The sequence below is a fragment of the Streptomyces polyrhachis genome (assembly GCF_042663125.1).
In the GTDB taxonomy this organism is placed as follows: Bacteria; Actinomycetota; Actinomycetes; order Streptomycetales; family Streptomycetaceae; genus Streptomyces; species Streptomyces polyrhachii.
Genome location: NZ_JBHSZO010000019.1, coordinates 1 through 52,946 on the forward strand (window position 1 = coordinate 1; position 52,946 = coordinate 52,946).

The 52,946-nt window shown below is 70.8% G+C and carries 63 protein-coding genes and 2 pseudogenes (1 of these 65 running past the window's edge); 37 read left to right on the plus strand and 28 right to left on the minus strand.

All coding sequences use genetic code 11. The annotated features are described in order from the left end of the window. From ACFQLX_RS13570 to ACFQLX_RS13580, 3 genes and pseudogenes are all read right to left on the minus strand, one after another. Nucleotides 1–360, minus strand: a pseudogene (locus ACFQLX_RS13570) (transposase); the annotation flags it as partial. 390 nt (nucleotides 361–750) lie between these two features. Continuing rightward, nucleotides 751–1,359 (minus strand): hypothetical protein, encoded by a 609-nt coding sequence (locus ACFQLX_RS13575; protein ID WP_386414755.1) that lies wholly within the window; start codon nucleotides 1,357–1,359, stop codon nucleotides 751–753. 2 nt (nucleotides 1,360–1,361) lie between these two features. Then, nucleotides 1,362–1,628 carry an RNA polymerase sigma factor gene (locus tag ACFQLX_RS13580; protein WP_386414756.1) on the minus strand — a complete coding sequence of 89 codons (267 nt, stop codon included), beginning with the start codon at nucleotides 1,626–1,628 and terminating at the stop codon, nucleotides 1,362–1,364. 1,004 nt (nucleotides 1,629–2,632) lie between these two features. Between ACFQLX_RS13580 and ACFQLX_RS13585 the strand changes: the two genes are divergently transcribed. Further along, nucleotides 2,633–3,172, plus strand: a complete 540-nt coding sequence (locus ACFQLX_RS13585) for a hypothetical protein (protein ID WP_386414757.1) — start codon at nucleotides 2,633–2,635, stop codon at nucleotides 3,170–3,172. A gap of 122 nt (nucleotides 3,173–3,294) precedes the next feature. Then, on the plus strand, nucleotides 3,295–3,648 hold the full coding sequence (locus ACFQLX_RS13590) for a hypothetical protein (protein WP_386414758.1): 354 nt from the start codon (nucleotides 3,295–3,297) through the stop codon (nucleotides 3,646–3,648). A gap of 32 nt (nucleotides 3,649–3,680) precedes the next feature. On the opposite strand, the gene ACFQLX_RS13595 is transcribed toward ACFQLX_RS13590, so the two are convergent. The 4 genes from ACFQLX_RS13595 to ACFQLX_RS13610 all read right to left on the minus strand — a co-directional run bounded on the left by ACFQLX_RS13595 (nucleotide 3,681) and on the right by ACFQLX_RS13610 (nucleotide 6,626). Further along, entirely contained in the window at nucleotides 3,681–4,286 is a 606-nt protein-coding gene (locus ACFQLX_RS13595; RefSeq protein WP_386414759.1) for a thioredoxin domain-containing protein, read from the minus strand. Nucleotides 4,287–4,358: 72 nt separating this feature from the next. Further along, complete coding sequence (locus ACFQLX_RS13600) at nucleotides 4,359–5,090, minus strand: acetoacetate decarboxylase (protein ID WP_386414761.1); 732 nt, start codon at nucleotides 5,088–5,090, stop codon at nucleotides 4,359–4,361. Then, a complete protein-coding gene (locus ACFQLX_RS13605; protein WP_386414762.1) occupies nucleotides 5,087–6,004 on the minus strand; it encodes a 3-hydroxyacyl-CoA dehydrogenase family protein in 918 nt (305 codons plus the stop codon). Before ACFQLX_RS13605 ends, ACFQLX_RS13600 begins: the two co-directional genes overlap by 4 nt. Nucleotides 6,005–6,164: 160 nt before the next feature. Continuing rightward, a complete protein-coding gene (locus ACFQLX_RS13610) occupies nucleotides 6,165–6,626 on the minus strand; it encodes a GreA/GreB family elongation factor (RefSeq protein WP_386414763.1) in 462 nt (153 codons plus the stop codon). Nucleotides 6,627–6,850: 224 nt separating this feature from the next. Here ACFQLX_RS13610 and ACFQLX_RS13615 point away from each other — a divergent pair, with 224 nt between their 5' ends. From ACFQLX_RS13615 to ACFQLX_RS13630, 4 genes are all read left to right on the plus strand, one after another. Next, complete coding sequence (locus tag ACFQLX_RS13615) at nucleotides 6,851–9,595, plus strand: ATP-dependent Clp protease ATP-binding subunit (protein WP_386414764.1); 2,745 nt, start codon at nucleotides 6,851–6,853, stop codon at nucleotides 9,593–9,595. Nucleotides 9,596–9,682: 87 nt separating this feature from the next. Further along, the gene (locus ACFQLX_RS13620; protein WP_386414765.1) at nucleotides 9,683–9,970 is read left to right on the plus strand and encodes a hypothetical protein; all 288 of its coding nucleotides are present in this window, start codon (nucleotides 9,683–9,685) and stop codon (nucleotides 9,968–9,970) included. A gap of 100 nt (nucleotides 9,971–10,070) precedes the next feature. Beyond that, nucleotides 10,071–10,775 (plus strand): hypothetical protein, encoded by a 705-nt coding sequence (locus tag ACFQLX_RS13625; RefSeq protein ID WP_386414766.1) that lies wholly within the window; start codon nucleotides 10,071–10,073, stop codon nucleotides 10,773–10,775. A 132-nt stretch (nucleotides 10,776–10,907) separates the two neighbouring features. Beyond that, a complete protein-coding gene (locus ACFQLX_RS13630; RefSeq protein WP_386414767.1) occupies nucleotides 10,908–11,219 on the plus strand; it encodes a class I SAM-dependent methyltransferase in 312 nt (103 codons plus the stop codon). A 124-nt stretch (nucleotides 11,220–11,343) separates the two neighbouring features. On the opposite strand, the gene ACFQLX_RS13635 is transcribed toward ACFQLX_RS13630, so the two are convergent. Beyond that, the gene (locus ACFQLX_RS13635; protein ID WP_386414769.1) at nucleotides 11,344–11,739 is read right to left on the minus strand and encodes a cupin domain-containing protein; all 396 of its coding nucleotides are present in this window, start codon (nucleotides 11,737–11,739) and stop codon (nucleotides 11,344–11,346) included. 164 nt (nucleotides 11,740–11,903) lie between these two features. Here ACFQLX_RS13635 and ACFQLX_RS13640 point away from each other — a divergent pair, with 164 nt between their 5' ends. From ACFQLX_RS13640 to ACFQLX_RS13680, 9 genes are all read left to right on the plus strand, one after another. After that, complete coding sequence (locus ACFQLX_RS13640; RefSeq protein WP_386414770.1) at nucleotides 11,904–14,222, plus strand: ATP-binding protein; 2,319 nt, start codon at nucleotides 11,904–11,906, stop codon at nucleotides 14,220–14,222. A 205-nt stretch (nucleotides 14,223–14,427) separates the two neighbouring features. Beyond that, a complete protein-coding gene (locus tag ACFQLX_RS13645; RefSeq protein ID WP_386414772.1) occupies nucleotides 14,428–14,964 on the plus strand; it encodes a hypothetical protein in 537 nt (178 codons plus the stop codon). A 180-nt stretch (nucleotides 14,965–15,144) separates the two neighbouring features. Beyond that, nucleotides 15,145–16,122 carry an ADP-ribosylglycohydrolase family protein gene (locus ACFQLX_RS13650; protein WP_386414773.1) on the plus strand — a complete coding sequence of 326 codons (978 nt, stop codon included), beginning with the start codon at nucleotides 15,145–15,147 and terminating at the stop codon, nucleotides 16,120–16,122. A gap of 180 nt (nucleotides 16,123–16,302) precedes the next feature. Continuing rightward, on the plus strand, nucleotides 16,303–16,548 hold the full coding sequence (locus ACFQLX_RS13655) for a hypothetical protein (RefSeq protein WP_386414774.1): 246 nt from the start codon (nucleotides 16,303–16,305) through the stop codon (nucleotides 16,546–16,548). Between the two features lie 559 nt (nucleotides 16,549–17,107). Further along, nucleotides 17,108–17,365: a hypothetical protein gene (locus ACFQLX_RS13660; RefSeq protein WP_386414775.1), complete on the plus strand. Its 258-nt coding sequence runs from the start codon at nucleotides 17,108–17,110 to the stop codon at nucleotides 17,363–17,365. Beyond that, entirely contained in the window at nucleotides 17,340–17,867 is a 528-nt protein-coding gene (locus ACFQLX_RS13665; protein ID WP_386414776.1) for a DUF6879 family protein, read from the plus strand. Before ACFQLX_RS13660 ends, ACFQLX_RS13665 begins: the two co-directional genes overlap by 26 nt. Nucleotides 17,868–17,892: 25 nt before the next feature. After that, on the plus strand, nucleotides 17,893–18,744 hold the full coding sequence (locus ACFQLX_RS13670) for a helix-turn-helix domain-containing protein (RefSeq protein ID WP_386414777.1): 852 nt from the start codon (nucleotides 17,893–17,895) through the stop codon (nucleotides 18,742–18,744). 535 nt (nucleotides 18,745–19,279) lie between these two features. Continuing rightward, the gene (locus ACFQLX_RS13675) at nucleotides 19,280–19,483 is read left to right on the plus strand and encodes a hypothetical protein (protein ID WP_386414778.1); all 204 of its coding nucleotides are present in this window, start codon (nucleotides 19,280–19,282) and stop codon (nucleotides 19,481–19,483) included. A 207-nt stretch (nucleotides 19,484–19,690) separates the two neighbouring features. Further along, the gene (locus ACFQLX_RS13680; RefSeq protein ID WP_386414779.1) at nucleotides 19,691–20,002 is read left to right on the plus strand and encodes a hypothetical protein; all 312 of its coding nucleotides are present in this window, start codon (nucleotides 19,691–19,693) and stop codon (nucleotides 20,000–20,002) included. A gap of 499 nt (nucleotides 20,003–20,501) precedes the next feature. Here ACFQLX_RS13680 and ACFQLX_RS13685 read toward each other — a convergent pair whose 3' ends face one another. After that, nucleotides 20,502–21,158, minus strand: a complete 657-nt coding sequence (locus ACFQLX_RS13685; RefSeq protein ID WP_386414780.1) for an NAD(P)-dependent oxidoreductase — start codon at nucleotides 21,156–21,158, stop codon at nucleotides 20,502–20,504. Nucleotides 21,159–21,220: 62 nt separating this feature from the next. Between ACFQLX_RS13685 and ACFQLX_RS13690 the strand changes: the two genes are divergently transcribed. Further along, nucleotides 21,221–21,589 (plus strand): winged helix-turn-helix transcriptional regulator, encoded by a 369-nt coding sequence (locus ACFQLX_RS13690; protein WP_386414781.1) that lies wholly within the window; start codon nucleotides 21,221–21,223, stop codon nucleotides 21,587–21,589. A gap of 55 nt (nucleotides 21,590–21,644) precedes the next feature. Here the strand turns inward: ACFQLX_RS13690 and ACFQLX_RS13695 are convergent, their stop codons facing one another. Continuing rightward, a complete protein-coding gene (locus ACFQLX_RS13695) occupies nucleotides 21,645–21,815 on the minus strand; it encodes a hypothetical protein (RefSeq protein WP_386414782.1) in 171 nt (56 codons plus the stop codon). Nucleotides 21,816–21,991: 176 nt separating this feature from the next. On the opposite strand from ACFQLX_RS13695, the gene ACFQLX_RS13700 reads away from it, so the two are divergent. Further along, nucleotides 21,992–22,501, plus strand: coding sequence for a DinB family protein (locus ACFQLX_RS13700; RefSeq protein ID WP_386414783.1), 510 nt, complete (start codon nucleotides 21,992–21,994; stop codon nucleotides 22,499–22,501). Between the two features lie 5 nt (nucleotides 22,502–22,506). Here the strand turns inward: ACFQLX_RS13700 and ACFQLX_RS13705 are convergent, their stop codons facing one another. Both ACFQLX_RS13705 and ACFQLX_RS13710 read right to left on the minus strand, forming a co-directional pair. After that, nucleotides 22,507–23,073 carry a rhodanese-like domain-containing protein gene (locus tag ACFQLX_RS13705; protein WP_386414784.1) on the minus strand — a complete coding sequence of 189 codons (567 nt, stop codon included), beginning with the start codon at nucleotides 23,071–23,073 and terminating at the stop codon, nucleotides 22,507–22,509. Nucleotides 23,074–23,118: 45 nt separating this feature from the next. Beyond that, a complete protein-coding gene (locus tag ACFQLX_RS13710) occupies nucleotides 23,119–23,274 on the minus strand; it encodes a hypothetical protein (RefSeq protein WP_386414923.1) in 156 nt (51 codons plus the stop codon). 48 nt (nucleotides 23,275–23,322) lie between these two features. Between ACFQLX_RS13710 and ACFQLX_RS13715 the strand changes: the two genes are divergently transcribed. After that, nucleotides 23,323–23,739, plus strand: coding sequence for a GNAT family N-acetyltransferase (locus ACFQLX_RS13715; RefSeq protein ID WP_386414785.1), 417 nt, complete (start codon nucleotides 23,323–23,325; stop codon nucleotides 23,737–23,739). Nucleotides 23,740–23,804: 65 nt separating this feature from the next. Here ACFQLX_RS13715 and ACFQLX_RS13720 read toward each other — a convergent pair whose 3' ends face one another. Both ACFQLX_RS13720 and ACFQLX_RS13725 read right to left on the minus strand, forming a co-directional pair. Further along, entirely contained in the window at nucleotides 23,805–25,073 is a 1,269-nt protein-coding gene (locus ACFQLX_RS13720; RefSeq protein ID WP_386414786.1) for a YhgE/Pip domain-containing protein, read from the minus strand. A gap of 228 nt (nucleotides 25,074–25,301) precedes the next feature. Further along, the gene (locus ACFQLX_RS13725; RefSeq protein ID WP_386414787.1) at nucleotides 25,302–26,108 is read right to left on the minus strand and encodes a DUF2785 domain-containing protein; all 807 of its coding nucleotides are present in this window, start codon (nucleotides 26,106–26,108) and stop codon (nucleotides 25,302–25,304) included. A 296-nt stretch (nucleotides 26,109–26,404) separates the two neighbouring features. On the opposite strand from ACFQLX_RS13725, the gene ACFQLX_RS13730 reads away from it, so the two are divergent. From ACFQLX_RS13730 to ACFQLX_RS13760, 7 genes are all read left to right on the plus strand, one after another. Next, nucleotides 26,405–27,799, plus strand: coding sequence for a condensation domain-containing protein (locus ACFQLX_RS13730; RefSeq protein ID WP_386414788.1), 1,395 nt, complete (start codon nucleotides 26,405–26,407; stop codon nucleotides 27,797–27,799). A 68-nt stretch (nucleotides 27,800–27,867) separates the two neighbouring features. Beyond that, nucleotides 27,868–28,065, plus strand: a complete 198-nt coding sequence (locus ACFQLX_RS13735; RefSeq protein ID WP_386414789.1) for a hypothetical protein — start codon at nucleotides 27,868–27,870, stop codon at nucleotides 28,063–28,065. Nucleotides 28,066–28,270: 205 nt separating this feature from the next. Beyond that, the gene (locus ACFQLX_RS13740; protein WP_386414791.1) at nucleotides 28,271–28,783 is read left to right on the plus strand and encodes a toxin-antitoxin system HicB family antitoxin; all 513 of its coding nucleotides are present in this window, start codon (nucleotides 28,271–28,273) and stop codon (nucleotides 28,781–28,783) included. Between the two features lie 86 nt (nucleotides 28,784–28,869). Then, complete coding sequence (locus ACFQLX_RS13745; protein WP_386414793.1) at nucleotides 28,870–29,712, plus strand: DUF4097 family beta strand repeat-containing protein; 843 nt, start codon at nucleotides 28,870–28,872, stop codon at nucleotides 29,710–29,712. Nucleotides 29,713–29,806: 94 nt separating this feature from the next. Then, nucleotides 29,807–30,796, plus strand: a complete 990-nt coding sequence (locus ACFQLX_RS13750; RefSeq protein ID WP_386414794.1) for an ATP-binding cassette domain-containing protein — start codon at nucleotides 29,807–29,809, stop codon at nucleotides 30,794–30,796. Beyond that, nucleotides 30,793–31,584 (plus strand): ABC transporter permease, encoded by a 792-nt coding sequence (locus tag ACFQLX_RS13755; protein WP_386414795.1) that lies wholly within the window; start codon nucleotides 30,793–30,795, stop codon nucleotides 31,582–31,584. The genes ACFQLX_RS13750 and ACFQLX_RS13755 overlap by 4 nt, the downstream gene beginning before the upstream one ends. Nucleotides 31,585–31,678: 94 nt before the next feature. Next, nucleotides 31,679–32,458: a hypothetical protein gene (locus tag ACFQLX_RS13760; protein WP_386414796.1), complete on the plus strand. Its 780-nt coding sequence runs from the start codon at nucleotides 31,679–31,681 to the stop codon at nucleotides 32,456–32,458. A 53-nt stretch (nucleotides 32,459–32,511) separates the two neighbouring features. On the opposite strand, the gene ACFQLX_RS13765 is transcribed toward ACFQLX_RS13760, so the two are convergent. The 4 genes and pseudogenes from ACFQLX_RS13765 to ACFQLX_RS13780 all read right to left on the minus strand — a co-directional run bounded on the left by ACFQLX_RS13765 (nucleotide 32,512) and on the right by ACFQLX_RS13780 (nucleotide 34,896). Further along, nucleotides 32,512–33,039, minus strand: coding sequence for a hypothetical protein (locus ACFQLX_RS13765; RefSeq protein WP_386414797.1), 528 nt, complete (start codon nucleotides 33,037–33,039; stop codon nucleotides 32,512–32,514). A 116-nt stretch (nucleotides 33,040–33,155) separates the two neighbouring features. Next, a complete protein-coding gene (locus tag ACFQLX_RS13770; RefSeq protein WP_386414798.1) occupies nucleotides 33,156–33,887 on the minus strand; it encodes a hypothetical protein in 732 nt (243 codons plus the stop codon). A 38-nt stretch (nucleotides 33,888–33,925) separates the two neighbouring features. Further along, nucleotides 33,926–34,237, minus strand: a pseudogene (locus ACFQLX_RS13775) (protein kinase family protein); the annotation flags it as partial. An 8-nt stretch (nucleotides 34,238–34,245) separates the two neighbouring features. Next, complete coding sequence (locus ACFQLX_RS13780; RefSeq protein ID WP_386414800.1) at nucleotides 34,246–34,896, minus strand: tetratricopeptide repeat protein; 651 nt, start codon at nucleotides 34,894–34,896, stop codon at nucleotides 34,246–34,248. Nucleotides 34,897–35,170: 274 nt separating this feature from the next. On the opposite strand from ACFQLX_RS13780, the gene ACFQLX_RS13785 reads away from it, so the two are divergent. Beyond that, entirely contained in the window at nucleotides 35,171–35,767 is a 597-nt protein-coding gene (locus ACFQLX_RS13785) for a DUF4232 domain-containing protein (RefSeq protein WP_386414801.1), read from the plus strand. A gap of 110 nt (nucleotides 35,768–35,877) precedes the next feature. Here the strand turns inward: ACFQLX_RS13785 and ACFQLX_RS13790 are convergent, their stop codons facing one another. Together ACFQLX_RS13790 and ACFQLX_RS13795 are read right to left on the minus strand one after the other, a co-directional pair. Continuing rightward, nucleotides 35,878–36,309 (minus strand): DUF4267 domain-containing protein, encoded by a 432-nt coding sequence (locus tag ACFQLX_RS13790; RefSeq protein WP_386414802.1) that lies wholly within the window; start codon nucleotides 36,307–36,309, stop codon nucleotides 35,878–35,880. Between the two features lie 65 nt (nucleotides 36,310–36,374). Continuing rightward, entirely contained in the window at nucleotides 36,375–36,818 is a 444-nt protein-coding gene (locus tag ACFQLX_RS13795; protein WP_386414804.1) for an anthrone oxygenase family protein, read from the minus strand. 90 nt (nucleotides 36,819–36,908) lie between these two features. On the opposite strand from ACFQLX_RS13795, the gene ACFQLX_RS13800 reads away from it, so the two are divergent. Further along, a complete protein-coding gene (locus tag ACFQLX_RS13800) occupies nucleotides 36,909–37,487 on the plus strand; it encodes a TetR/AcrR family transcriptional regulator (RefSeq protein WP_386414805.1) in 579 nt (192 codons plus the stop codon). A gap of 299 nt (nucleotides 37,488–37,786) precedes the next feature. Then, entirely contained in the window at nucleotides 37,787–39,340 is a 1,554-nt protein-coding gene (locus ACFQLX_RS13805; protein ID WP_386414806.1) for an NAD(P)-binding domain-containing protein, read from the plus strand. An 87-nt stretch (nucleotides 39,341–39,427) separates the two neighbouring features. Here ACFQLX_RS13805 and ACFQLX_RS13810 read toward each other — a convergent pair whose 3' ends face one another. Together ACFQLX_RS13810 and ACFQLX_RS13815 are read right to left on the minus strand one after the other, a co-directional pair. Further along, nucleotides 39,428–39,979, minus strand: a complete 552-nt coding sequence (locus tag ACFQLX_RS13810; protein WP_386414807.1) for a Uma2 family endonuclease — start codon at nucleotides 39,977–39,979, stop codon at nucleotides 39,428–39,430. 313 nt (nucleotides 39,980–40,292) lie between these two features. After that, entirely contained in the window at nucleotides 40,293–40,622 is a 330-nt protein-coding gene (locus tag ACFQLX_RS13815; protein ID WP_386414808.1) for a deoxyxylulose-5-phosphate synthase, read from the minus strand. 206 nt (nucleotides 40,623–40,828) lie between these two features. Between ACFQLX_RS13815 and ACFQLX_RS13820 the strand changes: the two genes are divergently transcribed. Both ACFQLX_RS13820 and ACFQLX_RS13825 read left to right on the plus strand, forming a co-directional pair. Next, nucleotides 40,829–42,229, plus strand: a complete 1,401-nt coding sequence (locus ACFQLX_RS13820; RefSeq protein ID WP_386414809.1) for a glucose-6-phosphate dehydrogenase — start codon at nucleotides 40,829–40,831, stop codon at nucleotides 42,227–42,229. A gap of 161 nt (nucleotides 42,230–42,390) precedes the next feature. Then, the gene (locus tag ACFQLX_RS13825; RefSeq protein WP_386414810.1) at nucleotides 42,391–42,855 is read left to right on the plus strand and encodes a pyridoxamine 5'-phosphate oxidase family protein; all 465 of its coding nucleotides are present in this window, start codon (nucleotides 42,391–42,393) and stop codon (nucleotides 42,853–42,855) included. Between the two features lie 19 nt (nucleotides 42,856–42,874). Here ACFQLX_RS13825 and ACFQLX_RS13830 read toward each other — a convergent pair whose 3' ends face one another. Continuing rightward, nucleotides 42,875–43,360, minus strand: coding sequence for an NUDIX hydrolase (locus ACFQLX_RS13830; protein WP_386414811.1), 486 nt, complete (start codon nucleotides 43,358–43,360; stop codon nucleotides 42,875–42,877). A 338-nt stretch (nucleotides 43,361–43,698) separates the two neighbouring features. On the opposite strand from ACFQLX_RS13830, the gene ACFQLX_RS13835 reads away from it, so the two are divergent. Then, the gene (locus ACFQLX_RS13835) at nucleotides 43,699–44,661 is read left to right on the plus strand and encodes an endonuclease/exonuclease/phosphatase family protein (protein WP_386414812.1); all 963 of its coding nucleotides are present in this window, start codon (nucleotides 43,699–43,701) and stop codon (nucleotides 44,659–44,661) included. 279 nt (nucleotides 44,662–44,940) lie between these two features. Here ACFQLX_RS13835 and ACFQLX_RS13840 read toward each other — a convergent pair whose 3' ends face one another. From ACFQLX_RS13840 to ACFQLX_RS13855, 4 genes are all read right to left on the minus strand, one after another. After that, nucleotides 44,941–45,432, minus strand: coding sequence for a YfbM family protein (locus ACFQLX_RS13840; RefSeq protein WP_386414907.1), 492 nt, complete (start codon nucleotides 45,430–45,432; stop codon nucleotides 44,941–44,943). Between the two features lie 80 nt (nucleotides 45,433–45,512). Beyond that, the gene (locus tag ACFQLX_RS13845) at nucleotides 45,513–45,977 is read right to left on the minus strand and encodes a hypothetical protein (RefSeq protein WP_386414813.1); all 465 of its coding nucleotides are present in this window, start codon (nucleotides 45,975–45,977) and stop codon (nucleotides 45,513–45,515) included. A gap of 316 nt (nucleotides 45,978–46,293) precedes the next feature. Next, nucleotides 46,294–46,698, minus strand: a complete 405-nt coding sequence (locus tag ACFQLX_RS13850; RefSeq protein ID WP_386414814.1) for a GNAT family N-acetyltransferase — start codon at nucleotides 46,696–46,698, stop codon at nucleotides 46,294–46,296. A gap of 106 nt (nucleotides 46,699–46,804) precedes the next feature. Further along, nucleotides 46,805–47,071: a hypothetical protein gene (locus ACFQLX_RS13855; RefSeq protein ID WP_386414815.1), complete on the minus strand. Its 267-nt coding sequence runs from the start codon at nucleotides 47,069–47,071 to the stop codon at nucleotides 46,805–46,807. A 373-nt stretch (nucleotides 47,072–47,444) separates the two neighbouring features. Between ACFQLX_RS13855 and ACFQLX_RS13860 the strand changes: the two genes are divergently transcribed. Both ACFQLX_RS13860 and ACFQLX_RS13865 read left to right on the plus strand, forming a co-directional pair. After that, nucleotides 47,445–48,398: a hypothetical protein gene (locus ACFQLX_RS13860; protein ID WP_386414816.1), complete on the plus strand. Its 954-nt coding sequence runs from the start codon at nucleotides 47,445–47,447 to the stop codon at nucleotides 48,396–48,398. 178 nt (nucleotides 48,399–48,576) lie between these two features. Beyond that, complete coding sequence (locus tag ACFQLX_RS13865; RefSeq protein WP_386414817.1) at nucleotides 48,577–49,116, plus strand: zinc finger domain-containing protein; 540 nt, start codon at nucleotides 48,577–48,579, stop codon at nucleotides 49,114–49,116. Nucleotides 49,117–49,263: 147 nt separating this feature from the next. Here the strand turns inward: ACFQLX_RS13865 and ACFQLX_RS13870 are convergent, their stop codons facing one another. After that, entirely contained in the window at nucleotides 49,264–50,172 is a 909-nt protein-coding gene (locus ACFQLX_RS13870; RefSeq protein ID WP_386414818.1) for an RpnC/YadD family protein, read from the minus strand. Between the two features lie 347 nt (nucleotides 50,173–50,519). Here ACFQLX_RS13870 and ACFQLX_RS13875 point away from each other — a divergent pair, with 347 nt between their 5' ends. From ACFQLX_RS13875 to ACFQLX_RS13890, 4 genes are all read left to right on the plus strand, one after another. After that, complete coding sequence (locus ACFQLX_RS13875) at nucleotides 50,520–51,041, plus strand: isochorismatase family protein (RefSeq protein WP_386414819.1); 522 nt, start codon at nucleotides 50,520–50,522, stop codon at nucleotides 51,039–51,041. Nucleotides 51,042–51,147: 106 nt separating this feature from the next. After that, nucleotides 51,148–51,543, plus strand: a complete 396-nt coding sequence (locus ACFQLX_RS13880) for a hypothetical protein (protein WP_386414820.1) — start codon at nucleotides 51,148–51,150, stop codon at nucleotides 51,541–51,543. Nucleotides 51,544–51,634: 91 nt separating this feature from the next. Continuing rightward, nucleotides 51,635–52,324: an HAD family hydrolase gene (locus tag ACFQLX_RS13885; RefSeq protein WP_386414821.1), complete on the plus strand. Its 690-nt coding sequence runs from the start codon at nucleotides 51,635–51,637 to the stop codon at nucleotides 52,322–52,324. A gap of 83 nt (nucleotides 52,325–52,407) precedes the next feature. Further along, nucleotides 52,408–52,946, plus strand: partial view of a GNAT family N-acetyltransferase gene (locus ACFQLX_RS13890; RefSeq protein WP_386414822.1) — the 5' portion only. 703 nt of this gene lie beyond the right edge of the window; only the first 539 of its 1,242 coding nucleotides appear in the window; the start codon lies at nucleotides 52,408–52,410; its stop codon lies beyond the right edge, outside the window.

Genomic DNA, 52,946 nt, shown 5'->3' on the forward strand with positions numbered 1-52,946 from the left:
GGCTGCGACACTCCGTGTCGCTGCGACGGGATGCGATTCCTCCCGGGCGTGAACGACCGGGGTTCCTCGCAAGAGCACGCTGAACTGGGACTTGGGGACGGCCAGTACGTAGCCGACGCCCGACTGCTCCAGCAGCCGGCGGAATCGGGTGTCCTGCCCGTAGGCGGAATCCGCGGTGACCCAGGCGATGGGCAGCGGCGAGGCGAGGGCCCGCAGCACCATGTGCCGGGCCAGTTCGCCCTTGGTGGCGAACTCCCGCTCGTCGGGAACTCTTGCGGTGCGGCACCGCTCCCGGTCCTCGGTCCAGGACTTCGGGAGGTAGAGCTCGCGGTCGACCAGGGCCCGATGGCCAGGAAGAGATCGTCCAGTTCGAGGTCCCACTGCGCGGCGGCAGACTCGGTGATCACCCTCGGAGGCTGCCCCGCCGCTGTCACTACCTGCGGCGTTGCCGCACGATCGAGGGGCGATCCCCATGAGACCACCCCGCACGACCGAAGTCCCGCTACACTCCCGCCACCCGGCGAAAGACCAGGCCAGACACCGAAATCCTGCTGGACTAGGGGCAGGCTGTGCGGCTTTGAGCGGGACCGAACTGCTGCTGCTCGGCCGGTACGGCGGAGGCCAGCGCAGCCGCCAAGGCGGCACCGTCCCGACCAGCCATCTCGTCCTCCAGGCTGCGGTTCGGGTCGACCGCGGCGGCCTGCACCGTGGCGGCGGACTGCTCACCTCGTTTGGATTGACCCCGCCCCTTCAGTCCTTCCGCCAGGGCGGCGGGCAGACCGTATCGGCGGCGCGTGCCAGAGCTCCCTCGATGCGCGCCCGGGTCGTGGCGATCTCCGCGCCGTGGAAAGTGTCGGCGGGCTGGTCGCGGCGTTCGGGCACCCCTGCCAGCACGTGGCTGCCCTCCTGCCACGGCTCTCCGACTCCGGTCGGCGTCGGGTCGAGCACATCCAGCTCTATCCGCTTCTTTCCTTGAGCGGGTTTGATCCAGTCCTTGACCTCGAGAGTTACGACGACCCTGCCCTGGGCTGCTTGACGTACGGTCAGCACGTCGCCCTCGACGATGACGGGGGCGCAGGCGATCCACTCCTCCAGGCTCTGGCCGTTGTCGGCTTCCTCCCGCCCCTCCGGCGCGTTCGAGGAAGGCGCGGAGGAATCGCCGGCATTCAACGCGACGCCGATGCCCACCGCCAGAGCGGCGATGCAGGCGAGCGCGCCGGCGGTCAATGCGCCCCGCCTGCGCGCTCGTGCATGTGGCTGTGCTTCCATTCGTGCCTCCTCGTCGCCGACTACGTCGTTGATCAGGGTTAGCGCGTGGCGCAGTCGCTGTTCCTCGCGTGCTGTCATGTCGTCGCCCATGGTCAGAGCACCTCCAGATCAGCCAGCCGCCTGCGCAGGGTGGCAAGCGCCGTGTGCAGGCGACTCTTCACCGTGCCCTCGGGGATCCCGAGCCCTGTCGCAATGTCCCGTACGCTCAGATCGGCGAAGTAGCGAAGAGTGATCACCTGCCGGTGGAGTGGGGCCAGGGCTTCCAGTCCATCGGCGACTGTCAGGGCCAAGGCCCGATCCTCTGCCAGGCCGTCGCGAGATGGGCTGTCTGGCCAGCGAGCCGCCAATCGCTCGCGCAAGCCTGCGTCACGGGCTCGGCCACGGTGTCAATCGAGCGCTACCCGGGAAGCGACAACCGTTGCCCACGCCAGTGGGTTACGGATCATCGGACGCTCCGTTCCTGCCCGCTCCTCCAGTAGTTTCAGCCTGACTTGCTGCAGTCCGTCGTCGAGTTCTCTCCAGGGCACGCCTCCGAGGCTCAGTACGGTGCGCACATGCTTGATCTCTGCGGACGACACGAGCAGGGAGCGCGTGCCATCGGAAGCCCTCGTGTTGAGCCGCATCGCCGGCAAAGGCCCTTCGTCGTTTCCTCTATGACGGAGAAGTGCCGGAGAACGTTCATCCAAGCACAATCATGCTTGACGGGCCACGGTCAGCACGTGTCGGTCATCGCCCTCCCGACCAGGCCAGTCGTCAAGCTCAACACGGTCGCTCCCCGCCGGACCACCTCCGTGAACCATGACGAGTCGGTCCGGGTGTTCACACGAAGACCCACGCCCGAGTCGGTGGACGGCTTGGAGGGATACGCGCGATTGCCATGCAGCAACCAGACGGCGAATCCGCTCTCGTTGGCGGGTGAGACAACTTCGTACCAGTCGGGAGGCCGACGACCTCGTCGCCGTCGACGAATACGCCCGCTGCCGCGCACCAGCGTCCTCTTGCCAGCGCCTGGAGGATGTGCCGCGACGTGGTGTCGGGCTTTCCCGCTGCGGTGAGCAGCATCGGGGCGTCGTCCATCGCCCATCGAACCGCCTCATAAGCGCTGAAATCGGTGTCCGCGACCTGCGGACCCAGCTGGCCGACGTCCTGCACGAGAGCACCGTGCGAGGCCGGATCACGTACGTGACCAGCCGGGGGCGCCGGGTGGCGGCGGATCGTCCCGGTGGACATCGCGGAGGCGGCCGAGGAGTCGCGGCAAGGGCCGGGATCCAGCTCTTCGGCCTGAGCCAGAACGCCATACGGATACGATTTCCATCGCCCGCCACCTGCTCGCCGCAGGAGCCGATCCGCCTCGGGGGGAGACGTGCCAAGCATCGACGAGGAACGCCAACTCGCCGCAGTGGAAACGCTCGCCGCGGGATTCGTCACGGAGCAGCAGGGCCTGGACATCGCGGCCCGGCATCCCATGGTCACCGGCTCCATCGCGAGATGGATCCGCGAGACCGCTCTCGCGGGAGACCTGCGCCGGGCCCAGCGCCTTGCCAATGCAGCTGCGGCACTGCGGGCGCCGGGACTGGGGGCCGTTCTGCAGGAACTGCTCGACGCCGACATCCCTGATCTCAACAACGAAGATTTCGTGGACATCTTGGGAGACATAGGGGCAGCTGATTCCGTCGCGTGCATTCTTCGAGTGGTAGAGCGCTCGCTGGACCGGGACGCGCCCGCGTACTGGCTGACTCAGAAAGCGATCTCCTCTCTGACCGACATCGGAACGGAGAAGGCGCTCGACCATGTTCGGGGCATGACGGAGCCGATGTGGCCCAACGTCGTCCGCTGGCACGCTGCCTATGCTCTGGATATCGATGAAGAGCTCGGCTTCGATGAGGACACCATGATCGGATAGAGACCTGTCCCCGGAAGGCATGCCGACGGAAACCGTGTGGCCGGCGACCCGGCTCCGGCGGTATCGTCCCCGCTTCCCGGAGGGCCTGTCCGTCGGCTCCCCTCGCCCGAGAGCGGTTCACCATGAGCAGTCCGCCCGCGACGACGACCCTGTGGCGCCCCACCGGGCCTGCCGAGTTGGAGCTGGTGCGCGAGTCGGGGTGGCGGGCGTGGCCGCCTCGGCTTCCCGAGCAGCCCATCTTCTATCCCGTGCTCAACGAGGACTACGCCGTCAAGATCGCCCGGGACTGGAACGTGCCGCACGACGGGGCCGGCTTCGTGACCCGTTTCGAGGTCGACGCCGAATTCCTGCGCCGCTATCCCGTCCAGCAGGCCGGTGGGCAAACGATTCTCGAACTCTGGGTGCCCGCCGAGGAGTTGGACGAGTTCAACGCCCACATCGTCGGCGAGATCCAGGTGGTGCACGAGTTTCGCTGAGGTGCGGGGTGGGGACTACCGGCTCCGGCCCGCTACTTCTCCGTCTGCGCCACGAACTCCGCTGGGCTCAGCACCAGTTCGCCGTTGATGTCCACCACCGGCAGCTGCTCCTGGTCGTAACGGAAGTCCGGGGTGCCCACCGTTCCGTACGAGGAGAAGGCGCCCACCGACTCGCCCGCCCAGCGCATGTACGTGCCGTCCTGCACCTTGCGGTCGAAGGCCGGCGAGCGCAGGCCGTCGACCTTCTCCGCCACCGACAGCAGCACCGAAGGGTCGGCGTAACTGTCCGTGCCCGGGGGGAAGGGCTGGGCGGCGAGGAGGGCCGCGAGGTAGTCCATGAACGCGCTCTGGCTTTCGTCGCTCGCCGCCGCCAGCGCCGACAGGGCGCGCTGGGAGCCCTCGCCGCCGACCGTGTCGTCCAGGATCGCCGCGAAGTGGAACGCCACGCCGTAGCGGCCCTCGTCAGCACCCTTGCGGACCGTCTCCAGCAGCGCCTTCGCCATGTCGTGGCTGCCCCGGTCGCGCATCTCCAGGAAGATCTGCAGCCGGTGCGGGGCGTCGAGGTCGCCGTAGAAGAGGGTCAGGTCGCCGGTGCCGGTCGTGTGCGCGGGGGGCACGGAGGATGCGGAATCGCTCATGCTTCCGAGCGTGGCACACCCCGCCCGCGCCCACGACCGGAGCGGCCCACCGCTCCACGCAGCGCACCGCCCTCACAGGTAGTCGTGCACCACCCCCGGGCTCCCCAGCGTCAGATCCGTCAGCAGATGGCTCACCGAGACGATCTCGCGCACCGGCAGGTCCGCCAACGGCGCCATCACGTGCTCGAAGAGCTGCAGGCGGGCCGGGCCCGTCCACGCGCCCTTGATCTCGACGTCCGTGATCTCGGCGCGTACCAGCTCGCAGATGCGCGGCTGCCCGTCGAAGCCGGGGAGTTTCTTCAGCATGTACGTGGGGACGGCGATCTCCTCGCGCGCCTTGTCGACGGCGAGGGGGTAGTACTTGTAGCCCATGGTGGCCGTCGCCACCCGCACCGAGCCGTAGTCGAGCGTGCCCGTCAGGGTGTCGGTCTCCAGCGCCAGGCGGGGGCTGCCGAGCTTCTTGGGGTACGCGCCCAGTTCGCGCCCGGAGGCGATGGCGGCGAAGTCGTCGACGTACATCGCCATGTTGTACTCGCCGCGTACGCCGTCGAGTTCGACCACCGCCAGCTGCCCGCACTCGGTGTAGTCGCCCAGCCCCGTCACGTCCGGCATCCGCATGACCTCGAAGCGCACCAGCGGTTCGGGGATGGTCAGCGGTTCGGGGACGAAGCGGCGCAGCGCCTCGGGGTCGGTGCGGTAGACGATGTTGAAGTACTCGCGGTCGACGAACTTGTAGCGCGTCTTGGGAAAGGCCGGCGCCCCCAGGGGCGTGGTCCACTCCGCGACGACGTCCTCGGCCTTCACCGCTCGGCCTTCTCCAGGGCGACGGTGGTGTCGCCGGGGCCGACGGGCTCGCCGTCCTTGCCGTACATGTAGAAGCCCTGGCCGGTCTTGACGCCGAGGTGGCCGGCGTCGACGTACTTCTTCAGCAGCTCGCGCGGGCCCTTGGGGAGGTTGGGGTTCTCGGCGGCGTAGTGGGACTCGATGTCCAGGACGACGTCCAGGCCGACGTGGTCCATCATCAGGAACGGCCCGGCGGGCGTCCCCATGTTGATCCTCCACATGGCGTCGACGTCCTGCGGGGTGGAGACGCCCTCGGCGACCACCTCCAGGGCCTCGCGCTTGATGGCGGCCCAGATGCGGTTGAAGATGAAGCCGGTCGACTCCTTGCGCGCCAGGAAGGGGTGCAGGCCGTACTGGGGCAGCACCTTCTCCAGGAAGGTGAAGATCGCCGGGTCGGTGTGTCCGTCGGACATCATGTCGAGCGCGTTCTGCAGCGGCGGCATGTAGAAGTGCATGTTCAGCACGCGCTCGGGGTGCTTGACGTTGTCGATGAACTCGCTGGAGGCGTACGAGGAGGAGTTGCTCGCCAGGATCGCGTCCGGCTCGGCCAGCGCGTCGAGCTTGCCGAAGATGTCGCGCTTGAGGTCGAGGTGCTCGGGAACGGCCTCGATGACGAGCCAGGCGTCGGCGACGGCGTCCTTCTGGCTGTCGGTGATGTCGACGCGGCCGGGGGTGCCGCCGACCTTGGCGGCGACCTTGGCGATGTTCGCGTCGACGTAGGCGCGGGCGTCCTCCAGGGCGGGCTTGGAGGGGTCGCAGATACGGACCTCGCCGCCCCGGTCGCAGAACATCAGGGCGATCCGGCGGCCGAGGGTGCCTGCGCCGATGACCGCGACCGGGCGGCTCTCGATGGCAGTGGGGAGGGTGAACGCCATGCGTCTCCTGCTTTCGGGGGGAGGTTCGTCGGGGTCGCGACGAGGCCGCCCAAAAGCCGGGTCGGGCCCGCGCGCCGCTCTCAGCTTCGGTGCGGCGCCGGGCCGCGGCCAGCGGTGTTGGTGCAGTCGGGCGACGCGGCCGTCCCCGCCCCGTACGCCCTCAGCCCCCCAGCGACACCACCGTCGCGCCCGCCTCGCCCTGCGGGGTCAGGTAGCTGACGCTGTCGCCGGCGCGGCGGCCCAGGAGGGCCCGGCCCAGCGGGCTGTCGGCGGTCACCAGCGTCGGGTCGAGTTCGTCGGCGACCTCGCCGACCCGCAGCGTCGACTCGCCGCCGTCGGAGAAGCGCACCGTGACGGAGCTGCCCACGCCGATGACGCCCTCGGGCGGCGGCCCGGCGATCTCCGCCTGGCGGATGCGGGTCTCCAGCTCGGCGATGCGCCCGTCGAGGCGGGTGGCGTCGGTGGCGCGCTGCAGTTCGTCGGCCGCGTCCGCCGCGTCGCCCGCGACGTCGTCGCTGCGGAAGGTCGCGGCGACGGCCGCGCGTTCGGTACGCAGGTCGGCGAGCTTGTGCTGCAGCTGCTCCAGCGCGTGCGGGCTGATGGGCTCGGGGTCGCCAGTCATGTGCGGTGCTCCGGGGGTGAGTTGGGGCCGTAACAGGAGGGTGTACGGGGCCCTGCGGGCGCCGCGCACACCCCCATTACCCCACCGCGCGCCGCCGCGCGCACCCGATCGTCCGCCTCGACAGGAGACGTGGGTGCCTCCCCTCGCCTTGGCCCCTTCCGATTGCGGAGTGCGCCGCTCCGCGTTTCAGTGGGGATGACCCCTACCGCGGATACGGAGCCGTTATGTCGATGTCGTTCGGTTCGTCCGACCCGTTCAGCGATCCCTTCGGCGATCTGCTGAACCGCTTCTTCGGGATGTCGCCGCAGACATCGCCGCCGGCCGTGCAGCGGGTGCCCATCGGGCGGCTGCTGACGGAGTCCTCCCACGAGCTGCTCAACCTGGCCGCCGGCAAGGCCATGGACGACGGCACCTCCGACCTGGACACCGAGCACCTGCTGTGGGCGGCGACGAAGGTCGAGCCCGCCCGCACGCTGCTCAAGCAGGTCGGTGTCGAGCCCGACGAGCTGGCCGACCTGGTCGCCGAGGCGCTGCCCTACGAGTCGGGTACGCCCTCGGCCGAGCCGGGCCTGACGCCCGCCGCCAAGCGCACCCTGGCCAACGCCTACCAGCAGTCCCGGGCCGCCGGCGCCGACTACATCGGCCCCGAGCACATCCTCTCCGCGCTGCTGGACGGCGAGGGCTCCGGGGCGACGAAGCTGCTGCGCGCCGAGGGCCTGGACACGGACCGCATCGCGCGCCGTACGGAGGAGGCGACCCGCGGCGAGGGGCAGCCCGGCTCGGGCCGCAGGCCGCAGAAGGGTGGCAGGGGTATGCAGGGTGCGCAGGGCAAGGAAGGCCAGGAGTCGGCGCTGGAGGAGTTCGGGCGCAATCTGACCGACGAGGCCCGCGAGGGCAAGCTCGACCCGGTCGTCGGCCGCGGCGAGGAGATCGAGCAGACCGTGGAGATCCTCTCGCGGCGCTCGAAGAACAACCCCGTCCTGATCGGTGAGCCCGGTGTGGGCAAGACCGCCATCGTGGAGGGCCTGGCCCAGCGCATCGTCGCCGGGGACGTGCCCGAGACGCTGAAGGACAAGGAGGTCATCTCGCTGGACCTGTCGGGCATGGTGGCGGGCGCGCAGTACCGCGGCCAGTTCGAGGAGCGCCTGAAGAAGGTCATCAAGGACGTCCAGGACTCCGAGGGCGACATCATCCTGTTCATCGACGAGCTGCACACCGTCGTCGGCGCGGGCGCGACCGGCGAGGGCTCGATGGACGCGGGCAACATGCTCAAGCCGGCGCTGGCGCGCGGCGAGCTGCACGTGGTGGGCGCGACGACCATCGACGAGTACCGCAAGCACGTGGAGAAGGACGCCGCGCTGGAGCGGCGCTTCCAGCCGGTGCTGGTGCCCGAACCCAGCGTGGACGAGACGGTCGTCATCCTGGAGGGCCTGCGCGACGCCTACGAGGCCCACCACAACGTGCGCTTCACCGACGACGCGCTGGCCGCCGCGGCCGTACTGTCCGACCGCTACATCGGCGACCGCTTCCTGCCCGACAAGGCCATCGACGTGATGGACCAGGCCGGCGCCCGGGTGCGGCTGCGCAGCGCGGCGCGCTCCACGAAGATCGTGGAGTGCGAGGACAGGATCGCCAAGCTGCGCCGGGAGCGCGACCAGGCCATCGCCGCCGAGGACTACGACAAGGCGGGCCGGCTGAAGAAGGAGATCGCCACCGCCGAGGCGGAGCTGGCGGGTATCGACGAGCGCCGCGAGGGGGTCGTGTCGGTCACCGAGAAGGACATGGCCGACGTCGTCTCCAAGCGCACCGGCATCCCCGTCTCGCAGCTCACCGAGAGCGAGAAGGAGAAGCTCCTCCAGCTCGAGAGCGCGATGCACGACCGCATCGTCGGCCAGGACGAGGCCGTCACCGTGGTGTGCGAGGCGGTACGCCGCAACCGCTCCGGCATGGGCGACCCCGACCGGCCCGTCGGCTCGTTCCTCTTCCTGGGCCCGACGGGTGTCGGCAAGACGGAGGTCGCCAAGACCCTCGCCGAGATCCTCTTCGGCAGCCCGGACAAGCTCGTGCGCTTCGACATGAGCGAGTTCCAGGAGAAGCACACCGTCTCGCGGCTGGTGGGCGCCCCTCCCGGATACGTCGGGTACGAGGAGGCCGGCCAGCTCACGGAGAAGGTGCGGCGCAACCCGTACTGCGTGGTCCTCTTCGACGAGATCGAGAAGGCCCACCCGGACGTCTTCAACATCCTGCTGCAGATCCTGGACGACGGCCGCCTGACCGACGGCCAGGGCCGCACGGTGGACTTCCGGCACTGCGTCGTCATCATGACGTCGAACCTCGGCTCGCACCTCATCCTCGCGCACGACGGTGAAGTGGACGAGATCAAGGACCAGTTGATGGACGAGCTCAAGGCGCACTTCCGCCCCGAGTTCCTCAACCGCATCGACGACATCGTGGTCTTCTCCGGTCTGAAGGAGAAGGACCTCGAGCAGATCCTGACGCTGATGCTGGCCCAGAGCGAGGGCCGCGTCCGGGCGCAGGACATGGAGCTGAAGGTCACTGAGGGGGCGCGCAAGTTCCTCATCGACCACGGCTACCAGCCGGAGTTCGGCGCCCGGCCGCTGCGCCGCACGATCCAGAAGGAGCTGGACAACCGCCTCGCGTCGCTCATGCTCAGCGGGGACGCGGAGCCCGGCGACACGATCGTGGTGGACCTGGAGGACGGCACCCTGCACACGGCGGTGGTCAAGCCGGGCGAGGAGTCGCCGCAGAAGTCCACGGGCGGGAAGGGCTCCACGGCGAAGGACGCGGCAAAGGAGCCGGCGAAGGAGACCGGGGGTGCGAAGCCGGCGGCGAAGAAGAAGCCCGCCGCCTCCGCCAAGAGCGCGTCCGGCAGCGGGCAGGCGTCCCAGGAGGGGAGTCCGCAGTCGGGCGGCGACGGTAAGGACGGGCCGAAGAAGCCCAAGAAGTAGTCGCAGCCAGGCAGTTCGCTCGGGGTTTTTCCGAGGACGCGCCGGGCGCCCGCGCCGGGCGCGTCCCGCGGCTCTGAAGGAGTAGCTGTGTCTCATCACCACAAGTCCAACGACGAGGTCGAGGGCAACCCGGACACCGGCCACAGCCGCGGCATGCCGCTGCGTCCGGACGTAGAGGAGCTGCAGGAGCGCACCACGGCGGACCGCCTGCTGGCCGGGCTGCCGGCCGAGGGGGCGCCCGACGAGGAGGTCCTCTACGAGGAGGAGTGGACGGAGATCGGCCGCGAAGCCGCGGACGGCGAGATCCGTACGGGCAAGGAGACGCGCAGGGAGCGCTCCGAGACGCCGCCGCCCTCGCACTACGACGGGGACTGACGGGCGGGGCCGTCCGCGGGGCCGCCCGCGGGGTCATCAGCACGGCGGCGCCCCCGGCCTGATCGGGCCGGGGGCGCCGGGTCGGAGAACGGGGTTCGCCATGGCCGAGGACGGGCACGAGCACGACACCAGCGACGGCGGGCAGGACCGGCGCCCCAGGGCCGGGGCCGCCCACCTGGGCGTCTCGGCCGCGGTGGTCGCGCTGCTGTTCGTCATCCTGCGGCTGCTGGCGGTCACCCACTACGAGTGGGACGTGGCCTTCGCCCTCTCGGACTCGATCAACTTCGGCGACAGCCTGGGCGTCCTGATCGGCACGTTCCTGGGCGAGACCCGGTGGAGCATGACGCTGCTGGCCTTCCTGCTCCCGCTGCTGGCCGCGGGCCATCTGCGCCGGCTGCGGAGCGGCCAGTGGTTCATCGGCCACACGCTGGCCCTCATCGTCCTGGGCTGCGTGTTCGTCGCCGCCGTCATCACCTTCCGCGCCTGGCCCGCGCTGATCGTCCTCGCCGTGATGTCCGCGCTGCAGCTGCTCCTCCGGCGCACCCGCCTGGGCCTGGAGGTCATCAGGAAGCTCAGCGCGCGGACGGGCCTGCTCACCATGGCGGCCGTCCTCCTCATGGCCGGCGGCAGCGACACCATGTGGGTCCCGAAGGAGCGCATCGAACTGCGCCACGGTCAGCACGAGTTGACCGGCTACGTGGTCTCCGACACCGGGGCGTTCGTGAAGGTGCTCACGGAGGACGAGCGCCGGATCGAGATCCTGAGCGACGACGACATCGCCAAGCGCACCGAGACCGAGGACTGAGGACTGAGGACTGAGGGCGCCTCCTCCCACCGGCGCCTTGTGGGGACGGCACGGCGACGCATATCGTCCCGATGTATCAACTCGATATATCGGGTCGGCAGTTGCGGCCGCCCGCGCACGCCGGAGGTACGGATGAGGCAGATCGACTGCGACACCGGGCAGCACCGGCACTACGCGCGCGGCCGCGCGCTCGGCCCGGAGCAGCTGCGGGCGTGGCTCGACGCGTTCGAGGCGGTGCTGCCCGAGCGGCGCCCGCTGGCCGGGCTGGACGTGGGCTCGGGGACCGGCAGGTTCAGCCCCGCCCTGGCGGAGGCGTTCGGGCCGCTCACCGGCGTCGAGCCGTCGGTATGGAGGAGGCCGTCGCCGCCGACCCCGACGCCCCGGCCCCGGTCTTCCCCGAGACCCTGCTCACGCTCCAACAGCCCTCGTAACGCGGTGAGATGAGGGCAGGGGCCGTACGCCGCCGAGCGCCTGCCGGAGTTGTTGCGCGAGAACACCCCGCGCGCGAACACCCCGGCGGTCGAGGGCAGCCCCGGGCACCGGCAGGCGACGGCCCCTCCCCCGCGCCTCAACCACCCAGCGCGTGCCCGGTCGTTGCGTCCACGTGGCCCGGGACCTCCTCGTGGCGGTCGCCCACGCTCAGCGTCCCGGTGGGCTCGAACATGAGGATCGCGGCGCCGGACGGGGCCGACGGCCTGTGCTCCGTCCCCCGGGGGACGGTGAAGACCGACCCCTTGGGCAGTACGACCGTGCGCTCCCCGCCCGCCTCGCGCAGGGAGATGCGCAGCTCTCCGTCGAGTACGAGGAAGAACTCGTCGGTGTGGTCGTGGACGTGCCAGACGTGCTCGCCCTCGACCTTGGCGACACGGACGTCGTAGTCGTTGACGTGTGCGACGACGCGGGGGCTCCACAGGGCCTCGAAGGAGGCCAGTGCCTGGGCGAGGGCGATGGGTTCGGTGTCCATGGACGCATCCTGACCGACCCCGCGCCCCCGCCGCCAGTAGCGCGGGGCGTGCGCGGACACTCCACCCGGACCGGTCGTGAATCGTCCTATGCGGCCGCATCCCCCATGCGGACATGAGAGTCTCAACTCAGGTCGCTTGCACACCGCTTGCACGGAGGATCCCCTTGACACAGTGGACCTGGGCCACCCCTCGGGCCCGTAACGAGCCGACGCTGTTCATCGGGCGCGCCAAGGAGCTGGACGCCGTGCGCGGCGCGGTGACGACGGCGCGGGTCGTCACGCTCACCGGGCCCGGCGGCGTGGGCAAGAGCCGCGTCGCCCTGCGGGCCGCCCACGAGCTGTCGGTCGACTTCGCCGACGGGGTGAGCATCGTCGAGCTGAGCGGTCTGCGCGACGCCGAGCTGCTCCCCCACACGGTCGCCGCCGCGGTGGGGCTGCCCGAGATCGCGGCGCAGGACTCGATGGGCCAGCTGATCGACTACTTCGCCGACAAGCAGGCGCTCCTGGTGCTGGACACCTGCGAGCACCTGGTGGACGCGATGGCGATGTTCGTCGACATCCTCCTGCACAACTCCTCCGGGCTCGTCCTCCTGCTGACCAGCCGCCAACCCGTGGCGCTGGCGGGCGAGTTCGTCCTGGCCATCCCGCCGATGGCGGAGCCGGCGGCGGACGCGACGGAGGACAGCAACGACGCCCTGGCGCTGTTCGCGTCGCGGGCCAGGGCCGCACTGCCGTCCTTCGAGTTGAACGAGGGCACCCGCGCCGAGGTCATCGCGCTGTGCCGGCGACTGGACGGCATCCCGCTGGCCATCGAGCTGGCCGCCGTACGGGTGCGCACGATGCCGCTGGAGCAGATCCTCGCCCGCCTCGACGACCGCTTCCGCCTGCTGTCCGGGGTGCGCTCGGCCCAGGCGCGCCACCAGACGCTGCGTACCACGATCGAGTGGAGCCACGAGCTGTGCTCGCCGCAGGAGCAGGAGCTGTGGGCGTGCCTGTCGGTGTTCGCCGGCGGCTTCACGCTGGAGGCCGTCGAGGCGGTCAGCGAGGGCTGCGGGGTGGCGTCCTGGGACGTACTGGACCTGCTGGGCGCCCTGGTGGACAAGTCGGTGGTGCACCGGGTGGACGGCCCCGTCGAGCACCGCTACCGGATGCTCGACACGGTCCGCGAGTACGGCGCCGAGCGCCTGAAGGCGCTGGGCCGCACCGAGGAGTACGGGCACCGCCACCGCGACTTCTTCCTCGCCACCGCCACGCGGGCGGGCGAGGAGTGGCTGAGCGACAAGCAGACCGAGTGGGTGCGCCGCCTGACCGCCGACCTCGACAACTGCCGGGTCGCCATCGAGTTCTCCGTCGCGCATCCCGGCGACGGGGCCGCGCTGCGGCTGGTGAACGGCCTGTGGGGGCTGTGGCTGGGCGCGAGCAGGCTCACCGAGGCCCGGCGCTGGACGGACAAGGCGCTGCTCGCCGAGCCCGAGGCGGGCGTGGACCACGGCGTCGCGCTGTACTTCGCCTCCTACTACGCGCTGCTGCAGTCCGACCGCGCCGCCAGCGAGACGGTCCGGCGCTGCCGGGCGACGGCCGAGCTGCTCGACGACGACTTCCTGCGCGGGCGCACCTCGGCCGTGGAGGCGTTCGAGGTCCTCATGTGGGGCCGCGACACCGACCGGGCGCAGGCGATGTTCGAGAGGTCGCGGGCGGAGCTCGCCGACTCCGGCGACCTCTTCCCGCTGATCGCCGGCTACATCAACACCGCGGTGTTCCTCGCCGGCCACGGTGAGCCGGAGCTGGCGCTGCAGGAGACGAAGACCGCCCTGGAGAAGCTGGCGCACATCCCCCGGGAGCGCTGGGCGCGCAACTACATGCTGATCACGCAGATGCTGGCCCTGTGGGCGGTCGGCAAGCTGGAGGACAGCCGCGAGCTGGGGCAGTCCGTACTGCCGTCCATCGCCGAGCAGGGCGAGACGATGAGCCTCGCCGCCACGGTGGAGTTCCTGTCCTGGGTGGCCGGTGCGGAGCACGAGCACGAACTGGCCGCGACGCTGCTCGGCGGCGCGACCACGCTGTGGCGCCAGGTGGGGGCCACGCTGTGGGGCGTACGGGCCCTGAACACGCTGCACACCGACATCGAGAACACCCTGATGCTCAGCCTGGGCGCCGAGCGCTTCAGCCAGGCATACACCCACGGGACGATGCTCCCCGTCCCCGAGCTGGTCGACCTCGCCCTCGGCCGCGCGCCGGAGACCGCGCGCGTGCCACCGCAGGACCGGCGCGACGGCAGCGCCCTGGGCCCGCTCACCCCGCGCGAGCGCGAGGTCGCGGCCCTGATCGCGGAGGGGCTGAGCAACCGGCAGATCGCGGAGCGGCTGGTGATCTCCAAGCGCACGGCGGACGCGCATGTCGACCACATCCTCACCAAGTTGGGCTTCAACTCACGGGCGCAGGTCGCGGCGATGGTGGACGCGAGGAAGCCGAACGGGGGGTGAGGGGCGGCCCCGCAGGACCCGTGCCGGGGCCCCCGTCCCATCCGGAAGATCACCTTCGGGTGGATCGCGATCATTCTCGCTTGCGGCGCAAGCGAACCCCCTAGCGTCTGACGCATGGTCAGTTCTTCGCACGAGGCGTTGCACCGGATCTTCCAGGAGGACACCGGCCTGCTGATCCGCACCTTCGAGCATCTGCTGGGCGTCGATGGTGGTCCGGCCGCTGGTCCTGGGGCCGGACAACGTGCCCGTGGTCGAGAACGAGCGCCAGGCGGCCCAGGACGTACCGCTCGCGGTGTTCTCGGCGATCACGCACAGTAAGGGGGAGGCGGCGCCTGCCATACTGGAGGCGGTGGCCGCCGCGCTGGGGACACTCGACCCGGACACGGCAGTGATCTTCGCGGAGTACGTGGAAGCCGGTCTGCCCGAGGGCGCGGCACGATCAAGGTGGAGGGCGTTGATGAGCACACTCGGCTATTTCTTCCGCTCGGAGGCCGCCGAGCAGGTCCGCGAGGAGGGGCGCGAGCAGGGCGCGGTGCGCCAGGCCGCGCGTACCGTGCTGAACATCCTCGACCACCGGGGGATCGAGGTCCCGGAGGCGGCTCGCGCGCGGATTCTGGGCTGTACGGACATAGGGCTTCTGGAGCTGTGGTCGCTGCGGGCACTGAGCGCGCCGGATGCCGAAGCCCTGTTCACGCCGGACGCTGGCGACGCGGGCGCGCCCCGTGCCGGCGACGGGGGCTGACAGGGTCTGACGGACGGCGGCGGCGCGAGATCCTCGCCGAACCGGGAGCGGTCCCACGAGACGGTGGCCGCACCGTGCAGGGCCACCTGCCCAACCGGCCCGTCGCAACGCTGCATCCACCGTCGGTCCCACCGCATAAACCCGTCGTCCAGGCCCGCGACTGCCTCCTACTCTGGCGTAGTGAACTCCCCTACCACCCCCGCCTCCGACGCCCGTACGGACCGTGCCATCGCCGCCGTACTCGGCTCCGCCGTCGGTGACGCGCTCGGGGCGCCCTTCGAGTTCGGACCCGAGGGCGCCTTCTCCGCGCGTTTCCCGGCGGCCGGGTGCGGCGGGGAGATGTGCGGGGGCGGTGGCTGGGACGTCGGGGAGGCGACCGACGACACGCAGATGGCAGTGCTCGTCGGGGAGTCGCTGGTGGAGTGCGGGGGACTTCAACTGCCCGAGGTATTCCAGCGGTTCCGGCGGTGGGCGGCCGGGGATCCGAAGGACATCGGGCTGCAGACCGAGAGCGTGCTCACCAGCGGCGACCCCTGGGACCTGGCCGCCGCGCTGCACTTCCAGCACAACGGCCGGGCGGCGGGCAACGGCGCGCTGATGCGCGCGGCCACCTCGGCGGTGTACTTCGCGCCGCTCGGCCGCGAGGCCACCATGGACGCCGGCCGCCGCCTCGCGGCGCTCACCCACGGCGACCGCGCGGCCTGGGAGGGCACGGCGATCCTCCACGAACTGGTCCGCACCGCCCTGGACGGCGGCGACCCGCTCACCGCCCTGCCCGCCATCCTCGCCGAGGTCCACCCCGACCACCGCGCCCGCTACACCACCGTCCTATCCCCCGACTGGCACCCCGACCAGGCCACGGAGTTCAACGGCGCGGTCTGGCCCTGCCTGGGCTCCGCCGTCTGGGCGCTGCGTACAACGTCCTCGTACGAGGAGGCCCTACGCGCGGCGATCGACCTGGGCGGCGACACGGACACGGTGGCGGCGGTAACCGGCACCCTGGCCGGCGCACTCCACGGCACGGCCGCCATCCCGCCCCGCTGGACGACGCCCCTGCACGTCCCGCTGCCGGGCTTCGGGGGGCGGGTACTGCACGTACCGGAACTCACGGAGTTGGCGCGGAAGTTGGCGGGCGGCTGCACGGAGCCGGTGGCGTAACGCCGCGGTCCGGGCCCCGGCCCGCTGGAGGGCGGGGGGAAGTGACTCAGAAGACTGTGGGACTTCAAGTTCGAATTGGACATGCCTGTCCCGTCCCAAAGGGTCGATGGTTGGGCAGACTGCGCGTGCGTCCCTTGGGCTTCATCGCTCAGCAGACCGCTGACTTGGCATGGTGTCCCCATGGAAACTGGATTCCCATGGGGCTCTACACCGACCGTCGATCTCCGCCTGTGGCGCTCCGACGCCATCGTGCTGTTCGACTGGCTGATGAGTACCGACCTGAACACTGTGCCGATCACGCACCCGTCCCAGAAGCAGGCCCTCGCAGACCTGCTGACACGGCTGGAGGAGGTGGACGTTATCGAGTCCACCGAGGAGGAGATCGCCGCAGCGCAGGAAGAAGTAGCCAAGGACATGGGCTGGTAGGACGCCGAGTCAGGGACCGGCAGCCTAGTTCTGGGCGTGGTGATTGCGCATCAGGACGTTGGCGTCGCTGACCGCCGAAGCGTCTCCTCCGGATCGGGCCCGGGCACGTTCGGCGGCGAGGTGGGCGCAACGTTCGCACCCGTCGACCGGCGCAGGTGGCGGCGGCCAGTACTCGAACACCCCCGGCTCGTTCCTCGTCGAGGTGGTGTCACTCATGTCGGCCTCCGGTGGCGCGGGCACTCGCACGGAGGCCACGCGGCGGTGATGTCCGGCCGGCACGCAGCGGGGAGGATGCGCCTCGTCGGCCCCCAGGTCCGACCACTGTCCTTCGATACGCGCAGAGTCAGCAACGGCCGGGAAGCGTCGGCGTCCACGGCCCGTAGGTGATTCGCCATACAGACGACGCTAGGGAGCCACAACGCACGTACGCCAGGAATGTGCACCGATGTACACGTGCCCTCTCCTGTCAGGGAGTTGGTGCCCTCGCCCCCTTGACGCGACCGCGCGGAAGCGTGACCGTCGTGTACATCTACGACCACACCGAGCGTGGGAGGCAGCCATGCCCTTACTGTTCATCGGCATCGACCCCAACACCGGAGACGGCGAGAGCCCCACCGTATGGGTGGACACCGACGCGAAGGAGCTGGTCCTGCAGGGCTGGAAGCCGGACCCCGAACTCCACGCGCAGTGCGCCGCGTTCGAGGCACCCGGGCACGCGGTCGGCATCCCCGACAGCGAGCAGCTGGTCCGGATCCCGGCCCGCATGATCGGCGACATCAGGAAGGCGTGCGATGCCCTCGAACGTGCCGGCCTTTGACGAACTGCTGCGCAGTGCGCGGCACACTGCCGTGCACCTGGAGATGCGCGACGCGTACGCCGTCGACAGCGAGAAGGACGCCTTCGCGGCCTGGCGCAGCGGCTTTCGCCACGATCCGGCGGACCGTGCCTCGTGGTGGCGTCCCTGGCTCGACCTGATCGCCGAGACCGTCGCCCGGGGCGTCGTCGTACGCCGTGCCCGGATCGTGTCCGAGCCGGTCACCGACTACATCCGCTACGAGCACTCGGGCACCTTCACGAACCTCGCCGCGGGCGAACTGGTGCGCTGGCTCCCCCGCCGGCGCGCCTCGGACCTGTGCCTGCCCGGAAACGACTTCTGGCTCATCGACGACCGCCTCATCCGCTGGAACCACTTCACCGGTGACGGCGCCTCGGCGGGCGGCGAGATGAGCGAGGACCCGGCGGCCGTGAAGCTGTGCGCCTCCGCCTTCGAGGCGGTGTGGGAGCGGGCCGTCCCGCACGAGGACTACCAGATCCGCTGACAGAAGGAACCGGACAGGCCAGCCCATGCCCATCTCCCCCTCGTCCGCGGCGCAGGCCGCGCGCGCAGGCGTCGCACACCGGCTCCGCGAACTCCGCCAGGACGCCGGGCTCACCGGGAGTGAGCTGGCTGTCCGCTGCGGCTGGACGCACCCCAAGACGTACCGGATCGAGAACGCCCGGACGCCGCCCTCCCCCGCCGACATCCGGGCGTGGTGCCGTGCCTGCGGGAGCACGGACCAGGCGGCGGACCTCATCGCCGCGTCCCGCACCGCGGAGTCGATGTACGTGGAGTGGCGGCGCCGCCAGCGCACCGGGCTCAAGCAGCTCCAGGAGTCGTACGTCGCCCTGTTCCGCTCCACGCGGCTCTTCCGCGTCTACTCCGGCACTCTGATCCCCGGGCTGCTGCAGACCGAGGGATACGCCTCCGCACTGCTGTCCGCCATCACCGAGTTCCGCGAGATCCCCAACGACGTCACCGCGGCGGTATCCGCCCGCCTGGAGCGGTCCCGGATCATCCACGAGCCGGGGCGGCGGTTCGTGCTCCTCATCGAGGAAGCGGCCCTGCGCTACCGCATCGGGGAAGCCGAGGCGATGGCCGGCCAGCTCGGCTACCTGCTGACCGTGGGGGCCCTGCCCGCCGTCTCCCTCGGCATCATCCCCAGCGCCGCCCCCGCCCGCCCGATGTGGCCGCAGGAGACCTTCCACATCTACGACGACGCGCTCGTGTCCGTCGAGCTGCTGTCCGCCCGCGTGACGCTCACGCAGCCGTCCGAGATCGCGCTGTACGTGAAGGCGTTCGAGCAGCTGCGCCGGCTCGCGGTGTACGGGGCGCAGGCGCGTTCCTTGATCCTTAAGGCCATCGAGGCGCTCGAGTGAGACGCCCGTGGAGCGCGTAGGATGAGCTGATCGTCGGGCTGCGTGACGGCCCCAACTACCAGGCAGAGCCGGTTTCTGAGGGTGTGTCGGTCCCGTGCGCTAATCTGGTCGCGCTGCGCAACGCGGCTCACAACGCAACGCCTCGGATGGCGACTGCAACGCCAAGTCCGGGGCTCGCACGGAGAGAACAGGTTCCCGTGGCTGCTGCTCCACAGCCTATCGTTCCGGAAGTCCCCTCCGGAACCCGGGTCTCACCGCCCGACGCGGATGTCCCACGCCTTCCCGCAGCCCAGACAGTGCGGCGTGCCAGCGTATCCGCCTACCGTGCCATCCGCGCGCAGAGCGACTGCGCCATGTTCTGGCATCTGCGGGTGATTCCCGCGCAGTTCGAACCACTGTCCACCGCATCCCATGCAGACCGCGGGCTCGCGCCCATCGGCCGCGGGCGTGGTCCGCCTCTGGGCAAGATCAACCACGTTCGTCATGACGTCCTCCCGGCAGTCGGGCTGGGCGAATCGAAAGTAAGGAGGCAGAGATGCGTAGGCATCTCCCCAAGGGTCCCAACGGATCCTGGAAGACGGGTCAGCGCGTCCCGGAGACGGGGTTCTGGGTCGACCAGAACGGGCTGATCAACCACTTCGAGGTGGGCGACACGTTCCCCCCGACGTGCACCGGTTTCAGCCGGAAGAGCGAGTGCGCGTACCGCATCCGCGTCGAGGTCGCCGCGCAGGCGTCCTGACTGGTGACTTTGGTGGTTGCCGCCACCTGAGTCACTGAGCGAGAAACACGAGGGGTGGAGGACCAATGGTTCTCCACCCCTCCCCTACGTCTACAGCTCCCCGGTGCACGCCGGTGGAGAACGTCTTCCCACAATAGGGCTAGACCATGTGGGCCTGACAACCGGCCGTACGGAGCTAACCCATATCGCCATTGGAATGTAACGAAGATGGCGCAACAGTGCCCGAAATCCACTGGTCTTCACACAGAAGAGCTCGGCGTCCTCACCGGGGCACCCGCGCTGGCGGACTTCTGCGACCAGTTCCTCGACCACATGGGCCCCGCAGTCCTTCGCCTGCGCGAGGAGCCCCGGCTTCATCATGACCGCGCCCGGCTGCGCTGGGAGATCCTCCTCGGCGACGGTACGTCCTTCGCGGCCGGCACCGACGTAGTCCATCTCGACGGGGACGGCCGGATCAGCGCGATCACCGCGTTCCTGGACCGGACACCGGAGGGCTTCTATCCGGGGGCGCACCATTGAGGGTGATACTGAGCACGGCTCACCAGTCCCCCCGAGGAGAGGGTTTCGCCCTCAGGTGGCCTGGTCCTGATCGTCGCGGGGTTGGTCGGGACGGGCTGATGTCGCGGGTGACCATGGGGGAGAATGGTGCGCATGACAACGTGAAGAGCACCGACCAGGCGGCAGGGTTGGGTCAAGGTCGCGAGCTGGGACACCGTCAGGAACGGTGATCGCCGGATCTGCGACGCGTGCGAAACCGCGGTCTGCTCCTACGAGTTCCGGATGCATCCGGCCGAGTCCCCGATGTTCGAGCGGTGCGTCGGTTTGGCATGGTGTTCCGGATGCCGGGTCTACTCCGGTGCGATGGTTTACGTTCCCCGAGCGCGTGTCCTCGTCGACGCGCTGGCGTCCCTCCCTGCGGACGAGCGCGATCGACTGCTGCGCAGCGAGGCGAGACTGATCGCATACCTCGACGGCCGGGGCGGCGGCCGACCGTGATCGGCCCCGCCCCGAGTAATCGTCACGACCCGTGGAGAGCAGCTACCGCCAGTTGTACGCGGCTGTGGCGCGGTGTCTCGATCTCGTCCAGTATCGCGATCGCGAGATCGGCGTGTGCGATGAGGCCCGGGGCCGCCAGTGCCGTTCCGATCGCCGTCCGGTAGGCGCCGGTTGGGTCGGCGTCCGCGTTCAGGTCCAGCGGGGGAACGACCATCAGCCAGTCGAGTTGTGGGCCGGCCTTCAGGAGGAGGTCGTACTCCGCGACGTGCCCCTGCGCGAACGTCCGCCACGCCTGCGGGAAGTCCGGGGCGTCCATGATCCGTACGCCCGGGGACGTCTCCAGCGTCGTCGCGATGCCCAACGTCAGCAGCCGCCGTACCCCTGCCTCCCCCAGTCCTGTGATCAGCGCCTTTGCCGCCGCTGTGAAGAACTCCTGCGAGTCGATATCGAGGCGCACCGACGCGTTGAGGGCCGCGTCATGGCCCTCGGCCAGGGCCGCCACCGCATGCGGATCGGTCACGTCCCCCTGCACGACAGTGATCCGCCCGCCTCCCAGGTCCCGGTGCTTCGCGGGGTCGCGGACCACCGCTGTCACCCGGTGGCCGCGGGTGACCGCCTCCGCCACCGCCGCCCGGCCGACCCGTCCGCCTGCTCCGAAAATGATGATGTCGTTGCTCATAGCGGCGACCGTAGGCCGGGGGTGCCTGGTTACTGCAAAGGTACTGGGCTACCGTCAAGCAGGTGAACGAGCCCTTGGACGCGGAGATGTTCGACGACCCCGCGTGCTCCGACCGCGCTCAGCCGTTCCGGGTCGGCGACAAGTGGACCGCGATGGTGCTGCGTTGCCTGGAGGTCGGCCCCCGCCGGTTTTCCGAGCTACGGGTACCGCTGCACTGGGTCACCCCCAAGGTGCTTACCGAGACGCTCCGTTCGATGGAGCGCAACGGTTTCCTGACCCGGACCGCCTACGACGAGAATCCGCCGCGGGTGGAGTACGCACTGACCGCGCTCGGCCGCTCTCTGCTGGGGCCGCTGGACACCGCCTGCGACTGGGCCCGTACGCACGTGACGGAGATCGTCGAGGCCAGGGCGGCGTACGAGGCGGGCTGACACACTAGGGCGGCCCGCCTCAATACCCCATCCGCTCACCCCTGTTGACGCCACCTCAGTGCCTGCGCACAGTGAGTTTCTCCCCCTCGATGTCCGGGTGCGGTACGTACGTGGCGAACCACTGGGGGTGGTACCAGAAGGTGGACTTGGCCAGCGCCATGACCGCCAGAACCAGCCGCCGACGCCGAAACGCCCACTGCCCGAGGCGGAAGAGATAGATCGACATTCCCCCACCGTTCGCCACCGCGGGGGCGGACGCATGCCCGGTGGACCGACGGGCTTACACGGGACGCCCGGCCGGCGGCCCGCTGCCTCGCCCCCGGGACGGCATGTGAGGATTCCGGAATTCGCCCCCCGCACCCGGCGTCCCCGGTGTCGAGGGCCTGGCCTATGTTTTCGTTCATGGCCATCCCACAGTCCAGAGACCCCTCGGTCTTCCACGCCGCGCTGCGCGAGCAGTTCGAGGTCTTCCTCCATGAGCATCGATCCGCGCTCAACGACAGCTTGAACGGGCTGACCGAGGAGCAGGCCCGCCGCTCGCTGGTCCCGTCCAAGACCACGCTGCTGGGCCTCGTCAAGCACGCCACGTTCGTCGAAAAGGTCTGGTTCGACGAGGCGATCACCTGCCGGTCCCGCGCCGAGATCGGCATCCCCGACACACCGGACGAGTCGTTCGACCTCGACGACAGCGACACCATCGCCTCCGTCCAACTGGCCTACCAGCAGGCCTGCGCGGCGTCCCGGCAGGCCGCCGCAGACCTGGAGTTGGACGATCTCGTACGGGGCAACCGCCGGGGCCCGCTGCCCCTGCGCTGGGTCTACCTCCACATGCTGCGCGAACTGGCCCAGCACTGCGGGCACGCGGACATCATCCGGGAGCAGCTCCTCGACAGCGCGGCGCACCGAGCCTAGAGCTGTCAGCCGGCCAGCGCGGCGAGGGTGTCGTCCAGATCGGTGGCCGTGGGCTGGTTGTGGGGGAGTCTGGCGAGGATCCTGGCCATGCCGCAGGTGTTGGTGAGGGCGGAGAAGACCAGGCCGCCGGCGACGCCCGCGGAAAGCCAGCGGGCCGCGTTCCAGCGCCGGCCTGCGATGAGGCCGGTCAGGACGAGGGATCCGGCGGCGAGGCGGACCTGGCGCTCCATGGCCCAGGGGGTACGGGTGCCGGTGGCGTGGTGGGTGCCGTGGCCGAGCTGCGTCCACGCGGTGGTGCCGCCGGTGAGGGTGGCGGCGGTGACGCCCTGATCGGCCAGGCGCCGGCAGGCGGTCTCGGAGCGGGCGCCGGAGGCGCACACGAGGAGGAGGTCGCCGCGGCCCGCAGCGGTCTTCAGCGCGGGCAGGGCGGTGTCGAGGTGGTCGAGGGGGATGTTGTGGGCGCCGGGCAGGTGGCCGGCGGCGTATTCGCCGGGCGTACGTACGTCGATGACGATCAGCTCGTGCAGGCGGGCGCTGGCCTGGTCGGCGGTGAGGGCGGTGGTGAGGGCCACGGGGGTTTCCTTTGCTCGGTCGGGAGATCCCCTTCGGCAGGATACTCAAGGGGGTGCCTCGACGGCGAAGGTGCGCTGCAGCAGGGTGCCGGTGACCTTGGCGGCCAGGCGTTTTCCGTCCCACGCGCCGAGGATCGCCGCCCGGTCCGCGCCGTCGGAGCACGCGCGGACCGGCCCCGCCCGCGCCCGCCGCCCCTTCACTGCGTCAACCCCGTTGCCCCCCGCCCCCCGGGCCGCCAGAATCCCCGCATGGAGATCCGTCGTATCACCCGGGCCCGGGACGTCGAGGCGGCCGGGCATCTGTTCGACGAGCCGCCGCTGCCGGAGGCGACCGGGAAGTTCCTGGCGGACGAGCGCCACCACCTCCTGATCGCCTACGTCGACGGCGCCCCGGTCGGGATGGTCACCGGGGTCGAGATGACGCATCCGGACAAGGGGACGGAGGTGTTCCTCTACGAGCTGGGCGTCGAGGAGCCCTTCCGCAACCGCGGTATCGGCCGCTCCCTGGTGGCCGCGCTCGCCGAGGTGGCGCGCGAGCGCGGCTGCTACGGGATGTGGACGGTCACGGACGAGGGCAATCCGGCGGCGCTGAGTACGTACCGCCGGGCCGCGGGCGTACCCGAGGCGGGGCAGGTGGCGCTCGTCTGGGACTTCGAGAAGGGGTAGCGCGCCTCACGCGGAGTGCGCGCCCCCCGCGCGCTCCGCCCCTCGGCCGGCGTGGCGCCCCGGCGTCACGCCGTCGGCTTGGGCGGCGGATGGTGCCCGCGCCGCACCAGGCCGCGCCGGTCGTAGTGCCGTGTCATCACGAAGCCGAAGGCCATCGAGAGCACGAAGCCCAGCACGAGCATCAGCCACGCCCGCAGCAGGCCCGCGTCCGCGCGGGCGTCGAAGTAGAGGATCGAGCGCACGCCGTCGGTGATCTGGCGCATCGGCTCGAAGGCGCCCAGGAAGCGGTAGAAGCCGGGGACGGCCTCCAGCGGGACCGCCGCGCCGGAGGACGGCAGCGCCAGGGCGAGGAAGACCAGCATCGACACCAGCTGGCCGATCCCGCCGAAGGCCGCGTTGATCGCCTGCACGCCCAGGCCGACGACGAGCATCACGCAGTACGAGAAGACCCACAGCAGCACCCGGTGATGGGCGTCCATGCCCAGGATCCCGATCGTCGTGACCATCAGCAGCGACGAGGTCAGCAGGGTGATGGCGGCGGTCATCACCATCTTCACGATCAGCGTCTGCGTGCGGTTGATGAGGACGGTGGGGCGCCGCGAGTGCCAGGGGCCGATCTCGCTGTCGGCGTAGCCGAGCGCGGTGTCCACGCCGGTGCTGATGCCGTTGCCGGCGATGAAGGAGATGAGCACCAGCAGGAGGGTGTAGTAGAAGGCGGAGAGCCCCAGGCCGCTGTGGCCGCCGATGGCGTGGCCGTCGCGTACCACCACGCCCACCGGGTCGGCCAGGTAGACCTTCAGGGTGGGGTCGGTGGTCTGCGCGGTGAGCTGCCGGCCCAGGGCGGTCGAGGCCCGGTGGGCGGCGTCCTGGGTGATGGTGGTGGCCAGTGAGGAGCCCAGGCTGCCCATGCCGGGGTTGGTGAGGATGGTGAACTGGGGGCGCTTTGCCGCCTTGCCGGCCGCCACCGCCGCCACCGTGTCGGTGAAGTCCCGGGGGATGACCAGCACGCCGAACGCCTTGCCGGCGGCGAGCCGGTCGTGGGCCTCGTCGCTGCCCACGACGGTCCACTTGACCTTCTCGGAGGGCGTCTGGGAGACGATGGAGTTCGTGATCTGCGCGCCCAGGTTCTCCTTCTGCCCGGGCAGCGGCGCGCTCTGGTCGTCGTTGGCGATGGCGACGGGCAGCTTGTGGAGGCTGCCGGGGGGGTCGAGGATGCCGCCCATGTAGAGCAGGGCCAGCACCATGCCGAGCACCGCGCTCAAGGCGGTGGGCGCGATCCACAGTTTCGGGTTGCGGAGGATCGCGCTGGCGCGCTGGGTGGGCGCGGAGGCCATGGTGCTCCGTGGGGGGTGAGGCCGGTCGGCGTCCCACCGGGGCAGCGGGTGCCGCGTCGCGTGCGCGACGCGTCCAATTTATCCGCTTATACGGGTATTGCGGGCGGCGTTAGGCCCTCCGGCCGTATCGACGCCACCCGAAAGCGTGCCGCCGGGAGCGCGCCCGTACACCCGCGTGTCCGCATGTCCACGTGTCGACCTACCGACCCGACGCCCCCGGCCCCCGCCTCAGTACGCCTGGAACACCAGCCCCAGCACCTCCCGCAACCGCGCCTTCACCGCCTCCGCGTGCCGCACCGCGAGCACCGGCCCGCCCCGGCGCCCGGTCACCCCGGTGTCCGCCAGCACGTACAGCGCCCGCAGGGTACGCATGGCGTTGGAGGTGTGCGCCGCCGTGGTGGGCACCCCCGGCGGACGGCCCTTGGCGAAGTCCGCCTCGACCGCGTCCAGCCACGCCACCGCCTGCTCCTCGCTCAGCTCGGGGCGCGTCAGCGTGCGCGCGAGGGCCTGGGCGAGGCGGTCGTCCTCCTGCTGGTCGAAGAGGTGCCCGGTGGGCGCGGTCAGGCGCGCGGCGGCCAGGTCCAGCATCGCCACCGGGTCGACGTCGCGGTGCAGGCCCAGGCTGCCGAGCAGGTCGGCGCCGTGCGCGACGGCGTGCAGCCAGCCCAGCCGCTCGTCCCAGCCGCGCAGGTCCTCCTCCGCCGGGTACCAGCGGGCGAAGGCGTCCACCCACGCCGGGTCGACGTCGCCGCGCGCGACGATCATGTCCAGGACCAGGGGCGCGAAGGCGCGGGCCTGGATCGCCGGGTCCGCGAAACGCTCGGCCATCAACAGGCCCAGCCACCGGCGCAGTTCACCCGCGACGAGGTCGCGCTCGATCCAGGTGCGCAGCACCACGTAGGGCTCGCCGTCGCGCAGGTCGGGGTCCTCGTGGCGCAGCGCCTCGGCCAGTTCGGCGACCAGGTCGGGCAGGGGGCGGCCGGCGGGGACGGCGCAGTCGGCGGCGTAGGAGTCGCGCCAGCGGGCGGCGTCCACGCGGGTTGTACCGGTTCGGGATGCGTCTGTTCGGGCTGTATCGATTCGGGCTGTACCGATTCGAGATATGTCGATCATCGTCACGCCGTCAGATTCCGCAGACCGGCGCCGACTGTCAAGAGAATTTACGGGCGCACGCGGCCCCGGGCGCAAACCCCGGGCACAGGAGGGGCATCTACGTTCGAGAGGGCACCCGATCCACGTAAAAGCCCCGTATGGGTACGTGTCGGTCCATCATGATGTGCCGGCGGGTGTTCGCTGGTTCGATCATCCCCTTCCGTCCCCGGAGCCGTCCCGTGCGAATCACCGACATCCAGCGCTGCGAGCTCCGGCCCGGTCGGCTCGTGGAGTGGTCGCTCTCCCCCGCCACCGTCGCCAGGGCCGCCCGGCTGCCGGAGGACGCCCGACGCCCGGCGTACGTACAGGAATCGCACATCAGAACGGCGAAGTCGGTCCACGAGGACGGCCTGACCGTCCCCACCTGGATCGGCTGCGCCTTCGACCTCCCCGACGGCATCACCCTCGACGCCCTCGAAGGCGCCCTCGCCGCCTGGACCCTGCGCCACGAGACGCTGCGCAGCGGCTTTCGCTGGGAGGGCGCCGCCGGAAACGAGATGCGCCGCTTCACCCTCGACGCCGCCGACGTCGCCCTGCACCGCCAGGAGGCCGGCACCTTCACCGACGCCGCCGAGCTGACCGCCCACCTCCAGCACCGCTTCGACACCGCAGCCAACGCCCTGACCTGGCCGAACTTCCTCTACGCGGCAGTCGTACGCGACGACGGCACCAGCGTCTACGCCGCCTTCGACCACAGCAACGTCGACTCCTACTCCATCCAGCGCCTGCCCGCCGACCTCCTCGCCCTGTGCACCGCCCCCGCGGCCGAGACCCCGGCCGAGGAGGCGGGCGCGGCCAGCTACGTCGACTTCTGCGAGATCGAACGCTCGGACGCCGACCGCATCGACGGCGACCACGAAATCGTCGCCCGCTGGCGGGAGTTCATCCACCGCTGCGACGGCCGCCTGCCCGCCTTCCCCGTCGACCTGGGCCTGGAGGCCGACGGCGCGCTGCCCCGCCAGCAGCTCCTGGTGGAGGACCTGGTGGGCGCCGAGGAGGCCGCCGCCTTCGAGGCGCACTGCCGCCCCTACGGCGGCTCCCTGGTCGGTGTCCTGGCCGCCACCGCGCTGATCGTCCACGAGATCGGCGACCTCGACGTCTACCGCACCGTGGTCCCCTTCCACACCCGCGTGACCTCGCAGTGGACGCAGTCGGTCGGCTGGTACGTGGGCGGCGCCCCCATCGAGGTCCCCATCGACCAAGCCCCCGACTTCCCCCGGGCGTTGGCGGCCGTACGCGCCACACTGCGCGCCAACCGCCGCCTGGCCCGCATGCCGATCGCCCGCGTACTGCACCTGCTGGGCGCGGACTTCCGCCCCACCTCCCCCGACCTGTACTCGATCGTCTCCTACGTCGACGCGCGCGCCATCCCCGGCGCCGACCGATGGGCCGAGCTGCGGGCGTACGGCCTGATGCGCGTCTCCTACGGCGACCAGGCCTGCGTGTGGATCAACCGCCTGCCCGAGGGCCTGCAACTGGCCAGCCGCTACCCGGACACGGACGTGGCGGGCAAGAACATGCGCCTGTACACCGAACGACTGCGCGACCTGATCACCTCGGTGGCCCGCAGCTGAGCCCACCCGGGGCGCCGCCCGCACGGCGCACACCCCGCTCCCCCGCACCCGTCCCCAGGCGGTAACCCATGGACACGCTCCCTCCCCCGCAGCCCTCCCGCCCCCGCATCCCGGGCATGCGCCCGGCCCGCAGAAAAGGGGCCGCGCACTCGGCGACCCCGATCTACGACGAGCTGTACGCGCGCTACCGCCGCCAGGCGCGGACGGTGCCGGGGGAACGGGGGGCCGAGGACAGGGCGGCGAAGCCGGCGGCGGAGGCGGAGTAGGGGCGGGGGCGGCGCCGGGTGGCATCACCTGGCACCAAGTGGCACCTCTTGGCACCACGCCGCACCACGCCGCACCACGTGATGCCATCCCCACCTCCTAGGTGCCAGATCATTTCCGCAGGTCAGAGCGATTCTCTTACTCATCCCCTCCCAGATGGCGCCATTGGCCTTGCACATGGAGCCAAAATGATGCCATGATGTCGCCATGGACCTCACCCCCTATGTCGACACCCTCCGCCGCGAACTCGCGGTGGCCGCCGAGGCCGGCGGCGACGAAGCCCGCGAGCTGGCCGAGCGCCTCACCGCCCCCCTGGAGTCGGCAGCCCGGCTGACGATGCTCAACGTGCTCTCCGCCGCCATGGACGAGATCACCCGCGAGATCGCCCCCGGCTCGGTGGACGTACGACTGCGGGGACTCGACCCCGACTTCGTGGTCACGCCGCCCCCCACCTACGCCGACACCCCCGCGCAGCCGACCGCACCCACCCCGGCCCCCACGCCCACCGACGGCGACGAGGGCGCCCTCACCCGTATCAACCTGCGCCTGCCGGCCCACCTCAAGTCACGCGCCGAGGAGGCCGCGAGCCGCGAGGGCCTGTCGGTCAACGCCTGGCTCGTACGGGCGGTCGCGGCGGCGGCCGACGGCAGCAGCGCCCGACCGCGCACCCCGGAGAAGACCCGGAACGTCGGCCAGAGCTTCACGGGCTGGGTGCGCTGACCGCACGCCCCGCCCGCACACCCACTCCACCCACACCGTCTCCCACCTGCGGAAACGGACCCACCACCCAAGAGGACGGGACAGCCATGCCTTCTTTCGACACCCCCGAACCGATCTCGGTCACCGCCTACGTCTACGCCGGCTCCCTCCAGTTCACCGCCACCGACCGCCCCGACACCACCGTCGAAGTACGCCCCCGCGACCCGAAGAAGGACCTGGACGTACGCACCGCCGAGCAGACCGAGGTCGCCTACGCCGCCGGCGTCCTGACCATCCGCACCCCCAAGGCCAACCTCCTGGGACGCGGCGGCACCGTCGACGTGACGGTGGACCTCCCCACCGGCTCCGACCTCGACGTGACCGGCGCCGCGGCCAGGCTGCTCGGCGAGGGCCGCTTGGGCGAGGTCCGGGTGAAGACCTCCGCCGGCGACGTCCGCCTGGACACCACCGGCCCGCTGCACCTGCAGGCGTCACACGGCTCGACCACCGTCGACCGCGTCGAGGGCCCGGCCGAGATCACCGCCAGCACCGGCAACGTACGCATCGGCCTGATCAACGGCCCCGCGACCCTGAAGAACTCGCACGGCACCACGACCGTCGGCGCCGTGACCGGCGACCTGCGCGCGAGCGGCGCCAACGGCGCCATCGACATCACCCGCGCCGAATCCTCGGTCACCGCCACCACCACCAACGGCTCCCTGCGCGTCACCGAAGTCGCCCGTGGGGACGTCCAGTTGGAAACCTCCAACGGCTCCATCGAGATCGGCATCCGCGAGGGCACCGCCGCCTGGCTCGACCTCAACTCCAACCGCGGCCAGGTCCGCAACACCCTCACCACCTCCCCCGCCCCCGAGTCCGCCGACGACACGGTCAAGATCCACGCCCGCACCAACTGGGGCAACATCGACGTCCGCCGCGCAACGGCCTGAGGCCCGGTCCGAGGACCGCCCCACTCCACGTAACTCCCCCACTCCCCCTACCACTTCATCCTTCGAACGGGAGGGCCCCATGCCTTCATCTGTCATGCCCACATCCAGAAACGGCAGCGGTCAGCTGCCCCCGGCCGCCGTCTCCGCCACCGGCCTGCGCAAGTCGTACGGCGACAAGACCGTCCTCGACGGCATCGACCTGCACATCCCCACCGGCTCCGTCTTCGCGCTCCTCGGCCCCAACGGCGCCGGCAAGACCACCGTCGTGAAGATCCTCTCCACGCTCATCACCGCCGACGGCGGCCAGGCCCGGGTCGCGGGCCACGACCTCACCGCCGACCCGCAGGCCGTACGGGCCGCGATCGGCGTCACCGGACAGTTCTCCGCCGTGGACGGGCTGATCACCGGCGAGGAGAACATGCTCCTCATGGCCGACCTGCACCACCTCCCCCGAGGCGAGGGACGGCGGACCGCCGCCGACCTGCTGGAGCGCTTCGACCTCACCGACGCCGCGAAGAAGCCGGCCGCCACCTACTCCGGCGGTATGAAGCGCCGCCTGGACATCGCCATGACCCTCGTCGGCGACCCGCGCATCATCTTCCTCGACGAGCCCACCACCGGCCTGGACCCGCGTTCCCGCCACACCATGTGGCAGATCATCCGCAAGTTGGTCACCGGCGGCACCACCGTTCTCCTCACCACCCAGTACCTGGAGGAGGCTGACCAACTCGCCGACCGTATCGCCGTACTCAACAACGGCCGCCTCGCCGCCGAGGGAAGCGCCGAGGAACTGAAGCGCCTCGTCCCCGGCGGACACGTACGACTGGACTTCACCGACCCCGCCGCCTACCACCACGCGGCCACCGCACTGCGCGAAGCCACCCGCAACGACGAAGCCCTCACCCTGCAACTCCCCCACGACGGCAGCCAGCGCGGGCTGCGCTCCCTCCTCGACCGGCTGGACGCCGCCGGCGTCGAGGCTGACGAACTGACCGTGCACACCCCCGACCTCGACGACGTGTTCTTCGCCCTGACCGGCGACACCGTGCCGAGCCCCAACCAGCCGACGGAGGCTGCCCGATGAGCTCCCTCACCCTCGCTGTACGCGACTCCTCCACGATGCTGCGCCGCAACCTTCTGCACGCCCGGCGCTACCCGTCCCTCACCCTGAACCTGCTGCTCACGCCGGTGATGCTGCTCCTGCTCTTCGTCTACCTCTTCGGGGATGTGATGAGCGCCGGCATCGAGGGCGGCGCGGCCGACCGCTCCGACTACCTCGCCTACATCGTCCCCGGCATCCTGATGCTGACCATCGGCGGCACCACGATCGGCTCGGCGGTGTCCGTCGCCACCGACATGACCGAGGGCGTCATCGCCCGCTTCCGCACGATGGCGATCCACCGCGGGTCGGTGCTCATCGGGCACGTCGCCGGCAGCGTGCTGCAGTGCGTGCTGAGCGTGGTCCTCGTCGGGGCCGTCGCCGTGGCCATCGGCTTCCGCCCGGTGGACGCCACCGCCGCCGAATGGCTCCTGGCGCTCGGCCTGCTGACGCTCGTCTCCCTGGCGCTCACCTGGATCGCGGTGGGCATGGGCCTGTCCAGCCCGAACGCTGAGGGTGCCAGCAACAACGCCATGCCGCTGATGATCCTCCCCCTCCTGTCCAGCGCCTTCGTCCCGGTCGCCGCCATGCCCGGCTGGTTCCAACCGGTCGCCGAGTACCAGCCCTTCACCCCGACGATCGAAACCCTGCGCGGCCTCCTCCTGGGCACAGAGATCGGCAACAACGGCTGGCTGGCGGTGGGTTGGTGCGCGGCACTGACGGCCCTGGGCTACGTCTGGTCCCGGTCTCTGTTCAACCGTGACCCGAAGTAGGGCCCTCACCCACCCAGTCCACCCAGCGGTGTGCCCCGACACGGCGTCGGGGCACACCGCCCACGTATGTCCTGGCGGCTGGCATACTCGGCGAATGTCCGAGATCACCGCCCGCTGGCCGCACGTCCCGTCCAGCACGACCGACTGGCTGCGGGAGCTGGAGGACGACGGCCTCACGGGCTTCATGCCACCGCCGATGCCCGATGCGGTCTGGGTGCTCAACGCCATGTACGAGCACGAACGCGGGCCGGCCGCGATGTCGTACGACGACCTCCACCGAGCCCAGGTCGCGGACGGCAGCGCTGCACCGCATCGCGTCGGGGACCTCGACCTCACCCAGGCGGGCACCGTCACCGGCGGCGGCCTGGGGCGCGCAGAGCATCCCGGCCCCGGCTGGCGGCGGCTGCGCTGGTCGCAACTGGCCCTGCGCACAGGCGATCCGGTGGTGCCGGAGGGGCTGCTGCCCTCGTACCGCTGCTTCCCCTCTACCCACAAGAACGGCAGCTGGCCCCTCAGCATCGCGCCGCCGACCGAAGGCAGCCTGGACCGCCCCACGTGGAACCGGCTCATCGAGATCCTCACCGCCCACAGCCCCGCCGGCGCGGACACCCACTGCCTCGCCTACTACAGCCCGCTGATGCTCGGCGCGCTGGACCTCGACACCTTCTATGTCCAGGCAGGCCGCCTCGGCGACGCGACACTGCTGTACGACAACCCGGAGGTGGACTTCACCCCGGCCAACCTGTGGGCGCAGGACCGCTCTTGGGTCATCTGCACGGACTACGACCTGTGGGCGACGAAGGTGGCGGGGCCCCCGGAGCTGACGGAAGCGCTCCTGAAGGACACGGAGATCGAGGCGCTACGACTGCCGTGAGCACTCGGCACGGACAACTCGGGCAACGCCCTGCTGCGCCGCCCGGGCTTCGGCTACCTGCCCGCCAGGCCGAGGCGCGTCCCATCACGCAGGTCCGTGGTGCCCTGGGCGATGGCGGCCGCGGGGTCGAGGCAGGCCTTGCGGGTGGCGGGGTCAGTCGGGTTCGTCGCGCACGCCAGGCGTTCGTAGTCGGCCGTGGCCGCCTGGAGTTTCCTCGCGACCGAGCGCAGGGTCGCGTAGCCCTCCTTGCCCTCGATCCGGGCCAGGGCGTAGGCCGCGTCCTCGCCCGTCGTCGCCGCTGCCTCGGCGCATTCGCGGCTGAACATCTTGGGGGACGCGGTGGAGCACACCGACTCCGTACCGGATCCGTAGCGGTTCTCGTGGACGGAGAGGCGCTCTTCGAGGGCTGTCTTGAGCCCCTCGGCGAGCGCCACCTTCGCGGACTTGGCCGTCGACTGCTCAGCGGCGGCGTGACCGGGCTTTTCCGGACGGTCCTCCTGCTGCGTACCGCTGCACGCGCTGAGCAGCGTGATCACCGCAGCCGCAGCACCTGCCGTCAGCCACATCTGTTGCCGCTTCATTCGTTCCCCCCGAGTCGCACCATGAACGCATCACCTTAACTGTGGGTGATCTCCGCTCGTCAACGTGGTGGCGGTCACAGCGCCCCTCTGATCCTTCCGTGCGGCCCGGGCCCCGGTCAGAGAGCGATCGGGAGCTCCTCGATCCAGCACTCGACCGGCATCCACGCGACTGACTTCGCGGCGATCACGGCCTGGGCCTCCTCGGCGTCGGCTCTGGCCAGGAAGACGCCCGCTCCGGTGACGTCGGGTCTGCCGGGGCGGATCACCCGTGTCATGACGACGTAGACGTGGCGGTAACGCCTGCGACGGATCACGTCGTTCTCGTCAGCAGCCACCAGTGCGTCGATGAGTTCCTGGGCCGAGGCGATGTCGAGGCCGGCGCCGACACCGTAGAGCGGCCGGGTGGGCCAGATCGGCACCTCGGGGTAGAAATCGTTGAAGAAGCCCTGCTGCGTGCGGCCGAGCACCCCTTCAATCCAGCCGACGGCCATGGCCACCACGTAGTCGGACTCGCCCTGGCTCTCCAGGACGAAGACGCGATCGTTCCGGGCGAAGGCCATGGTGGTGTAGTCGGCCTTGACCTGCTCGCTCTCCGCCTCGCTCGCGCATCTGATCGCCAAACCGCGGTAGTCCTCACGGATCTTCACCACGGCAGCAGGCTTGAACAGCAGGTCAATCGTCGTCTCGGGCTCGCCAGGTGTGTCGGGGCGGCCGACGCTCCGCATCAGGAGTTGGCCGTGGCTCGCCGTGTACGCCAAGGGGTGGAACCTGCGCTCGCTGCGAAAGAGCTCCTTGCCGTGGAGGAACTGGTGATCCTGGTTGAGCCAGGTTCTGTCCGTCGTCGCCATGGGGCTTACGGTGGCGTCCCCCGCCCACGCTGGTCAACGTGGTTGTCCAGTTCCCGCCACGCTCCGAAGCTCGGCGCGCCGAAGGTACCGACGCCGTAGTGGCAGAAGGCGGGCAGTTCGAACAGGTTCGCCGTGGACCGGAGGTGCTCCGGCTGCCGCTCCAGGTCGGTGAGGGGGATCCGCTTGACGAAGACCGGAGTGCCGGCGACCTCCAGCAGAGCCGACTTCCCGCCGATGCCGGCTCCGAGCGGCGCGGCCGTGTCCAGCAGTTCACCCAGGGCTTAGTCGCTGTACAGGGCCAGGGCGGTGGAGACGGCGCTGCGGGCGGTCAGCCGCGCGCCGCGTGACATGGCGTCGGTCACGGCAGGTTGAGTTCCTCGCGGGTGCTTGTCACCCAGCGTAGGACGCCGTGGGATTTCGTTTTCTCGGCCAGGGCCGTTGCCTCGGTGAGCAGGGATGCCGCGTCCTGCGGGTGGCCTTGCTGGGCTGCGAGGTGGGCGAGGCCGATCAGGTTCGCCGCGACTCCGGGGAGGAATCCCAGGTCCCGGCGTAGGCGGGTGGACTCCTCGAAGTGCGTGCGGGCGGCGTCCAGGCGGTCGGCCACGTGGTCGATGAAGCCGAGGTGGCGCAGGGCGTAGGACATGGTCAGGTGGTCGCCGGCCTGGGTGGCGAGTTCGAGGGCGCGGGTGAAGGAGGGCAGGGCGGTGTCGTTGTCGTCGCGCACCACCTGGTGGAAGGCGCCGACCCAGAACGCCGCCTCGCCTTCGCCTCGTACGTCTCCGAGTCGGCGGTGGAGGTCCGAGGCACGTTCGAACAGTTTGAGTTCCCGTTCGCCTTCCACCCGCTCGTCCAGGAAGCGGGCGTGGACCACTCGGCCTCGGGCCAGTGCGAGGTCCGCTTCGACTGCGTCGAGGCCCAGGTCGGCGGCTACGAGGGGCTCGACGTCCCCTCCGAAGACGGCCTGTTCGTAAAGGAGTTGGGCCTGCTCGATTCGGTCGTCCACAGTCATTCGGCGATCGTAACTATTCTCGATCATCGAAAATCAGTCGGATATTTCCCGCCGGGCTCGTCCGTATCGGCGTGATGGATTCGGTGGCCGGGAGACCGACCGCCTGGTGCGGCGGAGCTTCGCGTCCAGAGGCGTCTATGCGGTGGGCGGCGTGTGACAGGCGTGTCCTGGGTTCGTAACGGGGCGGCTGGGTAGGTGTCGGGCGGGATTCTGCGGTTAAGAATCGGATGGTCTGACCGATTTTTACGGCTATGAGCCAGCACAGGAGACCGCTATGCACGCCGTCCGTACGACCCGTACCCGTACCCACTGGAAGACCTGCGCCCTCGGCGCCGCCGCCGTCGCCGCGCTCCTCGCGGGTCCCGTCGGTGAGGCCAGCGGTGCCGACGCGGGTACGACCGCCGCCGGCCAGGGGAAGAGCAGCCCCCGCCGGGCCCTCCCCTGCACCGACCAGGACGTCTCCGTCAGCGCGCGGGCCGAGGCCCGCGACTCGCTGCGGCACCTCGTCCTCACCGCCGTCAACACCGGCGGCCGGACCTGCACCCTCTACGCGTACCCGCTGGTGCGCTTCGACCAGGGCTCCTACGACGAGGTCGGCCCGCTGGAGTCCAACTACAAGGCCGTCGCCACCCTCGCCCCGGGCCAGAAGGCGTACGCGGGGATGCGGCTCTTCCGCGCCGGCGAGGAGACCCGCGCGGTGGAGACGCTGACCCTCGGCTTCCAGGGTGCGGGCTCGGCCGGTGAGGTGGGTTCGCCGATCGACGTGCCGCTGCCGGGCGGGGTGCCGTTCGTGAACGTCGACGCCGGGGTCGGGGTCACGTACTGGGACCGGAATCTGAAGTCGGTCTACGCGTACACCTTCGCGACCTGACGGTCGGCGCGGGGGTGGGGGCGAACTGGGGGGTGGGCAGTACCTGTTGGAGGGTGGGACCCCGGCGGAGCTTGCGGGGCCCCACCCTCCGGGGTCGGCGGACCGTCCCGTCACCGGAATACGAGCTCGGCGGGTTCCGCGGCGGGAGCCTGGTGGGCGCTGCCGGTCTCGCGCAGGATCAGCAGGCCGGTGGCCGCGATCAGCGCCGCGGTCAGGCCGTGGATGGCGAGCGCGGCGGCGGTGGAGCCGTGGTGGGCCAGGACGTTGATCATGTCGCCCAGCGGGGCGACGGCCTCCATCAGCAGGACCCAGCCCAGGGCCCGGCGGTGGCCCGTCACCAGCAGGACGGCGATGACCAGGCCCATCGCGAACTCGCGGATGCCCTTCATGACGAGGAAGCCGCCGCCGTCGCCGGTGGGCCAGGTCGGCAGGCCGACGCCCGGGGTGGACGCCTCGGGGATCAGGATGAAGGACAGCCCGAGGTAGAGGACGAACAGGGTGATGGCGGCGGTCAGGGCGGTGTTGACGTTCTTCAGTGACATGGCGCTTCTCCTTTGACGTTCGGCGCGGGATGGGCTGCGGCCGATGAGGGGCGGCGTTCCCGTACTCAGGCGAGGGCCGCGGCCAGCAGGGTGAAGGCGGCGATGATGACCGCGACGCGGGCGTAGTGCCAGCGCTCCCAGCGGTTCAGCTGCTCCTTCCAGTCCTCGGGGCGGTTCTCGGGGGTCCATGTCTTGTTGCGGTTGTTGATCGGGACGAGCAGCAGGAGCGACATGGCGACGCTGAGGAGGAGGAGTCCGCCGGCGGTGACGACGAGGGCGGGGCCGTGGTGCCAGCCGGCGGCGGCCCAGATGGCGACGAGGGCGAGCGAGCCGACGTACCAGAACGGCATGACGGCGCCGAGCATCCGGCCTCCGTGGGCGTGGCCGAGTTGGGCGCTGTCCTGCGGGAGGGCGTTGAGGATCGGGTTGATGACGAAGGCGACGGAGAACTCGACCCCCACCAGTACGCCGACGACCACGGTGGTGATGACCTCAAGTGCGGTGAGCATGGCGACCCCTTCAGAATCTAGCGTTGCTAGCCGATGAGGCAACGCTAGACCTACTGCCGCTCGATTGTCTAGCGATGCTAGGATCGAATCATGTCGGTACAGGAACGCAAGCAGCGCGAACGGGCGGACCGCGAGCGCCTCATCGTGGCGACCGCCCGCGAACTCGCCGAGCAGCAGGGCTGGGACGCGGTCACCACGCGTCGGCTCGCCGAGCGCATCGAGTACAGCCAGCCCGTCCTCTACAGCCACTTCCGCGGCAAGCGCGAGATCATCGGCGCCGTCGCCCTCCAGGGCGCCACCGAGATGGCCGCGGCGATGCGGGCCGCGACCGCCGCCGCGGACGGGCCGCGCGAGCGGGTGTACGCCCTCGCCCGCGCCTACCTCGACTTCGCCGCCCGCAACCCGGCGGTCTACGACGCCCTCTTCCAGCTCGACGGCGGCCTCGCGTACGCCCGGGAGGACACCCCCGAGCCTCTCAAGGACGCCTTCGCCGCGCTGCTGGAGACCCTCGCCGGGGTCGCCGGGGAGGGCGTCGGGCCGGGGCTGTTCACCGAGGTGTTCTGGGCGTCCCTGCACGGGGTGGCGACCCTGACCCGGTCGGGACGACTGCCGCCGGAGGACACCGAATCGAGGGTGGAACTGCTGGTGGACCGGCTCGCTGTGGTGTGATGCACCGTCCCGGTGCGGGCGCGGGTCCCGCCAGTCTTCTAGGGGCTGTCCCGCAGGAACGCGAGTACCGCCGGCACCCGTCGATGGCCCTCCTCCGTCGGGGGGAGGTCGGGTTTGGGGTGACGGCGGGGGGCTGCGCGCTGATCGCCGTCGTCGTCGCGGCCGGGGCGGCGGCCTGGGCACTTCACGGGCGGGCGGCCTCGGTGGTGCAGCGGCGCGGCACAGGCGCCATTGACGGGGGGCGGGGGCTCGCCCATCCTGCACAGGGACCTTTGGGCGAAGGAGGGCTTATGCCTCAAGTGACGTCAGAGCATGACGAGTTGGAGTCGCCGACGACCGTGCGCTACCTCATCGTCGGGGCCGGGCCCGCCGGGCTGCAGCTGGGGTACTTCCTCGCCCAGCAGGGCGCCAACTACCTGATCCTGGAGGCCGCCGACGCCCCCGGCGCCTTCTTCCGCACCTTCCCGCGCCACCGCCGCCTCATCTCCCTCAACAAGGTCAACGTCCCCGAGAGCGGCCCCGTGGACAAGGAGGAGTGGCGGCTGCGCTGGGACTGGAACTCCCTCCTCAACGACCGCCTCTTCTTCCCCGCCTACTCCCGCGCCTACCTCCCCGACGCCGGCGACCTGGTGCGCTACCTCGGCGACTTCCAGCGCGAGCACGCCCTGAACGTGCGCTTCGACTCCCCCGTGGAGCAGATAGCCAAGGACGGCCCGCTCTTCACCGTACGGGCGGCGGGACGCACGTACCGGGCCCAGTGCGTGATCATGGCGACCGGCTGGGGCGGCCCCAACATCCCCGGCATCAAGGGCATCGAGCTGGCCCGGGGCTACGAGGAACTCCCCACCGACGGAAGGCACTTCACCGGCCAGCGCGTCCTGATCATCGGCAAGGGAAACTCCGCCTTCGAGACCGCCCACGCCCTCCTGGACCACGCCGCCATCATCCACCTCGCCAGCCCCCGTCCGCTGAGGCTGAGCTGGCACTCCAAGCATCCGGGCGATGTGCGCGGGCAGTACGGGGCGCTGCTGGACAGCTACTGGTTCAAGACCCTCCACGGCGTGCTGGAGTGCGACATCGACCGCCTCAGCCGGGTGGGCGACGCCATCCGCGCCGACATCACGTACACCCTCGCCGACGGGGAGAAGGCGCAGCTGGAGTACGACGCGGTGCTGCGCTGCACGGGCTTCACGATGGACTCCTCGCCCTTCGCGCCGGACTGCGTGCCGCGCCGCCACGCCAACGGCCGCATCCCCGAACTGGGCCCGGACTGGCAGTCGGTGAACGTCGACGGCCTGTACTTCGCCGGCACCCTCATGCAGGGCCGCGACCTCAAGCGCGCCTCGTCCGCCTTCATCGACGGCTTCCGCTACAACCTGCGCACGATGGCGCGGCTCCTCGCCGAACGCTACGAACACCGGCCGCTGGAGCGGGAGTTCACCTCCGCCGACCCCGCCCACCTGACCCGTACGATCCTGGAGCGGCTCAACCACAGCTCCGCGCTGTGGACGCAGTTCGAGTACCTGGTCGACGTCTTCGTCCCCGAGCCCGGCGGCCTGGCCCACTACCGCGAACTCCCTGAGGACTACGCCCTGTCCCGCTTCGGCGGCCGCTGCCTCACCGCCGGCCTGCGCTGGGGGCCGCGCGACCTCCCCGACGTCTTCGCCATCCGCCGCGAGCCGGTGCCGGAGAAGGCACACGAGAGCGCGTTCATCCACCCGGTGGTGCGGTCCTGGCGCGGGGGCGAACTGGTGGGCGAGCAGCACCTGTTGGAGGACCTGTCGGCACGGTGGCACGACGAGGCGCGGCATGCGGCGCCGCTGCGGGGGTTTTTGGCTGGGGTGGGGTGGTGAGGGGCGGGGGCGGCTCTCGTCGGTTCCGTAGCGGACGAGCCGAGTCGCGCTCGATCGTTCAGCCGTTCACCGTGCCGGTGGCCCCTGTCACGCGTACGGCTTGAGGACCGACAAGTCCAGAGCGAAGTCGAAGGGGGCCGGGATGCGCATCTTCTCACCGAAGGCGTGGTCGTTGCGGTTGTGGTACCTGCCGCCGTCCGGCTCGGAGAAGAGGGTCGCCTCCGAGGTGCGGGCGTCCACGATCAGGTAGAGGGGGATGCGGGCCGCCGCGTAGTCGCGGGTCTTTCCGTCCCAGTCGTTCCACGGGTTGGCCGGCGAGACGATCTCGACGGCGATCAGCGCGGCATCGGCGGGGGCGGTACTGCCCTCCCCTTCCATGATCTCCACCGGCAGGTACGTCAGGTCCGGGTTGCGCACCATCGCGACGTAGGGGGACTCGAGGTCGGTGTTCCCGGTGTCCACGAAGCCGGGCGGCACGTACGCGTCGAACTGGCGGCGCACGTGGGCGAGGTTCAACTGGTGGATGTTGGGCGGGGACGCCTGCATGATCACGGTCCCGTCCGTGTACTCCACCTTCACGTTCGGGGGCGCGATGCGCCGCGCCTCCCGCACGAGCTCACGATGCCGGGGGTCGATCATCGGGACTCCAAGGGGGTGGACGGCATCGACAGCGGGGACCGCACCTGTGTGGTGCTCCGGCCCTCTGTCAGGGTATTCACCTGTCGGGGTTTCCGTTCAGCCCGTACCGCAGGTCGATACCGTGCAGGAGGGCGGGGGTCAGCAGAAACGGGATGCACCGGAGGCATGTACCGACCCGAGGCTTCGGGCGTACGGGCCGAGGACGGGGGCGGGGGCGGGGGCCGTCGACGTCGACGTCGAGGAAGACCATGGGCGGCGCGGAGGCGATCGCCCTCTCACCGTACTGGCGTTCGGGGTGTCGGGGATGTGTCCGTTACGGCAGCTCGTGCATGGTGAGTGCCGTCGCGATCGGGAGGCCCGTGCGCTGGGCGTGCGTCAGTCGTTCGCGGACCTCGTGCAGGGTGCGGGGGCGGTAGCCCGGGCCGCCGCAGCAGCTCTTGTGGAAGCGCACGCCCGCGTTCAGCAGCACCGACAGGGTCCGCCACGCGGCCGTGTCCCGGCGCCGGGGGGCGGCGAAGGCCGAGCCGACGTGGATCAGCGGCTGCGTACAGCGCGGGCAGCGGCGCTCCCGGGTGGTGTCGTAGGGCTGCTTGTACGAGGCCCGGCACGGGAGGCAGACGTACGAGGTCTTCGAGGGGGGCATGCGGGCAGCGTAGGCAGGCGGCGCGCGGGGGACAACGCGTTTTCGCCCGGGCCGCGCCGCGCGGAGCGCTCCCCGTCCAGCCCCCACGACTCGCGCACCCCCCGCCCCCGGGGCAGCATGGCTACGACGACAGCCCTGCCCCAGCCGACCCGTCCGCCCCACGCGGCCGCAGACGGGAGCGGCGTGCGTGACGAGGAAGCGGTGCCATGCCGAGCCGATGGGAAGCCGACGCTCTGGTGATCTTCGGGATCACCGGTGACCTCGCGCAGCGGATGACGATTCCGGCGCTCTACCGGCTGGAGCGCCGCGGGCTGCTGGACGGGCCGATCATCGGGGTCGCGGGCAGCGAGCTGACCGACGCGGAGCTGGTCGTACGGGCCCGCAAGTCCGTCGAGGAGGCCGGCGGGCCGGTGATCGACGCGATCTTCGACCGGCTCGCGGGCCGGATGTCGTACCTCTCCGGCGACGCCACCGACCCCGCCCTCTACGAGCGCCTCGCCCGCATGCTGACCGGCCGGCGGCGCCCGCTGTTCTACCTGTCGATGCCCCCCTCGCTCTTCGGGCCGATCGTGGAGGGCCTGGGCACCGCGCGGCTGACGGCGCAGGCGCGCGTCGCGGTGGAGAAGCCCTTCGGGCACGACCTGGCCTCCGCGATCGAGCTGGACCGCCAGCTGCGGCAGGTGCTGGAGGAGGAGCAGATCCTGCGCGTCGACCACTTCCTGGGCAAGGAGCCGGTCATCGAGCTGGAGTACCTGCGCTTCGCCAACACCGCGATGGCGGAGCTGTGGCAGCGCGGGCGGGTGGAGTCCATCCAGATCACCATGGCCGAGACGCTCGGCGTGGGCAGCCGCGGCACCTTCTACGACAAGGTGGGCTGCCTGCGCGACGTCGTACAAAACCACCTGCTGCTCGTCCTGGCGCTGGTGGCGATGGAGCCGCCGGTCGGGCCGAGTGCGAAGGACCTGTGGGACAAGCGGGTCGAGGTGCTGCGGGCGATCCCGGCGGTGGAGGTCGGCAACTACGTGCGCGGGCAGTACGCCGGCTACCGGCAGACCCCCGGGGTGGCGCCGGACTCCACGACCGAGACGTACGCGGCGCTGAAGCTGGAGATCAACAACTGGAAGTGGGCAGGCGTGCCCGTCTACATCCGCGCCGGCAAGCACCTCCCCGTGAAGGACACCGAGGTGCGCCTCATCCTGAAGGAGCCGCCGCGGCTGGGCTTCATGCCCGACCCGCGCCGCGTGGAGCCCAACCAGATCGTGGTGCGCATCGACCCGCTGGCGGGGATGCGGCTGCAACTGTGCGCGCTGGGCGAGTCCGACGAGTGGCGTACGGTGCCGCTGGACACGATCTTCGCGCGGGAGTTGGGACCCGCGATGCCGCCGTACGAACGCCTGATGCTGGCGGCGCTGACCGGCGACTCGCGCCCCTTCGCGCGCCAGGACGCGATCGTGGAGAGCTGGCGCATCGTGCAGCCGCTGCTGTCGTACCCGCCGCCGGTGCACCCCTACCCGGTGGGCTCGTGGGGCCCGACGGAGGCGGACCGGCTGGTGGCGGGGAGCCTGCCGTGGCAGGCGCCCTGGGTGCCGGAGGGGGAGTCGGCGTAGGGGCGGCTTGCGGTACGGGGCCGGGGCGGGGCTGCGGCTGTCACGGCAGCTGCAGTGCGTGAGGCATGAGGTGTCGCCCCTGGTCAGCCTGCCGGGGTGCGTGCGGGCACAACTCGACCATCCGGAAGACTGGTTACGGGGCATCCCCCTAGGTTGGATGGATGACACCTGAGACCGCTGCCCTTGACCCCCGCCGGCTCGCCCGCACCCTTGTCGCGGAGAACTCGTACCTCACGCTCGCGACGGCTGCCGGCGATGGATCGCCGTGGGCAACCCCGGTCTGGTTCGCCGCCCGTGAGCTGGACGTGTTCGTCTGGGCATCGAAGCCCGGCGCGCGGCACTCGTGCAACATCGCGGAGAACTCCCGGGTGTCGCTCGTCATCTTCGACTCGAGCAGGGCGCCGGGTGAAGGGAGCGCGCTGTACGTCTCCGCCCGTGCCGAGCTTGTCGACGACGCGACGTTCGAGGATGCGCTCGCCGTCTACAACGCGAAGTCGGTCGAACGCGGACTGGGCGAGTGGCACCCGGCGAAGCTGCGCGAACCCGCCAGGCACCGCCTCTACCGCGCTGTCACGGTCGAATCGTTCGTGCTCGACGACCACGACGAGCGGATCCGGGTCTCGTAGCTGTCGGTCACCCACGACGTCAGAGGCCCAACTCGACGGGCTCGAGCGGGACTCCGTCCTTCAGCAGGGCCGTCAGGAGGGCGGGGAGGCCGCGGGGTGCGAAGAGGTCCGGGCCTTCGTACGCGGCGATGTCCGGGATCGTCCACCAGCGGAACTCCGCGATGTTCTCCGCGGCCAGCTCCTGCGGTGTCAGCGCGCCCGCCGGGTCGAAGGGCGGGGTTCGGACGAGGTAGTAGTCCTCGACGATCCCGTCGTAGCCGCGCGCGTGCCCCGCGGCCAGCACCCGCCGGTGCCACACCCTGGGCGGGGTGTCCGCGAGTGGCAGGCCGATCTCCTCGCGCAGCTCGCGGCGCAGCGCCTGGGTGGGGCTCTCGCCCGCCTCGACGCCGCCGCCCGGCGTCGCCCAGACGTTCCTCCCCGGCAGGGCGAACCGGCACAGCAGCACCCGGTCCGCCTCGTCGAGCACCACCGCGCGCGCTGCGTGCCGCAACCTCGGCTCGGGCATCCTGTCTCCCACTCCCTCTCCACCAGAGCCATCCGGAGGGCCTCTTCGGACGGTCGAGCGGCGCGGCGCGGGCTCGACGCCGTGCCTAGTCCGCGGTGATCCCCCAGTAGCCTATTTCCGAAGGGCGGCCGTCGCGATAGAGCACCGTGCAGTTCCCGCAGGCACGGTCAAGATCAAACAAGCCCTCAGAAGCTCAGATGCCCTGCCGGAGGCGGGTGGCGATCACCGAACTCCTCCGTGGGATCAGAGCGGCGGTGCAACCGGCCGCCGCTCGACCGCGTCCCCCAGCCGAGCCGGTGATCATCTTGTCGGCGGAGGACAGAGGGCGGGGTGGCGCGATGGCGCGGGTGTGGGGGCTGTGGGGGCGGTGGGGGCGGTGGAGTTGCCGGGCTGCGCTCGCCGGGGCGGCCGCGCTGCTCGTCGTGCGGTTGGCGGGGCTGGACGCGGGGAGTGTGCTCGCGTCGGTCGTCGTCTTCCTGCCGTACGCGGGGGTGCTCGCCGCGGTGGTGCTGGGGACGGTGCTCGCCGTGCCGGCGTTGCGGGCGCGGGGGTTGGCGGGCGTGGCGGGGGTCGTGGTGGTCGCGTACGTGGTGCTGCTGGCGCCGCGCTTCGTGGCCGATGGGCGCGAGGTCCCGCCGGGGACGCCGGAATTGAGGGTCGCCACGCTCAACACCGACGGCTCCGGCGCCGATCCGCGCGCCCTCGTGGACCTCGTACGACGCGAGCGCATCGACGTACTGGCCGTGGAGCAGCTGCCGGCCGACGGGGTGGCGGCGCTGGAGCGGGCCGGGCTGGGGAAGCTGCTGCCGCACCAGGAGCTGCACCCCGAGTACGACTCCTCGCTCTACTCCCGCCTGCCGCTGTCGCGCGCCGGCGTGACGCGGATCGACACCGCGTGGCCGCAGACCACCGCCGAGGTCACGGTCGGCGGGCGGCGTATCCGACTCGTGGCCGTCCACACCTACTACCCGCTCGGCGACCCCCAGCGCTGGACGCGCGACCTGGAGGCGCTCGCGGGGCTGGCCGGCCCGGACACGGTCCTGCTGGGCGACTTCAACGCCTCCCTCGACCACACCCCGATGCGCGCTCTCCTGGCGGCGGGCCTGCGCGACGCCCACACCGAACTCGGCCACGGCTGGCCCCGCACCTGGCCCGCCGACCACCCCCTTCTCCCACCCCTCCTCCCCCTGGACCACGTCCTGCACGGCCCCGGCCTGGCGGCCCTGGACACCGCCGAGCACACGGTGGCGGGGACGGGGCATCGGGCGGTGGTGGTGGGGCTGGGGGTGGTGGAGGGGTAGGGGGCCTCGCTGCGGGCTGTCCCCGGGAGGCGCCGGTCAGCGCGGTTCGTACGAACTCGGCTGGCCCCGAGGGCGAGCAGGTGCCCTGCTTGCGAACAACTCCACCCGCGACAGCGCCACCCTCGGCCTCCCGACACGACCATGACTACAGCCACGGCCCCCGACAGGCCGTGATCGCTGGATCACACCCTGGCGTGACAGCCGAACGGAGCACCCGCATTCACTCGAAAGCGGGCGAGGCGCATCCCAGGACGCACCGGAGCAACGCGCGGAACGGACTCAGTCGAGCCAGACCAGCACGGCCTCGCCCGCATGGGCCGCTGCCCCGAAGAACGGAGCCAGCGGGTCGAACCACCCGCGCACCCATTCGAGAGCACCGGCCTCGTCCCAGTGCTGCGGATAGATCTGCGCGGCCGTCAGCTGAGCGGGATCAACATCGCGCACCAGGTCGTCGAAAGGCAGCCGGGACAGAGCCTGGGCTGCGAGCTTGACCTGGTCGGTGTCCAGGTACTTCGCCGGCCCGTAGCCCCAGTCCTCGTCGGTGAACGCCTGCTCGCCATGAACGATGTCCACGGGGAACCCGGCCCGCTCCAGGAGGAAGGCGACGGCGTGCCACGCCTTGTGGGTCGTCAGCTGCCGGGCGTCCGCAGGGGCGACGTCGTTGACGCCATCGCTCTCCATGACCTCCTCGACGTACTCGAACGCCCACTCCGGATCCTCGATCGCCCGTTCCAGCTCGGCGACGGTCACGCGCAGGTACTCACCATTCATACTCACCAGCGCAGAGTACGAGGGACCACTGACACCGCCGTCCGGGAGCCCCGCCCAGCAACTGGAGCCAGATCAACTTGCTACAACCTGGAGCCCGAACTACCTGCGGCAGCGGTCCCCAAAGAACCTGCTAGAGACAACCCTCCCGCCACAGCCACCAGCATCCAGGTCTGCGCGGTCAGCCGGGGCAAGCGCCAACGAGCCACCCGCTCAAGCGGGACGCGGGCAGCCCTCTCCGCCTGCCGTTCCGCCGCGTCCCTGACCGGCACCGCCTCGGTGAGCGCCGCTGCGAACGCGCGTACCGCCGGGGCGCTGGCGCAGCGCACAGCGTGGTGCGCGGGCTGGTCGCCCGGCGCGGCCGTCAGTGTCACCCGCAAGGTGCGATCGCCACGTCCGGCGATCTCGACGCGCGCTATCGCGCTCAACGGAATCCGACGGAGTGCGCCGCCCTGCTCCAGTACGAACGCATCGCCGTCCAGGCGCGCCCGTGTCCCGCTCCGACCGTGCAGGATCAGCGGCGAGGCCGCGCTTTTGGAGACCGCCATCAGCGCATCAACTCCCGCAACGACACCGCGCCCTGCCCGGCGACGCGCTCTCGAAGCTCCGGCCGCACTGGCGCCAGGATGGGTGCGACCCCTGCCATCATCCGTCGCCGGGCCTCAGGGCTCCGCAGGGACGTATCCGCGCCGATCACAGTGCCACCGTAGAACACCGACGGCAGCAACTGACCGTACTGCAGGCGAACTTGCCCATACAGAAGCCCGAAGGGCGCCCATCTTGCCTGTCGCGCCTGCCTGTTGCCGCCGAAGGCGGGCAGAGTGGCGACCTGCCCGGGCGGAGATCCGCCCCTCGGCGTTGCCCTCATCCCGCCAGCGCGATCAACCCCGCCGCCGTCTCCCGGAAGCCGCACGTCTCGACGTAGAACGGGCGCAGGTGCTCCTCGAAGTCCACGTGCAGCCAGGTGCAGCCCGCCGCCCGTGCGCCGCGCGCCGCCGCCTCGACCAGCGCCGTGCCCACGCCGCGCGAGCGGTGGTCGCGGGCGACGACCGTGTCGAGGACGAAGGCGTGCGCACCGCCGTCCCAGGCCACGTTGACGAAGCCGACCAGCGTGCCGTCCCGCGTCCGCGCGCACACCCAGCCGAGACTGTGCCGCCGCACCCGCCCGAGCCAGTCGCCCTTCCCCACCGGCCCTCCGAAGCCGTCGGCGTGCAGGGCGTTGAGCGCGTCGTTGTCGAAGTCGCCGCGCCAGGTGCAGGTGATCGTCATGCGGCGATCGTACGAACTGCGGCCTCGCATCGGCGCTTCCAGGCCGCTGGGTCGATCGCGGTCGTGGCCCCCGCGTGTCAAGTGGGCCGCTGCGGATACCGCGGCGTCAGTCCTGCGGCTCCTCGGCCCTGCGCCTGCTCGTCTTCGTGGGCTCCCGCAGCGGGGGCACGCCGTGCTCCCGGGCGATGCGGCGGATGTGCTCCGGGGTGAGCCCGGTCTCGACGGAGACGGCGCGGGGCTTCAGGCCGGCGCGCAGGGCGGCGGCGATGGCGGAGTGCAGGTCGCCGCGGGCTTCGTCGGTGGCCTTCTTGGCGCGCTCGTAGCGGAACGTCGCTGCCTGCAGGCGGACCACTGGTTCCTCCGGATCGGGCATGGGTTCATCGTGCCACAGCCACGTCCGGGTGAATCGCCTCGCCGAAACAGCCATCATGGATATTCGGATCGTGGGCGGCCTATACGGTGATTAAAGGGTGATCGTTCATCGTGTGGCGATGCGCGCGCCCCGCATAGCAGGCCCGCCCCGTTCGATGAAGTAAGCATCGACAGGGCGGGACTTGAGACTCCTCCCATGAACGGCAACCCGGGCCATCGCTTGCAGGCAGACCCCGGATGCCGCCTCACGAACTGAAAGGCGCCATGAGCAGTTTCACACGAGCAGCCACGGTCACGCAGCCAACTGGCGCACACCAAGGCGCCGCCCCCACCCAGGAGGTCGCCCGATGAGCGGATTCATCCGCCGGGGCCCGATGGCCGCCGATGCCTTCGAGGCGCACTTCACCCGGATCTCCAACGCGCTCTTCCGGGACCCCCGCCTGTCGTTCAAGGCGAAGGGGATCTTCGGTCTGATCTCCACCCACCGGGACGGCCACGAGGTGTCCGTCGAAGCCCTCGCCGAGTGCGCACCGGACGGCGTCAAGGCGGTCCGGAGCGGCCTCGGAGAGCTCGAATCCCTCGGCTACCTACAGCGCCGACAGGGCCGCCGGGAGGGTCAGTTCACGCCCGTCGAGTACGTCATCACCGACATGCCCCACGGGCTCACCATCACGATCCCCGGCCCTCGAGAATCCTCGCGAAACCCCAGCTCACCACCGGACGCCCCAAACCGGCATGCCGCTGAACGGCACGCCGTCGAGCGGGATGCCGTTGAACGGCACGCCGCTGATGGCCCGTATAAGAAGACCAATTCCTTTAGGGAGAAGACCAAAGGCGAGAAGACCAGTTCATCGTCGGGGATCGCCGCCGAGAGCCCGCCGCCCGCAGGTGTCGAGGCGGCTGCGCCGCCCGACGACGGCGACGGCGAAGCCGAGGCCCGTCCCGACGTGGAGCAGGTGTGCACCGCACTCGCCGACGCCGTCGAGGCCAACGGCAGCCTGCGGCCCTCCGTCACCGGACGATGGCGCACCGAGGCCCGCCTGATGCTCGACAAGGACCACCGCACCCTCAGCCAGGTCCTCACCGCGATCTCCTGGTGCCAGAACGACCCCTTCTGGCGCAGCAACATCCTGTCGATTCCCAAACTCCGCGAGAAGTACGACCAGTTGCGCCTCGCCGCCCTCCGCCAGCAGCAGGCCCCGCCTGGCCTCGGAGGCGGCATCCGGCAACCGGCTCCCGGTCGGCTGCTCCCCGGCACCGACACCACGGTGGCCGGGTGGCTGGACATCGCGGCCAAGTACGCGCACGCAGCGGAGGCAAGCCGGTGAACGTACCCGAAGCCGCCGAACTGCTCGCGCACTGCTCGGCGTTCGACAACCGCCGACCCTCCGAGGCCGCCGCAGTGGCCTGGGCCGCCGCGCTGCACGACCTCCCCCTCGACGAGGACACCCGCGCCGCCGTCGCGGCCTACTACACGACCCCGCCACCCGACCCGAGCGCCCGCCTGTGGCTCCAGCCCCACCACGTCCGCGCTCCAGGATCCGCGGCAGGCGGCTGGAGAACTTCCGCTACGAACCCGCCGACCACGACGAGACGATCCCGCAGTACCTGGCCCGCTACCGCGGCCAGGTCCACGCCGCCGCCTCCGGCCGTATCGCACCACCTGCCCACCGGGACGCCCTGGCGAGCGGACCCGCCCAGGATTCCGCCCGCGAACTCGACGAGCGCGTCCGGAGGGTGGGCCGTACGCTGCCCGCCACCGGCGCGGAGAGCCTCGCCGACCAGGTACGCCGCTCCGGCCCGCTCGGCGCCGCGTGCCCCACCTGCCGGGCCGCCGTAGGAGGCCCCTGCAAGGCCCCGGGAGGCAGACGCCGCACCACGCCGCACCTCGCCCGTACGCGCGCCTCGGCCGGAGAGCGTCGCCTCGCCCCTGCCCAGCGGACGGCTGCGGAGGACCGTATCCGCGCCGCATCGCAACGGGCGCTCGACCGCCTCGGCACCCGGCCTGCGGAGAAGACAGGTGAGCCCATGGCGGACCGGAGGTGACGATGGCCGCCTGCGTGCGTGTTCGTGACGGCGGGGCGGCGGGGCGGATACCTGCCACAGCGGTTCGTTCCGCGCCTGCTGGATCCAACGCCGCCCACCCCGGTGAGCTGCCGGGGAAGCCGGCCTCAGTCCGGGCCCGGCGCGCCCTCACTCCTCGGCGAACAGCTCCTGCGCCGTCGCCACGGTGAACGCCCGCTCCAGCCAGCGGTCGAGTACGTCCAGGTCGGCGCACCCCGCGACCCGCTCGCGCACCTCGTCGGAGACGATCACGTCGCGGTTCGCCAGCAGCATGAGCACCATGCGCCGCCGCTCGGACACCCGCCCCTCGGCCTTGCCTTCCGCCTTGCCGTCCTCTTTGCCCTCGAGATACGTCTCCTCGATCAGCGTCCCGCGCCCCGGGAAGTACGTACCTGACATCAGCTGCCTCCAGACAGTCCGGGCCGGGGTGTCTCCCAGGCCGATCTCCAGCATTTCCGAGTAATACCGCACGGACTCCGGATCGGCGGTCCCCAGCGCCTGGGCCACTGCCTCCAGTATGACTCCCACGTCCCGGCTGCGGCCATGGGTGACGGCGGAGAACGCCGCCAGGGCCAGGTCGCGGGCCGCCTCCTCGGGGTCGGTGATCACCGGGACGTTGTCCGGACCGAGCACGAGCGGATGGACGAAGAGCGACGTCCACCCGTCCGTACCCAGCGGAAACGGCCCCGACGCCCACCTCGCGGTCGAACCGTCCTGGCAGACCACCAGCAGCAGCGCCGCGCAGTCGTACTTCGCCTTGAGGAAGCTCAGGTAGTACGCCCAGCTCACCGGCTTGTCCGCCGCCCGCCGCCCCTGTGCCTCGATGGCCAGCAGGAACGGCTCACCCGACGACGGCGCGATCCGCAGCACGCTGTCGACCCGGCGCTCCAGCGGCCGGATCTCCGTCGCGTCCGCGGACAGCACCTCCACCGTCGCCTTGTCCGGCAGCGGTACGCCGAGGATCCGGAACACGGGCGAGAGCAGCTCGGGCCGGTCCTGGAAGATGCGGTGTGACGCCTCATGACGCGATGTGACCATGCCGGGAGAGTAGGCATCAGGCGGCTGACCAGCACGGGGATTGCCCGGTCGTCCACACGTACGAGCGGATGATCACGTGGAGGATCCTTTCCGCAGGGTCGATCCGTGCTAGCGCATCACTCCGCCAGCACGATCAGGGCCGCCGTTGCCCCCGGAAGCCGCACGCCGTTAGGGAGAACGGGCGCCGGTACTCCCTCGACGTCCACGCGCATCCCGCATGCCTCGCCCCCCGTCGGCTGAGCACCGAGCCGCCGCGCCTTCCTGTACGCAACTCACGGCTCCCCCGGCGGTGTTGAAGGCGGCCTCCCTCCTCCCGCCCCTTGCCGAAGATCACGTATTCTCCCCTCATGACCACCCTCGACCCGGCCCGCACCGCGCTGATCCTCGTCGACCTCATGCCCCGCCTCATCGACCTCCCCCTCGCCCCGCGCCCCGGCGCCGAGGTGCTGGAGGCCGACTGCGCGCTGGCCGAGCGCTTCCGGGCGGCCGGGGCGCTCGTGGTGGCGGTACGGGTGGAGCGGCCGGGCGTCGATGAGCAGCCGCCCGGCAGCGAGCTGGACGAGCGGGTCGCGAAGCTGGCGGACGAGGTGGTAGTCAAGCGCACGATCGGCGGCTTCCACCGCACCGGCCTGCACGAACTCCTCCAGCAGCGCGACATCTCCACCCTCGTCCTCGCGGGCATCGCCACCAACCTGGGCGTGGAGTCCACCGCCCGCGCCGCCTCCGACCTGGGCTACGAACTGCTCTTCGCCGAGGACGCGATGACAGCCCTGACAGCCCCCGAGCACGAGGCGGCGGTGACACTGAACCTCCCGCGCTTCGGCACCGTGGCGACAAGCGCGGACCTCGCGCTCAAGGCGGCGGACTGAGCGGGGGCGAAGGCGCGGGGTAGCGGCTCAGGGAGCACTCGACCGCCGCAGTGCCGAACTGCTCTTCCAGGTTCCGGCAGCAACTCGAATGCTGCATCATCGAGCAGTGTTGCTCGAATTGGTGAAGGTCGCAAAGTTTCCCGGAAGTCCTTGGCTGGCGCATGTCCGGACTTCCTTCGGTCACATCGCGGTCCCATGGTGCGGGGATCCGATCGCGGAGCCCGGCGCGTACCACGTCGAGTGGACGATCGACGAGGACATCACCTGGGGGCGAAACGCCAGGCCGGCTGTCGGTACCGGTCCTGGGCTCCGGACCGGCGGCCACTGTGTAATCCTGCGGGGGCAGTTGAGCGTTACCGAGGACGGTGCTGCCCTTCTGAACCTGGACGGCACGAATATCCTGCTGGACCTTACCGATCCGCTGCCCGAAGAGGCCGCTCATACGTGGGTTGAGCTCTTCATCGAACGCGAGAAGGTCAGCCTCTACCCCTACGCACTCTGACCAGGGGGATCAGGTTCTGTCCGTCCCTCCCCCGCGCACACAGGCAACGCCGTCCGCACCGGACGCCGATTCGATGGCATGATCCCGACCCATGGATGAGCTGCCCTTCGACGCCGTGCTGTGTGACTTCGACGGGGTCGTGCACCTGTGGGACCCGGACGGGATGGCCTCACTGGATCGCGCCTGGGGGCTGGCGGAGGGCTCGCTGGCCGGTGCTGCGTTTCGTCCCGACCTCCTGGAGGAAGCCGTCACGGGCCAGCTCAGTGACGGGCAGTGGCGGGAGCGGGTCGCCGAAGACCTGGCCCGGGACTGTGGCTCCGGAGAGAGGGCCCGGGGGCTGGTCGAGGCGTGGAGCGCACTGACCGGCCGGGTGGACACGGACGTCGTACGGCTTCTCCAGACCCTGCGCCGGAGGGTGCCGGTGGTGCTGGTCTCCAATGCCACCACCCGGTTGGAGTCCTGCCTGGCCGCCCACGGGCTGGCCGAGTCGTTCGACGCGGTGCTCAACACCGCCCGGGTCGGGGTGGCGAAGCCGGACCCTCGCGTCTTCGACCTCGCCGCCCGGCAGGTCGGGGCGGATCCCGGCCGATGCCTGTTCGTCGACGACACGGCCGGGAACGTCTCCGCCGCCCGGGCGGCAGGCATGACCGCGCTGCACTACCGGCGATTCGGCCAACTCCGGGAAGCGGTCGCACCGCTGCTGGGACGTGCCTCATTCCGGTACGGGGCGGAGTGCGGCGTAGCGCCCGACCACCGCGAACGTGCTGTGACCCAGCCGTAATTCGCTTGCCCGCCTCGGGGTTGACGCTGCACTGTGGCGCGACCCCACGCGTCGTGGCGTCGGTATTCCGGAGGGCAGCAGCCATGGAGATCCGCTCCACGACCGACCAGGACCTTGAGGTCTTCGTCGATACGGTCTTTACCGCGTTCGGGCGCTTCCGGGAGTCACCTGCCGAGGGTGACGGGTTCTTGTGGTCGGCGTACGAAATGGACCGCAACCTGTTCGCTACCACGGCCGACGGGCGGCCCATCGGCACCACCGGTGCGTACTCCTTCGAGCTCACCCTGCCCGGTGGGACCGTCATCCCGGTCACCGGCGTGACCGCCGTCGGCGTGCTGCCCTCGCACCGGCGCCGGGGCGTGGTCAGCGCGCTGATGCGCCACCAGCTCGCCGGGCTGCGGGAGCGCGGGGAGGTCCTCTCCGTGCTGCTGGCCTCCGAGGCCACGATCTACGGCAGGTTCGGCTACGGGCCGGCGACCTACACGACGCGTCTGACAGTGCCCCGCCAGCAGGCCGCCCTCGCCGCCCCCCGGGCCCGTACGGCCGCCGGCACCGCGGTCGACACCGCGGTCGACGCCGCGCCCGGCTCCGTCGAGCTGCTGCGGCGCGCGGAGTGCGGCCA

Coding starts and splice junctions, on each gene's coding strand:
- ACFQLX_RS13575 (WP_386414755.1), bottom strand. CDS start 1,359: ATGGGCGACGACATGACAGCACGCGAGGAACAGCGACTGCGCCACGCG.
- ACFQLX_RS13590 (WP_386414758.1), top strand. CDS start 3,295: ATGAGCAGTCCGCCCGCGACGACGACCCTGTGGCGCCCCACCGGGCCT.
- ACFQLX_RS13595 (WP_386414759.1), bottom strand. CDS start 4,286: ATGAGCGATTCCGCATCCTCCGTGCCCCCCGCGCACACGACCGGCACC.
- ACFQLX_RS13605 (WP_386414762.1), bottom strand. CDS start 6,004: ATGGCGTTCACCCTCCCCACTGCCATCGAGAGCCGCCCGGTCGCGGTC.
- ACFQLX_RS13610 (WP_386414763.1), bottom strand. CDS start 6,626: ATGACTGGCGACCCCGAGCCCATCAGCCCGCACGCGCTGGAGCAGCTG.
- ACFQLX_RS13615 (WP_386414764.1), top strand. CDS start 6,851: ATGTCGATGTCGTTCGGTTCGTCCGACCCGTTCAGCGATCCCTTCGGC.
- ACFQLX_RS13625 (WP_386414766.1), top strand. CDS start 10,071: ATGGCCGAGGACGGGCACGAGCACGACACCAGCGACGGCGGGCAGGAC.
- ACFQLX_RS13630 (WP_386414767.1), top strand. CDS start 10,908: ATGAGGCAGATCGACTGCGACACCGGGCAGCACCGGCACTACGCGCGC.
- ACFQLX_RS13635 (WP_386414769.1), bottom strand. CDS start 11,739: ATGGACACCGAACCCATCGCCCTCGCCCAGGCACTGGCCTCCTTCGAG.
- ACFQLX_RS13645 (WP_386414772.1), top strand. CDS start 14,428: ATGGTGGTCCGGCCGCTGGTCCTGGGGCCGGACAACGTGCCCGTGGTC.
- ACFQLX_RS13655 (WP_386414774.1), top strand. CDS start 16,303: ATGGAAACTGGATTCCCATGGGGCTCTACACCGACCGTCGATCTCCGC.
- ACFQLX_RS13660 (WP_386414775.1), top strand. CDS start 17,108: ATGCCCTTACTGTTCATCGGCATCGACCCCAACACCGGAGACGGCGAG.
- ACFQLX_RS13665 (WP_386414776.1), top strand. CDS start 17,340: ATGCCCTCGAACGTGCCGGCCTTTGACGAACTGCTGCGCAGTGCGCGG.
- ACFQLX_RS13670 (WP_386414777.1), top strand. CDS start 17,893: ATGCCCATCTCCCCCTCGTCCGCGGCGCAGGCCGCGCGCGCAGGCGTC.
- ACFQLX_RS13675 (WP_386414778.1), top strand. CDS start 19,280: ATGCGTAGGCATCTCCCCAAGGGTCCCAACGGATCCTGGAAGACGGGT.
- ACFQLX_RS13680 (WP_386414779.1), top strand. CDS start 19,691: ATGGCGCAACAGTGCCCGAAATCCACTGGTCTTCACACAGAAGAGCTC.
- ACFQLX_RS13685 (WP_386414780.1), bottom strand. CDS start 21,158: ATGAGCAACGACATCATCATTTTCGGAGCAGGCGGACGGGTCGGCCGG.
- ACFQLX_RS13695 (WP_386414782.1), bottom strand. CDS start 21,815: ATGTCGATCTATCTCTTCCGCCTCGGGCAGTGGGCGTTTCGGCGTCGG.
- ACFQLX_RS13700 (WP_386414783.1), top strand. CDS start 21,992: ATGGCCATCCCACAGTCCAGAGACCCCTCGGTCTTCCACGCCGCGCTG.
- ACFQLX_RS13715 (WP_386414785.1), top strand. CDS start 23,323: ATGGAGATCCGTCGTATCACCCGGGCCCGGGACGTCGAGGCGGCCGGG.
- ACFQLX_RS13720 (WP_386414786.1), bottom strand. CDS start 25,073: ATGGCCTCCGCGCCCACCCAGCGCGCCAGCGCGATCCTCCGCAACCCG.
- ACFQLX_RS13735 (WP_386414789.1), top strand. CDS start 27,868: ATGGACACGCTCCCTCCCCCGCAGCCCTCCCGCCCCCGCATCCCGGGC.
- ACFQLX_RS13740 (WP_386414791.1), top strand. CDS start 28,271: ATGGACCTCACCCCCTATGTCGACACCCTCCGCCGCGAACTCGCGGTG.
- ACFQLX_RS13745 (WP_386414793.1), top strand. CDS start 28,870: ATGCCTTCTTTCGACACCCCCGAACCGATCTCGGTCACCGCCTACGTC.
- ACFQLX_RS13750 (WP_386414794.1), top strand. CDS start 29,807: ATGCCCACATCCAGAAACGGCAGCGGTCAGCTGCCCCCGGCCGCCGTC.
- ACFQLX_RS13755 (WP_386414795.1), top strand. CDS start 30,793: ATGAGCTCCCTCACCCTCGCTGTACGCGACTCCTCCACGATGCTGCGC.
- ACFQLX_RS13760 (WP_386414796.1), top strand. CDS start 31,679: ATGTCCGAGATCACCGCCCGCTGGCCGCACGTCCCGTCCAGCACGACC.
- ACFQLX_RS13765 (WP_386414797.1), bottom strand. CDS start 33,039: ATGAAGCGGCAACAGATGTGGCTGACGGCAGGTGCTGCGGCTGCGGTG.
- ACFQLX_RS13770 (WP_386414798.1), bottom strand. CDS start 33,887: ATGGCGACGACGGACAGAACCTGGCTCAACCAGGATCACCAGTTCCTC.
- ACFQLX_RS13780 (WP_386414800.1), bottom strand. CDS start 34,896: ATGACTGTGGACGACCGAATCGAGCAGGCCCAACTCCTTTACGAACAG.
- ACFQLX_RS13785 (WP_386414801.1), top strand. CDS start 35,171: ATGCACGCCGTCCGTACGACCCGTACCCGTACCCACTGGAAGACCTGC.
- ACFQLX_RS13790 (WP_386414802.1), bottom strand. CDS start 36,309: ATGTCACTGAAGAACGTCAACACCGCCCTGACCGCCGCCATCACCCTG.
- ACFQLX_RS13795 (WP_386414804.1), bottom strand. CDS start 36,818: ATGCTCACCGCACTTGAGGTCATCACCACCGTGGTCGTCGGCGTACTG.
- ACFQLX_RS13800 (WP_386414805.1), top strand. CDS start 36,909: ATGTCGGTACAGGAACGCAAGCAGCGCGAACGGGCGGACCGCGAGCGC.
- ACFQLX_RS13810 (WP_386414807.1), bottom strand. CDS start 39,979: ATGATCGACCCCCGGCATCGTGAGCTCGTGCGGGAGGCGCGGCGCATC.
- ACFQLX_RS13815 (WP_386414808.1), bottom strand. CDS start 40,622: ATGCCCCCCTCGAAGACCTCGTACGTCTGCCTCCCGTGCCGGGCCTCG.
- ACFQLX_RS13820 (WP_386414809.1), top strand. CDS start 40,829: ATGCCGAGCCGATGGGAAGCCGACGCTCTGGTGATCTTCGGGATCACC.
- ACFQLX_RS13825 (WP_386414810.1), top strand. CDS start 42,391: ATGACACCTGAGACCGCTGCCCTTGACCCCCGCCGGCTCGCCCGCACC.
- ACFQLX_RS13830 (WP_386414811.1), bottom strand. CDS start 43,360: ATGCCCGAGCCGAGGTTGCGGCACGCAGCGCGCGCGGTGGTGCTCGAC.
- ACFQLX_RS13835 (WP_386414812.1), top strand. CDS start 43,699: ATGGCGCGGGTGTGGGGGCTGTGGGGGCGGTGGGGGCGGTGGAGTTGC.
- ACFQLX_RS13840 (WP_386414907.1), bottom strand. CDS start 45,432: ATGAATGGTGAGTACCTGCGCGTGACCGTCGCCGAGCTGGAACGGGCG.
- ACFQLX_RS13845 (WP_386414813.1), bottom strand. CDS start 45,977: ATGGCGGTCTCCAAAAGCGCGGCCTCGCCGCTGATCCTGCACGGTCGG.
- ACFQLX_RS13850 (WP_386414814.1), bottom strand. CDS start 46,698: ATGACGATCACCTGCACCTGGCGCGGCGACTTCGACAACGACGCGCTC.
- ACFQLX_RS13855 (WP_386414815.1), bottom strand. CDS start 47,071: ATGCCCGATCCGGAGGAACCAGTGGTCCGCCTGCAGGCAGCGACGTTC.
- ACFQLX_RS13860 (WP_386414816.1), top strand. CDS start 47,445: ATGGCCGCCGATGCCTTCGAGGCGCACTTCACCCGGATCTCCAACGCG.
- ACFQLX_RS13870 (WP_386414818.1), bottom strand. CDS start 50,172: ATGGTCACATCGCGTCATGAGGCGTCACACCGCATCTTCCAGGACCGG.
- ACFQLX_RS13875 (WP_386414819.1), top strand. CDS start 50,520: ATGACCACCCTCGACCCGGCCCGCACCGCGCTGATCCTCGTCGACCTC.
- ACFQLX_RS13885 (WP_386414821.1), top strand. CDS start 51,635: ATGGATGAGCTGCCCTTCGACGCCGTGCTGTGTGACTTCGACGGGGTC.